This is a genomic window from Photobacterium carnosum (assembly GCF_002849605.1).
GTDB lineage: Bacteria > Pseudomonadota > Gammaproteobacteria > Enterobacterales > Vibrionaceae > Photobacterium > Photobacterium carnosum.
The window spans coordinates 1-57671 of record NZ_NPIB01000027.1; the positions used below are offsets into that span (position 1 = coordinate 1).

General features: G+C 41.0%; 58 protein-coding genes and 2 pseudogenes (1 of these 60 running past the window's edge). 30 read left to right on the top strand and 30 right to left on the bottom strand.

Annotation, left to right across the window (positions count from 1 at the left end):
• The first annotated feature begins 454 nt into the window (after nucleotides 1-454).
• From CIK00_RS17295 to CIK00_RS17325, 7 genes are all read left to right on the top strand, one after another.
• Complete coding sequence (locus CIK00_RS17295) at nucleotides 455-1231, top strand: ParA family protein (protein WP_101769889.1); 777 nt, start codon at nucleotides 455-457, stop codon at nucleotides 1229-1231.
• Nucleotides 1232-1242: 11 nt separating this feature from the next.
• Entirely contained in the window at nucleotides 1243-1539 is a 297-nt protein-coding gene (locus CIK00_RS17300) for a hypothetical protein (RefSeq protein ID WP_101769890.1), read from the top strand.
• A gap of 73 nt (nucleotides 1540-1612) precedes the next feature.
• Nucleotides 1613-1963 carry a hypothetical protein gene (locus tag CIK00_RS17305; RefSeq protein WP_167388577.1) on the top strand — a complete coding sequence of 117 codons (351 nt, stop codon included), beginning with the start codon at nucleotides 1613-1615 and terminating at the stop codon, nucleotides 1961-1963.
• Nucleotides 1932-2117, top strand: coding sequence for a hypothetical protein (locus tag CIK00_RS17310; protein WP_101769892.1), 186 nt, complete (start codon nucleotides 1932-1934; stop codon nucleotides 2115-2117). Before CIK00_RS17305 ends, CIK00_RS17310 begins: the two co-directional genes overlap by 32 nt.
• Nucleotides 2110-2340: a hypothetical protein gene (locus CIK00_RS17315; RefSeq protein WP_101769893.1), complete on the top strand. Its 231-nt coding sequence runs from the start codon at nucleotides 2110-2112 to the stop codon at nucleotides 2338-2340. Before CIK00_RS17310 ends, CIK00_RS17315 begins: the two co-directional genes overlap by 8 nt.
• Before the next feature lie 105 nt (nucleotides 2341-2445).
• Nucleotides 2446-2715, top strand: a complete 270-nt coding sequence (locus CIK00_RS17320) for a hypothetical protein (RefSeq protein WP_101769894.1) — start codon at nucleotides 2446-2448, stop codon at nucleotides 2713-2715.
• A gap of 493 nt (nucleotides 2716-3208) precedes the next feature.
• The gene (locus CIK00_RS17325; protein ID WP_101769895.1) at nucleotides 3209-4189 is read left to right on the top strand and encodes an ArdC family protein; all 981 of its coding nucleotides are present in this window, start codon (nucleotides 3209-3211) and stop codon (nucleotides 4187-4189) included.
• A 38-nt stretch (nucleotides 4190-4227) separates the two neighbouring features.
• Here CIK00_RS17325 and CIK00_RS17330 read toward each other — a convergent pair whose 3' ends face one another.
• Nucleotides 4228-4623, bottom strand: coding sequence for an H-NS family histone-like protein (locus CIK00_RS17330; protein WP_101769896.1), 396 nt, complete (start codon nucleotides 4621-4623; stop codon nucleotides 4228-4230).
• A 556-nt stretch (nucleotides 4624-5179) separates the two neighbouring features.
• Between CIK00_RS17330 and CIK00_RS17335 the strand changes: the two genes are divergently transcribed.
• The 7 genes from CIK00_RS17335 to CIK00_RS17370 all read left to right on the top strand — a co-directional run bounded on the left by CIK00_RS17335 (nucleotide 5180) and on the right by CIK00_RS17370 (nucleotide 8835).
• Nucleotides 5180-5716 (top strand): hypothetical protein, encoded by a 537-nt coding sequence (locus CIK00_RS17335; protein WP_101769897.1) that lies wholly within the window; start codon nucleotides 5180-5182, stop codon nucleotides 5714-5716.
• Between the two features lie 14 nt (nucleotides 5717-5730).
• The gene (locus CIK00_RS17340) at nucleotides 5731-5961 is read left to right on the top strand and encodes a hypothetical protein (protein WP_101769898.1); all 231 of its coding nucleotides are present in this window, start codon (nucleotides 5731-5733) and stop codon (nucleotides 5959-5961) included.
• A 16-nt stretch (nucleotides 5962-5977) separates the two neighbouring features.
• Complete coding sequence (locus CIK00_RS17345; protein ID WP_101769899.1) at nucleotides 5978-6214, top strand: hypothetical protein; 237 nt, start codon at nucleotides 5978-5980, stop codon at nucleotides 6212-6214.
• Nucleotides 6215-6288: 74 nt separating this feature from the next.
• Nucleotides 6289-6600 (top strand): type I restriction endonuclease subunit M, encoded by a 312-nt coding sequence (locus tag CIK00_RS17350; protein WP_101769900.1) that lies wholly within the window; start codon nucleotides 6289-6291, stop codon nucleotides 6598-6600.
• A 38-nt stretch (nucleotides 6601-6638) separates the two neighbouring features.
• Nucleotides 6639-6848, top strand: a complete 210-nt coding sequence (locus tag CIK00_RS17355; protein ID WP_101769901.1) for a hypothetical protein — start codon at nucleotides 6639-6641, stop codon at nucleotides 6846-6848.
• A complete protein-coding gene (locus tag CIK00_RS17360; protein ID WP_101769902.1) occupies nucleotides 6841-7497 on the top strand; it encodes a DUF1281 family ferredoxin-like fold protein in 657 nt (218 codons plus the stop codon). The genes CIK00_RS17355 and CIK00_RS17360 overlap by 8 nt, the downstream gene beginning before the upstream one ends.
• A 975-nt stretch (nucleotides 7498-8472) precedes the next feature.
• Complete coding sequence (locus tag CIK00_RS17370) at nucleotides 8473-8835, top strand: hypothetical protein (protein ID WP_101769904.1); 363 nt, start codon at nucleotides 8473-8475, stop codon at nucleotides 8833-8835.
• Nucleotides 8836-8872: 37 nt separating this feature from the next.
• Here the strand turns inward: CIK00_RS17370 and traI are convergent, their stop codons facing one another.
• The 3 genes from traI to traD all read right to left on the bottom strand — a co-directional run bounded on the left by traI (nucleotide 8873) and on the right by traD (nucleotide 17409).
• Nucleotides 8873-14839 (bottom strand): conjugative transfer relaxase/helicase TraI, encoded by a 5967-nt coding sequence (gene traI, locus CIK00_RS17375; RefSeq protein WP_101769905.1) that lies wholly within the window; start codon nucleotides 14837-14839, stop codon nucleotides 8873-8875.
• A gap of 79 nt (nucleotides 14840-14918) precedes the next feature.
• Entirely contained in the window at nucleotides 14919-15236 is a 318-nt protein-coding gene (locus CIK00_RS17380) for a hypothetical protein (protein ID WP_101769906.1), read from the bottom strand.
• 97 nt (nucleotides 15237-15333) lie between these two features.
• The gene (gene traD / locus CIK00_RS17385) at nucleotides 15334-17409 is read right to left on the bottom strand and encodes a type IV conjugative transfer system coupling protein TraD (protein ID WP_232602036.1); all 2076 of its coding nucleotides are present in this window, start codon (nucleotides 17407-17409) and stop codon (nucleotides 15334-15336) included.
• A 135-nt stretch (nucleotides 17410-17544) separates the two neighbouring features.
• Here traD and CIK00_RS17390 point away from each other — a divergent pair, with 135 nt between their 5' ends.
• Entirely contained in the window at nucleotides 17545-17949 is a 405-nt protein-coding gene (locus CIK00_RS17390; RefSeq protein WP_101769907.1) for a peroxisomal membrane protein PEX14, read from the top strand.
• Between the two features lie 22 nt (nucleotides 17950-17971).
• Here the strand turns inward: CIK00_RS17390 and traG are convergent, their stop codons facing one another.
• The 22 genes from traG to CIK00_RS21635 all read right to left on the bottom strand — a co-directional run bounded on the left by traG (nucleotide 17972) and on the right by CIK00_RS21635 (nucleotide 37755).
• The gene (gene traG, locus CIK00_RS17395) at nucleotides 17972-20668 is read right to left on the bottom strand and encodes a conjugal transfer mating-pair stabilization protein TraG (protein ID WP_101769908.1); all 2697 of its coding nucleotides are present in this window, start codon (nucleotides 20666-20668) and stop codon (nucleotides 17972-17974) included.
• 5 nt (nucleotides 20669-20673) lie between these two features.
• Complete coding sequence (locus tag CIK00_RS17400) at nucleotides 20674-22029, bottom strand: conjugal transfer protein TraH (protein ID WP_101769909.1); 1356 nt, start codon at nucleotides 22027-22029, stop codon at nucleotides 20674-20676.
• The gene (trbB, locus tag CIK00_RS17405; RefSeq protein WP_101769910.1) at nucleotides 22026-22511 is read right to left on the bottom strand and encodes a type-F conjugative transfer system pilin assembly thiol-disulfide isomerase TrbB; all 486 of its coding nucleotides are present in this window, start codon (nucleotides 22509-22511) and stop codon (nucleotides 22026-22028) included. The genes CIK00_RS17400 and trbB overlap by 4 nt, the downstream gene beginning before the upstream one ends.
• A gap of 167 nt (nucleotides 22512-22678) precedes the next feature.
• Nucleotides 22679-23017 carry a hypothetical protein gene (locus tag CIK00_RS17410; RefSeq protein ID WP_101769911.1) on the bottom strand — a complete coding sequence of 113 codons (339 nt, stop codon included), beginning with the start codon at nucleotides 23015-23017 and terminating at the stop codon, nucleotides 22679-22681.
• Nucleotides 23018-23028: 11 nt separating this feature from the next.
• Nucleotides 23029-23799, bottom strand: a complete 771-nt coding sequence (traF, locus tag CIK00_RS17415) for a type-F conjugative transfer system pilin assembly protein TraF (RefSeq protein WP_101769912.1) — start codon at nucleotides 23797-23799, stop codon at nucleotides 23029-23031.
• A 37-nt stretch (nucleotides 23800-23836) separates the two neighbouring features.
• Nucleotides 23837-25648: a type-F conjugative transfer system mating-pair stabilization protein TraN gene (gene traN / locus CIK00_RS17420; protein ID WP_101769913.1), complete on the bottom strand. Its 1812-nt coding sequence runs from the start codon at nucleotides 25646-25648 to the stop codon at nucleotides 23837-23839.
• Complete coding sequence (gene trbC, locus CIK00_RS17425; RefSeq protein ID WP_101769914.1) at nucleotides 25645-26289, bottom strand: type-F conjugative transfer system pilin assembly protein TrbC; 645 nt, start codon at nucleotides 26287-26289, stop codon at nucleotides 25645-25647. The genes traN and trbC overlap by 4 nt, the downstream gene beginning before the upstream one ends.
• Nucleotides 26280-26744 (bottom strand): hypothetical protein, encoded by a 465-nt coding sequence (locus tag CIK00_RS17430; protein ID WP_101769915.1) that lies wholly within the window; start codon nucleotides 26742-26744, stop codon nucleotides 26280-26282. Before CIK00_RS17430 ends, trbC begins: the two co-directional genes overlap by 10 nt.
• 314 nt (nucleotides 26745-27058) lie before the next feature.
• A complete protein-coding gene (locus CIK00_RS17435) occupies nucleotides 27059-27793 on the bottom strand; it encodes an endonuclease (protein WP_101769916.1) in 735 nt (244 codons plus the stop codon).
• A 19-nt stretch (nucleotides 27794-27812) separates the two neighbouring features.
• Entirely contained in the window at nucleotides 27813-28823 is a 1011-nt protein-coding gene (gene traU, locus CIK00_RS17440; protein WP_101769917.1) for a conjugal transfer pilus assembly protein TraU, read from the bottom strand.
• Nucleotides 28824-28949: 126 nt separating this feature from the next.
• The gene (locus CIK00_RS17445) at nucleotides 28950-29270 is read right to left on the bottom strand and encodes a hypothetical protein (protein ID WP_101769918.1); all 321 of its coding nucleotides are present in this window, start codon (nucleotides 29268-29270) and stop codon (nucleotides 28950-28952) included.
• A 203-nt stretch (nucleotides 29271-29473) separates the two neighbouring features.
• Nucleotides 29474-30163, bottom strand: coding sequence for a type-F conjugative transfer system protein TraW (traW, locus tag CIK00_RS17455; protein WP_101769920.1), 690 nt, complete (start codon nucleotides 30161-30163; stop codon nucleotides 29474-29476).
• Between the two features lie 4 nt (nucleotides 30164-30167).
• Nucleotides 30168-30467 (bottom strand): hypothetical protein, encoded by a 300-nt coding sequence (locus tag CIK00_RS17460; protein ID WP_101769921.1) that lies wholly within the window; start codon nucleotides 30465-30467, stop codon nucleotides 30168-30170.
• Nucleotides 30468-30477: 10 nt separating this feature from the next.
• On the bottom strand, nucleotides 30478-30828 hold the full coding sequence (locus tag CIK00_RS17465; RefSeq protein ID WP_167388578.1) for a TrbI F-type domain-containing protein: 351 nt from the start codon (nucleotides 30826-30828) through the stop codon (nucleotides 30478-30480).
• The gene (gene traC, locus CIK00_RS17470; protein ID WP_101769923.1) at nucleotides 30818-33415 is read right to left on the bottom strand and encodes a type IV secretion system protein TraC; all 2598 of its coding nucleotides are present in this window, start codon (nucleotides 33413-33415) and stop codon (nucleotides 30818-30820) included. Before traC ends, CIK00_RS17465 begins: the two co-directional genes overlap by 11 nt.
• 9 nt (nucleotides 33416-33424) lie before the next feature.
• On the bottom strand, nucleotides 33425-33901 hold the full coding sequence (gene traV, locus CIK00_RS17475) for a type IV conjugative transfer system lipoprotein TraV (RefSeq protein ID WP_167388579.1): 477 nt from the start codon (nucleotides 33899-33901) through the stop codon (nucleotides 33425-33427).
• Between the two features lie 13 nt (nucleotides 33902-33914).
• Entirely contained in the window at nucleotides 33915-35387 is a 1473-nt protein-coding gene (locus CIK00_RS17480) for a TraB/TrbI/VirB10 family type IV secretion system protein (protein ID WP_232602035.1), read from the bottom strand.
• Nucleotides 35384-36145, bottom strand: coding sequence for a type-F conjugative transfer system secretin TraK (gene traK / locus CIK00_RS17485; RefSeq protein ID WP_101769926.1), 762 nt, complete (start codon nucleotides 36143-36145; stop codon nucleotides 35384-35386). The genes CIK00_RS17480 and traK overlap by 4 nt, the downstream gene beginning before the upstream one ends.
• A gap of 40 nt (nucleotides 36146-36185) precedes the next feature.
• The gene (gene traE, locus CIK00_RS17490; protein ID WP_101769927.1) at nucleotides 36186-36749 is read right to left on the bottom strand and encodes a type IV conjugative transfer system protein TraE; all 564 of its coding nucleotides are present in this window, start codon (nucleotides 36747-36749) and stop codon (nucleotides 36186-36188) included.
• Between the two features lie 11 nt (nucleotides 36750-36760).
• A complete protein-coding gene (traL, locus tag CIK00_RS17495) occupies nucleotides 36761-37063 on the bottom strand; it encodes a type IV conjugative transfer system protein TraL (RefSeq protein ID WP_101769928.1) in 303 nt (100 codons plus the stop codon).
• Nucleotides 37064-37066: 3 nt separating this feature from the next.
• Complete coding sequence (locus CIK00_RS17500; RefSeq protein WP_101769929.1) at nucleotides 37067-37414, bottom strand: hypothetical protein; 348 nt, start codon at nucleotides 37412-37414, stop codon at nucleotides 37067-37069.
• A 218-nt stretch (nucleotides 37415-37632) separates the two neighbouring features.
• The gene (locus CIK00_RS21635) at nucleotides 37633-37755 is read right to left on the bottom strand and encodes a hypothetical protein (RefSeq protein WP_267893091.1); all 123 of its coding nucleotides are present in this window, start codon (nucleotides 37753-37755) and stop codon (nucleotides 37633-37635) included.
• A gap of 1102 nt (nucleotides 37756-38857) precedes the next feature.
• Between CIK00_RS21635 and CIK00_RS17510 the strand changes: the two genes are divergently transcribed.
• From CIK00_RS17510 to CIK00_RS17525, 4 genes are all read left to right on the top strand, one after another.
• A complete protein-coding gene (locus CIK00_RS17510) occupies nucleotides 38858-39694 on the top strand; it encodes a hypothetical protein (protein ID WP_101769931.1) in 837 nt (278 codons plus the stop codon).
• Between the two features lie 729 nt (nucleotides 39695-40423).
• Nucleotides 40424-40696: a hypothetical protein gene (locus CIK00_RS17515; protein ID WP_101769932.1), complete on the top strand. Its 273-nt coding sequence runs from the start codon at nucleotides 40424-40426 to the stop codon at nucleotides 40694-40696.
• 482 nt (nucleotides 40697-41178) lie between these two features.
• Nucleotides 41179-42192 carry a hypothetical protein gene (locus tag CIK00_RS17520; protein ID WP_101769933.1) on the top strand — a complete coding sequence of 338 codons (1014 nt, stop codon included), beginning with the start codon at nucleotides 41179-41181 and terminating at the stop codon, nucleotides 42190-42192.
• A gap of 140 nt (nucleotides 42193-42332) precedes the next feature.
• Nucleotides 42333-43019, top strand: a complete 687-nt coding sequence (locus CIK00_RS17525) for an IS6 family transposase (RefSeq protein ID WP_144043182.1) — start codon at nucleotides 42333-42335, stop codon at nucleotides 43017-43019.
• 146 nt (nucleotides 43020-43165) lie between these two features.
• Here CIK00_RS17525 and CIK00_RS17530 read toward each other — a convergent pair.
• A pseudogene (locus CIK00_RS17530) lies at nucleotides 43166-43288 on the bottom strand (IS1595 family transposase); the annotation flags it as partial.
• Between the two features lie 212 nt (nucleotides 43289-43500).
• Between CIK00_RS17530 and CIK00_RS17535 the strand changes: the two are divergent.
• From CIK00_RS17535 to CIK00_RS17550, 4 genes are all read left to right on the top strand, one after another.
• Entirely contained in the window at nucleotides 43501-43986 is a 486-nt protein-coding gene (locus CIK00_RS17535) for a hypothetical protein (RefSeq protein WP_101769934.1), read from the top strand.
• Between the two features lie 278 nt (nucleotides 43987-44264).
• On the top strand, nucleotides 44265-44534 hold the full coding sequence (locus CIK00_RS17540) for a PTS sugar transporter subunit IIB (protein ID WP_101769935.1): 270 nt from the start codon (nucleotides 44265-44267) through the stop codon (nucleotides 44532-44534).
• A 12-nt stretch (nucleotides 44535-44546) separates the two neighbouring features.
• Nucleotides 44547-45803 carry a PTS ascorbate transporter subunit IIC gene (locus CIK00_RS17545; protein WP_101769936.1) on the top strand — a complete coding sequence of 419 codons (1257 nt, stop codon included), beginning with the start codon at nucleotides 44547-44549 and terminating at the stop codon, nucleotides 45801-45803.
• Nucleotides 45800-46249: a PTS sugar transporter subunit IIA gene (locus CIK00_RS17550; protein WP_167388580.1), complete on the top strand. Its 450-nt coding sequence runs from the start codon at nucleotides 45800-45802 to the stop codon at nucleotides 46247-46249. The genes CIK00_RS17545 and CIK00_RS17550 overlap by 4 nt, the downstream gene beginning before the upstream one ends.
• A gap of 380 nt (nucleotides 46250-46629) precedes the next feature.
• Here the strand turns inward: CIK00_RS17550 and CIK00_RS17555 are convergent.
• Both CIK00_RS17555 and CIK00_RS21725 read right to left on the bottom strand, forming a co-directional pair.
• Nucleotides 46630-46897, bottom strand: a pseudogene (locus tag CIK00_RS17555) (IS66 family transposase); the annotation flags it as partial.
• Nucleotides 46896-47126 (bottom strand): IS66 family insertion sequence element accessory protein TnpB, encoded by a 231-nt coding sequence (locus CIK00_RS21725; RefSeq protein ID WP_411722720.1) that lies wholly within the window; start codon nucleotides 47124-47126, stop codon nucleotides 46896-46898. The pseudogene CIK00_RS17555 and the gene CIK00_RS21725, both read right to left, overlap by 2 nt.
• Before the next feature lie 663 nt (nucleotides 47127-47789).
• On the opposite strand from CIK00_RS21725, the gene CIK00_RS17565 reads away from it, so the two are divergent.
• Nucleotides 47790-48281: a GIY-YIG nuclease family protein gene (locus CIK00_RS17565; protein ID WP_101769938.1), complete on the top strand. Its 492-nt coding sequence runs from the start codon at nucleotides 47790-47792 to the stop codon at nucleotides 48279-48281.
• 164 nt (nucleotides 48282-48445) lie between these two features.
• Here CIK00_RS17565 and CIK00_RS17570 read toward each other — a convergent pair whose 3' ends face one another.
• A complete protein-coding gene (locus tag CIK00_RS17570) occupies nucleotides 48446-48931 on the bottom strand; it encodes a hypothetical protein (protein WP_101769939.1) in 486 nt (161 codons plus the stop codon).
• 271 nt (nucleotides 48932-49202) lie between these two features.
• On the opposite strand from CIK00_RS17570, the gene CIK00_RS17575 reads away from it, so the two are divergent.
• The 6 genes from CIK00_RS17575 to CIK00_RS17600 all read left to right on the top strand — a co-directional run.
• Nucleotides 49203-49472, top strand: coding sequence for a hypothetical protein (locus tag CIK00_RS17575; RefSeq protein WP_101769940.1), 270 nt, complete (start codon nucleotides 49203-49205; stop codon nucleotides 49470-49472).
• 17 nt (nucleotides 49473-49489) lie between these two features.
• Entirely contained in the window at nucleotides 49490-51211 is a 1722-nt protein-coding gene (locus CIK00_RS17580) for an N-6 DNA methylase (protein WP_101769941.1), read from the top strand.
• Between the two features lie 89 nt (nucleotides 51212-51300).
• Nucleotides 51301-53004: a type I restriction-modification system subunit M gene (locus tag CIK00_RS17585; protein WP_101769942.1), complete on the top strand. Its 1704-nt coding sequence runs from the start codon at nucleotides 51301-51303 to the stop codon at nucleotides 53002-53004.
• Nucleotides 52994-54328: a restriction endonuclease subunit S gene (locus CIK00_RS17590; RefSeq protein WP_101769943.1), complete on the top strand. Its 1335-nt coding sequence runs from the start codon at nucleotides 52994-52996 to the stop codon at nucleotides 54326-54328. Before CIK00_RS17585 ends, CIK00_RS17590 begins: the two co-directional genes overlap by 11 nt.
• Complete coding sequence (locus CIK00_RS17595; protein WP_101769944.1) at nucleotides 54328-55263, top strand: COG2958 family protein; 936 nt, start codon at nucleotides 54328-54330, stop codon at nucleotides 55261-55263. The genes CIK00_RS17590 and CIK00_RS17595 overlap by 1 nt, the downstream gene beginning before the upstream one ends.
• Before the next feature lie 17 nt (nucleotides 55264-55280).
• A protein-coding gene (locus tag CIK00_RS17600; protein ID WP_101769945.1) for a type I restriction endonuclease subunit R crosses the window boundary here: on the top strand, nucleotides 55281-57671 show its 5' portion. The gene runs 864 nt beyond the window's last position; only the first 2391 of its 3255 coding nucleotides appear in the window; its start codon is at nucleotides 55281-55283; its stop codon lies beyond the right edge, outside the window.

Consider the following 57671-nt stretch of genomic DNA (forward strand, 5'->3'; position numbering starts at 1 on the left):
GAGCACCCGCGCTGATTATACATTAACTCGCCTATCCCCTATCATTTTTTTGTCATTTCGTTCTAAACCCATAAATTAAGTAAATTTTTGCTTTTTGGCCTCTATTAAACATAATAGGTATATCGCGTACCAGTGAACACTGTTCAATTGAAATTACCTTCCCTAACAGCCAAAACCACACCTTTACCTACCTAAAACGGTCCATATTTTTGTGACTAAGTTGTTAATAAAAACTAACGATCTACTTTTAGCCTAAAATATGCCTCTAAGCCCTAAAAGATCATGGTTTGTATGTATTACCTATGTATTACCTATTGTTTATTGCTATATCTCTTATATACATTTAATATGTACTACATAGGTAATACATAAATTTGTTTTTCTTTTTGCTACATGTATTACAGTGGTTAATTAAATTTTAATGTGTATTACATATGTAATACAGTGAGGTGTTATGAGAGTTATATCATTAGCAAATCAAAAAGGCGGAGTCGGTAAAACGACAACGATCGTTAATTTGGCCTCTGAATTAGCAAAGAAAAATAAAGTCTTGGTGATAGATCTTGATCCACAAGGAAATTGTTCAAAAACACTTTCAAATGGTCAAACTAGTTTTGATTTTAATGAAACCATTGCTTGTTTGTTTGATAAACCCAAGATGGTTAATATTGTTGATTTGATCATCCCAGCACAAGCTGCTGATAGTTCGATTGATAATTTATTTTTAATTCCTGCTGATTATCAGTTGTCGCGTGTAATCGAAACATCATTAACAAAAATTAATCGTGAGAGAATTTTAGAAAAACATTTAAGTAAAATATCAAAAGATTATGATTTTGTTCTGCTTGATACTCCCCCTAATCTATCTTTAACTACTTTAAATGCAATACAAGCGTCTGAATTGATTATTATACCAATTGATTCTGGTGCTTATTCTCTTGATGGAATATCTCCTCTATTGGATGCTGTTGATGAAATCAAAGATGACGAAGCAAACTATTGCATACTAAGAAATGAGATAGATAGCCGAAATACATTAATTAATAACTATATAGAAAATGAGTTAGAGGTTGTACGAGATAATGTTTTGAAAACAGTAATCCGACGTTCAGAACATTTATCCCAGGCTAATGCTTTGTCTATGCCGATAAGGTTCTATAAGAAAGGGTCTATTATAAATAATGATTATAGTTCCTTGGCTAAAGAAATTAATGCAATATGTAATACATAGGTAATACAGATATGGATAGTAATAAATTATCAAATAAAGGTGCTAAATCGTCATTATCGTCTCGTGCAGATAGACAAAATAAAACAACTATAACTACAGTACGAAAGAAGCCTTTAACAACATATAAAGTACCTCCTTTGACATTACGTTTATCGTTAACCGATAAGCAAAAAGTGCAAGATTGGGTTGAGGATCTTCAAGAGAATACAAACAGAAAAGTGTCTGCCGCAAAGTTATTTAGAGCATTGACCTCAATGAAAGATGATATAGATAACAATAAGTTATTAGAGTTGATGAATGACATGTAGTAAGTATGTATTACACATGTAATACATAATAAAAACCCCCAAGTAACTTTCTGACGGGAACTTAGGGCTTAGTGTGAATAACTATAGGAATAATTCACTAATAGACAATACTATTATTAAGCTGATTTGCCTAGTGCTATCAGTCGCTATTGCTTGCCTATCGGCTACATTAGCAACAAAATTCATGTTCTCTATCGGGCAAGATATGGGGTCGCCTATATTAATGGCGGCTTTAGGTCTCTTACTTGATTTGGCTAAACGCCAACAAGCCGCTAAACAAATCATTAAGTCTCAACATACCTTGTCCCAAATCCCTATCCTATTAACTAATATTGACGAGCTATCTAACCAACAAGCGACTTTCTCGGGTGGTGAATCTGTTGTATCAAAATATGGCGCCGTGTCATGCTCAAATTTATCTTGATATCAAAAACGCAGTATTGGCGAAAACAGTTAAGCCAAGTCAGCGTGGGATCAATGAATCATTTCGAGGCGTTGGACGTGATCTGATGAACCAAGTGCTTGAAGAGTTAAAAGGCGTGGGTTTCTTAAAGCCTTATAGAAAGGGGTATGCGTAATATCGAGCGCGGCTACATGAATTATTACTTAATCAATCAAATTGAAGATATTGCGGATTGGGCGAGTGAAAATAGTGGTACGTCTTATGAGGATTACATTAAGTTATTTACGTTTGAAGTAGATAAAACATTTAAAAATCATGGTAAGCGTAACGCTGCTATTTTTATCGCCGTTAAGTATGGTTATGTGCCAAATAAAGAACGTAAATGTGAGTTTGCTTGATATATAGATAAAAGACGCAGTGTCTATAATGTATATGTGTATCTAAAATAGGCACTGTATTGATTGTATATATGTGTTTTTCTTAATGGGTTTATTGGTATCACTATGTTAGATAATGTTTTTCTTAAATATATTGATGCGTATTTATTGATTTTTGGTGAAATTAATACGCAGGTGATGATGCGAAAGTTTGATATTTGTCGAGCTAAATCAAGCCGTATTTTTACTATTTATAGAGAGGGGAGGCCAACGAATATGCATTATGATAGTTCAAGAAAATGCTACGTAAAAGGTTTCGTCTTTGAGCCTCTTCATTTGAAAGATGAAAGTGCTACTCAATTTTTAGCGGCTATTGATATTGTTTTTACAAAGTAATGGCCTTGTAGCACCCCTACGGGGCAACCACGCTACGCTTGCCCTATTTCACACGCGCCCCATCACATGTTCCATGCTCGTATTGCTAGTGAAACTCAGCCAGCAAGCTGTCTTCACCAAAGGTCAGGTCAGGGCTAAACAGCAACAGCATTCAATATAAGCCTGGATAAAATGTGTTATCCCCTCGCAAGCGAGGACAAATTTTATTCAGGTTATCTCTCACTAAGCATTCCTTCTCCTGCCGTCGAACTTACGCAGCTTTCGCCATTTCCTGCGGTTCTTGTAAGTGCTGATATCTGCCTCATAAGTCATTGTTTCCCTGTTTGCTCCTTTTCATCCTCGTCACCGCTCTGTCTGTTAACCATCATCTCTCAGAACCCCATTGAAAAGGGAAGCTGCGCCGCGTTGCGCCCTTGTCAATGAGAACCATGAGTAATGAGTGGACAGTCAGGCGATAACGGAAATGAAAATACACTTAAACAGGAAAACAGCCATGACTTACTCATCAACTATCAACACAACAATCACAGCTCAGCAAACAACGACGAAGGGCGTTGCCCTTAGAACCCAAGGCTCCTCCAAAAATGAATCTTCTAAGCGCAAAAGCAAAAAGCGGGTGGCTAAAGTGGCGAAAGATATGTACCAGATTGTCACTGATCGCATTATTGCAGCCCTTGAGAATGGCGTTAAACCGTGGGCGTGTCCGTGGGATAGAACACAGCAATGTGACATGTTACCCATGAATTTTAAGAGTAAGGCGCAATATTCAGGCGTAAATATTTTGTTACTTTGGTCTGAAATCGTAGAGAAAGGCTATTCAAGCCCGTATTGGTTAACTTACAAACAAGCGGCAGAATTAGGCGGCAATGTAATCAAAGGGCAAAAAGGGACCGAGATTATTTTCTATAAAATGTGGGAGAAGAAGAACGAGCAAGGCGACGAAGAAAGAATACCTATGTTGAGATCTTTTGTCGTTTTCAACTTAGACCAAGTTGAAAATATTGAAAAACCAGTAATGGTCATTAAAGAAGAGCGCACCAAACATAACGAGTTTGAAGTGATGGCCTATATTGATAATGCCATTTTAGCGACCGGTGCGGTGATAAATCATTTAGGTGTTCGAGCGTTTTATTCTCCTAGTCAAGATACTATCACGATGCCAACACAAGACCGTTTTACCTCTTCAAGCGATTATTACGCGACGTTATGGCATGAATTAACCCATTGGACAGCCAACAAGCGTCGTTTAGACCGTAAATTAACAGGTGGCTTTGGCTCTAAAGATTATGCCTTTGAGGAGTTGGTAGCAGAGTTGGGCGCGGCGTTCTGTTGTGCTGATTTGGGTGTCTTTGGTGAGATACAACATGATAGTTATATCGCATCATGGCTTAAAGCACTTAACAATGACAAAAAATATATTTTTAAGGCCGCCAGTCTTGCCAGTAAAGCACACCAATATTTATTACCACGATAGCAAAGATAAAGCGGGGTAGCCCCCGCTTTAAGCGTGGATTAAATCAGATGTTCTTCTAGGTTTTTATCCACTAAAAATTTAGGAGTTCGGCCTTGGCCTGTCCATGTCTTTGATTGGCCGCTTTCGTCTGTATAAGTATATTTTGCAGGGCGCGGGCTGCGAGGTGTTGTCGCTTTCTGCGTAGTTGATGTGTTGGCTACATGGGCCGCTAACTCATTAATATCAATACCATCTGCCGCTAACATTTCTTTATAAATAGCTAACTTATCGTTTTTTTCTTTTTGTTCCGCAAGCAATGTCAATTCTTGGATTTTTTTCTCTTCCAGTATCTTTGATAAGTTAGTGGTGATTAATTCCAATTCTTCGACTGTTTGATTTTTTAGTAGGGCTTTTGCTTGACGGTAGCGGGTCAATGTGTCGATAAATTCTTGCATGTTGGTGTGTCACCTTATTGTAAGTAATGTGTTTTTTTGTAATTGCGCGGTATGTTTGCGGAGCTGATTATACTTTAAATAGCTTGTTTTTTGCTGATTGATTTTTTGATTTGTATGACCACTCGATCTTATTTCCTATCTGGTTTGACCTTGGGCGTTCTTTTTGCTTCGGCAAAAAGTCAGCTTTTCGCTGCGCTCCTGTCGCTAACTTGCCCCTCTAAAGGCAACAAGTTGCCAAGAGGGACTAAGTTCCAGACAGGCAATCCTAACGCAAAAGCTGCACACCCTGCTTAGCGAATCTTCCCCTCATTATCACCTCACTCTGATATATCCCCCGTGTCGCGGCCATGCTGCAAGTCACCATCAGAATACCTTCACTGCCAGATTTCCCCTTTGCCTATTAACCGTCACCTAATCCGATTTGTCTTGCAAGGGAAATACATGCTGTATCCCTAAAGGCAACAAGTTGCCAAGGGCTACTAGCCCCTTGACAAGAAAAATCAGCTCAGGTGCTCGGATAGGCATTCAGAAAAATCAGGCAGCAAAGGAGCCTCTCATGAATACACGCAGTAAGACCGCAACACAGTTATACACACCAAAGCACGCTGAAAGTGCAGTGCAGATTAGCTTAGCAGGGCGCGAGGTGGGCTCTGAGTCAGTGGGGAATATGGGTTACGCGAATAAAGGCTTGTCATCCCTTGACGGTCAGCAAGAGCAGGCTACCGCGCTACGCGCTCCATGTGCTACGCACATATCGAGGGCGAACAAACGTAAGGCATTTATCTTTCGTAAAGCGTGGGCGCTGGCAGCCATGAAAGCGTTACGTTTTGGTGGCCTAAAATGCACTTACTTTGCTGCTTGCTTGAAAGTCGCTTACCGACAATGTGCCGCAGATTGTGAACAACACTTATCACGTTATAAAGCATTGATGGAGGAAAACAGAAAATACCTAACCCAATTAAAAAATCAATTGAACCATTACAAAAACAACAGCCATTTATTAAACCAGAACGAGGTGATCACCGATTTATTACCTCGCATTAAACAGGCTGAAATTCGCCAGTCTTATTACTTTGATTTGTTGTTAGGTTAAGGGCGGTAACGAGTATGAGTATTGTGAGTAGACCCCTTAATCATAATGAGCCTGACTTGCTGATAGGTAATGAACATCAATGTTTAATCATTAAAGATCTTGATAGCAACGTAGTAGCAAAAATACACGCCCCACACAGCGGATATACACATGACTTATTAGAGTCAATTGATTATTACGCGCACAGTCCCGACGGTTGGGAAGCGTATTTGGGGAGCGTTTGGATAGGATCATTAGAAGTGTAATTAAGGAGAGACAAACATGGCCTACAGTGCGATACGTTTTGAACAACCTCAGATCGTGCATACCGCAAGCAGTAGCGAGATAAACAAACTCGTCATTCAATATCATGTTAAAGATTTGAAATCGTACATAAGGGGAGAGGAAACCAAAGAGGGCGCAAAATGTTCATTTCAACAACTGCAAGCCATAGGGTTAACCCCGTGTGAGATTGCCAAAAAAACGAAGTGCAGGTTAAAAGAGTTAATCTTTGCATAAAGAAAAAGGCTTAAAGCATTACCTACTAAATAACTGCTTTAAGCCCCTCATGTAACGTTAAGGAATATAAATCCATGACAGAAATAAGTCAAGGCGAAGTAATCAATGATATTACGCCGATTGCCTTTAATTTAGGCTCAGTTGTATTAACTCGCGGTATGGATGAATTATGCGGCGGCAATCATGCGTTATTGTTACCGTTATTAAATCGGCATGATAATTGTGATTGGGGGAATTGTTGCCAAGAAGACGCAATTCAAAATAATTGGGCAACACATAACGAGCTAAGAATAATGTCAGTGTATGCGTTCTTAGGGGAAGCCGTTTGGATCATTACCGAATCGGATCGCAGCGCAACCACCATTCTATTACCCACTGAATATTAATAAATAAGGATACCCCCGAAAGGGGGTATATAAAAAATATGACTAATCAATATTATGTATCAGGGTTATTAAATGAGTTCGGTTATTATGTGCTGAATCCTAATAACGTCTTAATTCTTGAAGATGATTTGATCATTAATAATGTAACCATTGTAAATGATATCTTTGAAGGCGTTACCGAGTCTGATTTGCATTTATTTCGTTGTCGTTTAATTGATGTTGAAAAAAAGGAACAAGAATATGCCTAATCACATTATTAACGTTGTAAAGATTGAGAGTGATGATAATTCCAAGCAAGCGCGTATTATGTTATGGCTGTTAAATTATCAAGGTGTGTTTGATTTTAATCGCATTATACCAATGCCGAAAATAGTAAGAAATACACGCACACCGAATAATAACAATGCCGAGCAATGTATAAAGTTAACGGGCTGTTCTGATTGGTATTCATGGTCTAATACGTATTGGGGGACAAAATGGAACGCGTATGATCAAGATGTTTATCATAATGAGGTTATCTTTAAACCGTGGCATTTATCCTGTAAACCTAAAAACGTTTTATCAGGTGCAGTATTAAGAGGATATGTTAAACGTATCAATAAGAAATATTTTAAAGCACAAGTTAAAAGTATGGGTGTTCCTGAATGTATTCAATTTTCAACCGCGTGGTCAATGCCAGAGCCGATTTATAAAGCAATATCAATACGCTTTCCTGATGTTGTTTTTCATATCCAATATGCTGATGAAGACAGAGGCAGTAATTGCGGTGAAATACGGTTAAGAAATGGCATTGTTATAAAATCAAATATTGCCCCATGGAATACTCACTTAACCGAAGAATATAAACAATGGGAACATTTCGCTAACCAAGTATGGGAAGGTGAAAGCAACGAATAATTAAGTTCTCTAAATTAAGCCTATATCTTTTGATATGGGCTTTTTTGTGTTTAGTATACTGCGTTATTTCCCTCGAAAAATTCCAACGATTTATTTCACTATCATTCAACGTTGATTATCGTCGTGATAATAGCGATCTGATAGTCAAATAAATCGCCGCCCACGCTGTAAGGTTTATAGTTAATATAAATAGATAGTCACACGGTGTATTTTTTATCCGCGCACGTTGATGTTTTCTTTTGTCATTCGACAATGTGGATTTTTATTTATGTTAACCATTGGCAAAGAGCGAGCTTAGCAGGACGGTGATGATAGGCATTATTTACCTTCTTTTGTTTTGTGGCTTTATTTTATTGTGCTAGCTCGGACGCAAAAGTTTATCGCAATAATAAATCATAGTGATGGCGTCCTTAGTATGGCTACGCCATAAATGATCGTGTTTATTCTTGTATTCTTTTCTCATGGTTTTTTATTACGTGGTAAATCTTGGCGTAGTATTCCCCGTTTATTGTTAACTTTCCCGACTGGCTATTATGCCCCTATAAGGAAAATCCCCTTAAATAACTGAATCCGTGGCGTAAGGTCTTATTTTACAATGGCGGGTTTTGAGGGTTCAGAAGATGATGACACCCCTCGCACAACTTTTGTTGCGCCTAAGTGGTTGTCTGTAAAAGAAAATCACTATATTCAGGCATTTCCAAAAATATCATTCGCGTCATGTCGTGGTGAGAGTATGTTTCGATTCCTTTTATACTCCATTGAGAGTATGCCTTTATTATCAATAAGATAGCTAAAAAATGCCGTTTGAGAGTATGTTTATACTCTCAATATAAAATCAATACTAACAATAACTTATGAATTGTGAGAGTATGGTTATACTCTCTGTGCTCATTTGAGAGTATGTTTATACTCCCGCGTAAAAGAGGGGTGATAGTATGTTTATACTCTCTGTTTTTATATTTTTAGGAAATGAAAATGAAGAAAAATAATAAAGTGCAAGTGTTATGCAGTAGTCAGCTCTATGATCGACTTGATGCTGAAAGAGAAAGAACGCAAGCATCATCACTCGCGGATGTTGGACGTGATTTGTGGGAGTTTGCATTAGCGATTAAAGAACGGCTTGGTGAGAACAAAACAAAATCTAACCGTGAGATACTGGAAGAAGTCTTATTGTCTCAATACCAATTAGAATCATTAATAAAACAAATGTACGTAGCAGGGTATAATCCAACATTACAAGTAGAAAGTGTGATATTAGAAAAGGCAAAAACAAATTTTAAAAATATTGAGAAGAACGCCCAAGAAAAAACAACGCAATTTATCGAAAATAAAGAATAAAAAAATGCGACCACATTTCTGTGGTCGCCTTGTGTTGTTATATTGAAAAATCATCTAATTCTTTTTCTATTATACGCCCATGGTCTTTTTCTGTTTGATGATTCGATTGCTCATAGTCATCAATAGCATGGTCAACCTCTTTATTCGTTAATATCTCGCCATAGGTGATATCCTTTTTATCGGTATCTGAATGGGACAATTCAATGTCTTTATTATCAGGTAATGACGAGGCGATAATATCTTTAGCCAATTGGTCGATAGCATTTGTTTGCGTGTGATGTTCACCTTTTAATTGTGTAATGTCATCATTAACCTTATCACTGATAATAATCCCGATGTCTTGTGGCAATAATCCATTGAGAGCTTCCGTGACAAGAGAAATACTGTGACCTTGCTCGGTAAGTTTATGGGTAATATCATGGATTAATGCCTGGTTAGATAATTGACTGTTACTTGCCATAATTATTATGTGCTCACGTAAGGTCTGAGTATTCACTGTTCGTAAGTCATGAGGATTATTCACGGCGATAATATCAACGTCATGTTGATTCGCCCCCATTAATGCAATGCCATTTTCAATACCAATCGCTATTACGCTAATATTCGGCAGTGTCCCTTCATTTAATACCATCGCATGACCTGACTTATTTCCCATTAATCGTTTTTGCGTATTAAGGTTAGCAATGTCACCTTGTGGCGTTAAGTAGGTAATTTCCACGGCTTCTATATCCCCTTTATTATTGGTTAAACTCGTTAATAAAGCAGGGTGGGTGGATTTTGTTTCAGAAGAATAAACATTGTCGTGATAACGTAAAGCAGTATGACTTTCTACGTCATGATAGGTTTGATTATTAATATATGTACTCGCTGGCGTGTCTTTAATGTCTACCCCTTGTTCAAAGTAATTGATGGCTCTTTCTTTTAATTCACTGACTTGTACGGGTAAGGTGGTTAATAACGTGGCGTGTTTTTCATTTTTAATTAAATCGTGTTGCTCTGGGTGGGTTAACATAGTTTCCGCTAACGTAATGGCTTCTCTAAAGCTAATTGATTTTGACGCCATGATTAAATTAATCATGTTACCTTTATCGCCTGTTGTCCAATCACGGAAATACCCTCGACATTCTCCCGTGAGTGATATTTTCGTTTGTGATTTTCCTCGTCCAAACGCTAAATAATCTTTATCGGATTTACTGTTATTAGGTTGGCCTAATAATGATATAGCCAGTGATTCAGTATATGGGGTTAATTGGTTGCCGAGGTCTTTTGCATAGAGTGATAATTTAAAGTGGCCATCTTGTTGGTATTTCGGGTTTTCATTAGGAAGGTCAGTTGTATTAAAATGCCGTTCGTTGGGGTTATGGGTTTTATTGATGGTTTCAATGGCCGAGGTATTATTATCATGATGATTCAGCCAACTGTTCATCAATGATTTTTCATTATCCGTAAATATCATTGCATGTTGACTGGCGCGACTGATATCAATATAAGCACGGCGAATATTGGTTAATTTCGCATTGGCACTGATAACCGATATAACATTATTTACCGTTGCCCCTTGCGCCATATCTGCTGTCTTGGTGTAGCGGTAATCCCAATGGCTACTTTTCATGTCTGATAGAGGGAGCATGACGGCTTGGCCGTCTTTCCCTGTCACCGTCATGGTCTGAGTGTTGACCTTTGATACCGTAAGTTCAGTGTTACCCTGTAACGCTAATTCACGGTCAGTTTTACGCCAAGTAATTTTATCCCCTTCGGTTAATGGCTGTTGGCTACTGCTCCATAAGGTTGTCATTTTATGGTCATGTTTGGCTGGGATAAAGGTCGTGACTTTACCACTACCTAAGTCGGTGACATTTAACAGTGCATGTTGTCGGTCAACCTTATCAATCTGTAAGTAAGTCTCTCGGCCAGTATTGATAATTAACCCTTTTTGATAAGGCATCATGGTTTTTAACTCTTCTTTTGTGGCACCAACTCCTCGTAATCGCGTAACAGAGGTATCGCTGCCTGAGGGTAAGTCCCCCATTGCTTTTAAGCCACGGCGAATTAATTTAGCAAGTAAATCACGCTCACGGTTGGAATACGCAATCATTAAGGTGTTATCTCGACTCTCAGGGGTGCGAGATAAATACTCTTTGGCTGCAAGGTCATAGAGTTTGTCTTTCGCTTGTTGATGGTCTTCTGAGGGTTGGCCTGTGTTGATGTATGTCGATATCACGGTATCAGTGTGCATTGATGGCTGATGATAATGCTGATTATCAAGCGGTGACTGGGCTTTAACCGCTGCCAAGGTGGATTCAGGGTGTCGATTAATGACTTGTTTAACGGCACTTAACAGTTCAGGGGTTTGTTGACGCTTAATGTCCTTCATCACCACGGTTTCAATGTTTTTAGTGCGATAGGCCAATTCAAACGGTTTACCTGCTTCTTTGGATTGAAGCTGGTATATATCCCCTAAAAAGGTGGCTCTTGCGCCTGAATTGTTTACCAGTGTGGTAAACGCATCGAATTGGGCGTTAGAGGCCATTGAGCTTTCATCGAGTAAGAACAGGGTGTTCGCGTATTTTTCAGGCAAGGTGTCACCTGTCATGACATCTTTGAGTAAGGATTGCGTGGTTTGAGCGGGAATGCCTTTCTCTTTTAACTCATTGACTGCGGCGTGAGTTGGGGCAAGACCAAGTACCGTAATAGGGGTGTTTTTTTGTATGGCCTGTGCTTGCTCAATAAGTAACGTCCCTTGCTCTAGCATGGTGGATTTACCTACACCCGCAAACCCTTGAACAATGGTGTATTGGTCATTGGTGGTCGCAATGAGGCGCACACCGTCCTTTTGGCCATCGGTCATCCATGCTTGTTGTGCCAGATAAGTATCTGCTTGTTGTGGTGTTGCAAAGGCATTGACTGCATCTTTCCCCGCCTCTAAGTGGTTAAGTATGCGTTGCTCGGTTTCAAGGGCTTCTCGGGTAGTCCAACGTGTGCCATCTTGGTAATCCGCAGACAACACACTGTCTTGGGCTTTCAGTTGATGTAAGTGTGCCTTGATTTCAGGCTCCAATACCGTTGTTCCTTTTTCATCCATGGCAAAACGGATAGCCTCCATCACTAAATCTTCATGCTTAAAGCCCGCTTTTTGTTCACTGACATGGTTAAGTGCAAACATCACCGCTTGTTCAATGAGGGGTTTATCCGCTTGTTGGTGTAATAATGATTGCACGGCCACGCCGACATCATGATAAAGGGATTGTTGGGTTTGGCTATTGATGAACTTACTGATATCACCGGTACTGGCAAGCACCCGTGCCATGGTTGAGGGTTGAATACTCGATTTACCCATTTGGGCTTCTAGCTTTTGTTGGTCATTGGTGAAAATATGCAGAGTTTTACTTTCTTGCTGCATCAAGTCATACAGCACTTCTTTTGAGGCGGTATAGCTTTGCATATCAACAAGGGTGGTCTCTTTGCCCGAGGCCGCTTGATTGAGGGGGGTGGCGTAGCCATAAGATAATGCGGTGTCCTTAAATTGCGAAAGGGACACAATGTGTCCCTTTCCGTTGTCATCCTTGAGGCTTAATCCGAGCCAGCCTATTTTCTCAATGGTGACGTTATCGTGTTGCTTGAGGTTGGTTTGGTAAATATCACTGTTGATCCGCAATCTATCTCCCGCAGCGACTTCTAATGTTGATGGCTGACTGACAAAGAAGGTTGTATTTTTTGCATCAGCGACATTGAAATAACGTCGATTTTTGTCAGCATCAATTAACTGTAGCGTCTTGGCTTTTGTGTTCACTTTTTCGACTTTATAGCGTGTCATCTTCCCGTCGTTTATCTCATTAAAAATCATGCCTTTTTGATAGTTCTTGATAGAGGCTTGTTGCTCAGGTGATAAATACACGGGATTGAGGACGGGAATTTCAACCCGTTTTTCACTCAGTTGACCAGTTTTATCAAGCTGATGGCGAAGGGCTGCATTAAGTTTGTCATTATCCGCTTTATTGGTTGCTAACACTTGGGTATTGGCTCGCTCCTGGGGGGATAATTGCTGATAGTGCTCTGCAATAACTTGATGGCGGTCTTGCTTATCAACCTCGGTGGTATGTAGCGCGGTTTGACTTTGGTGAGTCCCTTGCCAGCGGCTAACCTGTGTATTGCCTTTTTGCAGGATATCCATGGCATTACCCGCTCGTAGTCCTTGGCTACGTTGGGTGTGGTTAAGAAACACAATTTTATTGCCTTGTGATTGAGCTTGTTCAATTAAGGCTTGTGTGTCTTTGATGCCTAATTTATGGGCGTGTTCAATCACCAATATACTGTCTTTGGTTTGTTGGCGAAGGGCGGGTTTATTGTTGTATTGGTGGGTGGTGTAAACCACATCCGAGCGGAAGGCATTTTTAACCCACTGCGTCACAGAAAAGGCTTGTCGCTTAACTTGTTGTTCAGTTTGTTGCTGCACTAATTTATTCGGAGTGATGAAGTGGATCGCCTTGCCTGAGTTTTCAGTGACATGCAGGAGTGCTTCACTGATTTGTTGACTTGAGCCGATAAGATTAATCACATTCACTTGTTTTTTACTGCTTAATACGTCCCTGATAAGCTGTTGGCTCTCGCTTTTAAGGCGAGTTTGCTCAAGGCTTTTTTCATCTGCATGAACCACTAATCCGTGTGATCGCTTATTGGTGGTTTCAATCAGTTTTTTTTCTGCGTCCAGCAGTGTTGGCGTTGTAAACAATGTTTTATTTTTATCTAGCGCAATGAGCTTGTCTTCTTTGATCGTATTATCTAATGCCTGTTTAAATTGGCTAAACTGAACGATGTGCTCAGGGGCAAATTTATCTAATGCCGTCGTGATGATTTTTTCATAGGAAATCGCTGTATTACGATCACTTAAATAATTGACGCTGTTTTCAATCGCTTGAGTGATAGCGGGTAAAATAGGTGCTTTCGGTGAGTGTTCAGGGTGGTGCGTTTTCGTATGGGATTGTGCAACAAAAGTTAAACCATCAAAGCCTAATTTTTCATTCTTCTCTAACCATTCTTTTTGCAATGAATGCTCAGGGGTATAAGTTTTGGCTTTACGGGTTTGGTGAGCAATATGATCCCGTGACTTTCCTGTGTTAATGCCGAGTCCTTCAGCTTGCTCTAGGATTTGTTGGCGACGAGTTGAATTAGATTCAAGTACATCTTCTGGAATACCTGCAATATCAATTTGTCCTTTACCGAGTGATTGAATGTTATAGCCCATTTGCTCAAGACTACGGCCAAGCTCACTATGGTATATACGGGTGTAATATTTCTGATTTTCTAAAATACGCTCATACGTTCCTTGAGTCTCAAACCCGTTTTGAATGGCACTTGATGCCAGATTTTTAAGACTGCCGTCTTTATCATGAGTCATGTTAGCAAGCAGAGCGTGAGTATGCAGTTGAGGATCATTTTCACGGCTGGTTTTATGCTGAACTAAACCAAATAAGAGGTTTTGGCTATTGGTATAACTGGCTTCTCGCGTATTAGGATCAACTTGTCGGTATTGAGCTGTATCCTTTTCTATCATGCTGATGGCTTTTTTAGTGGCGTTTTCATGAGCGTCTATAATACGGTTATCACCATAGACTAATGCGAGTAGGCTTGCTCCTTTAGGGGCTGAAAAAACTAAATCATAGCCCGTTCGACGATTATCTGATCCTGCACCCTTAACTGCACTGTTATCTAATGTGCCATTGAGCACCGTTTCTAATTTTTCATGGGTGATGGCTTGCCCTAAGATGCCTTCTTTTTCAGCGATTTTGCCGTACCATTGGGTTGTTTGTTCACCACTTTTTTCAGCAAGGTAGTAATTAGCCGTTGGGTTTTCTGTGGGTTGTAGGCTGGATTCTTTGTCAGAGCGTTCGAGGTTATCTGGCGTAATCGTAAATTCAAGTTGGTTAATATGAAATTGTTTTTCTTCTTCAAGGTAATAGTTGCTGGCGCCACTGGCACTCGCGCGTAATGGGCTGAGTGAAAGCATGATGATTCCTATTTAATCAATGGGGTGGATAAAAAGATAAAGAAAGGCGATAAGGGGCAGTAGTAATAAGACCATGACATCAAAGGGCATCATATCCTCCATTGTCATCCTCATTTTCTTGTTCAAAACAGGCTAAATTATGATGAATAACATCAGCGTCAATAACATTTGAACTGCCTATTTTTTGATCGCCAAGAAATGCATCAATAGCTATATCGACTGATGAATAGTGTTGCGTGGTGTTGGTCATACAGAGTTGATGGTGATCCCATCCATGAGTCGGGGCATCAATACGATTAATCAGTTGGCCGTCTTCGCTGATTATTAATAAGGGCGTGTTTTTATAGGTTTCAATGAAGGCAGTAACCGTGGGGTGGTTAATAATAAAAGAAATCATAGGCTATTATCTTTTAATGATTGTATATGATTGATTTTTAAAGTAATGAGCGCAAATAACGCTCATTGTTATACGATGTTGTTAACCTTCTTGGTTACTACATATCCATGCCGTCATAAGGATTTACCGTGGTATTGTCCATATCATGTAAGGCTTGTTCCGTATGATCGGGTGTGGCGAGTTGGGCTCGCATTTCAATGTCTTCTCGCTGTTTTTGTTTTTCTATGTCTTGATCATCGTTCTGCTCTTTATCACTGATGGTTTTCTGCATCCGTGTTTCTTCTTCCTGTTGGCTGTCTTCATCCCCCTCAAATTGATTCTTATGAATATCTAATAACGCCTGACGATCCTTTTCAGGTAACGCAGTCAATGCCCCCAGTTGATAGTGTGTGAGTAAGCTATCGAGCTCTTTCATTTGGTCACTGCTTTGATAGTGGCGTTTCTCAAAACTTCGGGCGATGGCTGGCATTTCATCAAACTTGAATTTCAGCTTAGTGATCGGGTAATTACCAAATACCCGTAACCAACATTGCAGATCATCTAACTGCATGATCTCCGACGGTAATACCGCAGGGCGGGTAATGGTTTGATGGCCTAATGAAATACCGTCACGGACACTGTTGGCACCGTAGCTGTATTGCTCTTTAGATATCTCAAGTTCTTGTTCTCCTAAGTCATCACTGGATTTTTTCGCCATGGCGTGTGAGGGGTTACGGGTATAAAAACGGGTGTTGAGTAAATCCACCATTTCATCAGCGGCATGTTGGCCGTAAATTTTGACGAACTGCGCATAGGACTGAAAACCAATCAGGTAACAGCCACCATGCTTACGCACTTCGGCTAAGGTGCTGGCAAGATCGGGTAATTGATGCAAACTGGGTAATTCGTCAGTGATGATCCAAATACGGCGATCCGGGTTTTCATCCAAGGATAAAATGGCGGTAGACGCCGTGGATAACCACATCGAAATTAACGGGCGTAATGACGTATGTTGTTGTGCGTTAGAGGTTAAATACAAAAAGCCTTTTTCATCATCATTCTGTACCCAATTATTGATAGAAAAAGCCGGTCGCACTTGGCCGTTCTCGTCAGGTTTATCAAGTCCTTCCATATAACGCAGGGATTTGATGTAGGCCGCCAACACGGATTTGATAGAAATCGCCGTTTTTTGCGACTTTTCAGAGACTAAACTGGTTGATTCTGTGCCATCAAGGTAAGCGGCAAGGGTGGATAATGGCGCTTTAAGTATCAGCTCTAATAAGCGTTCCATGGTGCAAGGCTCATTATCTTGCGCCATTTTATAGGCGGTGTTGGTGAATATAGTGCGTGAGGCTTCAATCCAGAAGGGATCACCATTGCCTGTATGTGGCACTAAGGCGGCGGCTAAGTTTTCATAATCACTGACATCATTCGCGTCATTCCAGATAGACCAATTGACTGACCGTTCATCAAAAGGGTTCAGAATGTAGTCGGTGGCAGGGTTATAAAAACGGGAAACAAAGGTGCAGCCTTTATCATAAATCACTGCTTTATCACCACGATCACGTATCCAACGTAAGAGTTTGCGGATCATGACGGTTTTACCTGTACCCGTAGAGCCGCCCATGTAGATATGACGTACTTCAAAATTGTTGGGTAATAAGTGGAGGCCATCAAGAGAGAATGTTGAAATATTTTTGTCTTTTTTAAGTTGGGCGGCCAAGGCGTCAGGGGTGGCAATACGTGTGCCTCGAACAAGGCAATCCGCGGTTTGTTCTTCTCCTTTTTTTCTGAAATACCGCATGATCAAGGTCATCACGCCCGTTACGATGATGAATGCGAACACAAAGCTGAATTGTAAAATAATCCATGCCCTATCAACGATGGCATTGAGTGTCGGGCTTTCACGAAGTTGTTGAACGGTGTAGGGGAAATCAGCGCCGTTAGCATGGACGATGATCGTGTTATTGGTATTGAGGCTCCATTTTGCTTGAAAGTAATATTTGAGTGAGGCAATGGTCTCTGCATCAATGGATAGATAAGCGATGCCGAGTGTTAACACAATGACGGCCAAGGCGTACCAATGAAAGATATTGCCAATGATTTGAAAATACATGCGCCAGTTATGGAAAAATATTTGGCCGCCCCGAGTAAAATTACTGGTGCGGGCTTTTGGGCGAGCGAGTTTGTTCATAAGTATTCCTGATGAAAGGGATAAAATAAGGGCTATAAGCATAAATATGCTTAGTTAAGATGAATAAATATTGTCCGAAGATCGGTGTTCTCGTAGAATGGGTGTACAAAAACACAGTTAACCGAGGCGATGAATATGAGTACACCACCAACGATGTCACTAACAGCAAAAATAGATCTGCTGCGAAAGAAGGGATTGTCAGACGATGAAATTGATCAGTTGTTGGCATCACCCGCATCGAGTGAGCCCGTAAAAGCATCGCCATTTAATATGGCCGAGATGGTGAATAACGGCAGTTCGATTGAAGAGTGGAATAAGCAAGTTGATGAAACTGAAAAGCTCTATATCAATACAGAGGCGTTTTCAGTGTTGTTTGTTGGGATTATAATAATTAGTGTAATCCTTATGGTTAGAGGATTTATTGAATTTCATATAGCTATATCAATTGGTATAATATGTTTTGTTTCGATTGCTTTAGTTCAGGTATTTAGTGCACCAAAATACCGTGAAAAGATTAAATTTTTTGTTAAAAAGCGGTAGGTCATACCGCTTTAAAATCGAGTTATCGGTGTTTTTCTATTTCGGTTAAGTCCTTGTCTATTTTGGTATACTGCTCATGTGATGTTTGTTCTCGTTGTTGTTGTTCTGTTGCGTCATATAACTTTTCTTGTTCCTGCTGTATATTTTCCTCGGCAACATGTTGATTAAGTTCTCGTTGGTTACCGTGCGTCGTTTTTAATGCCACACTGTCTGCTTGATAATGCTGTTGTAAGTTTTCACCATTAACACTTTGTGGGTCGCGGTTCATACTGCTGTCATCCAATGCCGCTTTAAGCTTAGGGTTATAGTTAGCGTATTTTTCCGCCATGAATGCCTGAAATAATCCCTCTCGCTCTTCAACGATAGAAGGATTACTGCCATTTAATAGCGCTTCAACATGCTCTGGGCGACGTTCAGTAACATAGGCTTGGAACTCAGGGATCAAGTTGGTGTTGAGGCTTAACGATCCTGATTGCGAGTCTTGTAATGCAGCACTGTACGATTTTTCGCGTAAGTAACTGGTATCAAGGCTTTCAGCTAAATCTTCTGTTTTTCTAAAGCTGTTATTAAACGTAGAAGCGGCTTGTTGGTTAATACCCCGTAAGTCACTGGTATTGGTGTTGTTGCTAAAGGATTCTAATTGACTCATTAGGTCATTGAACTGATTTTGTTTACTGCCACTGATGCGTTCAGTGCGGCCTTTATTAGTTTCATTGGATTCTACTTCTGAGTTTGTACGTCGTTGCCCTGCTGTAGCAGTTCCGCCCACTTTGAAATTACCAAATTTCCCAAAACCCCCTCCAAGAGACGCTCCTCCTGATGCGTTATAGTCAAAATAATTATCAACCATGCTCTTAGTTGCCTCAGATTTTGATGTCCCTTGCGTATGTGCCACATCCGATATCACCGAATCCATTTTAGATAAGGTGTCGTTGTAGCTGGCGCTCTTGGTGTCTTGAGTGCCACTGCCATAACTTTTGTTATGATTGGCACTGTTAGTTAGGCTCAATAAGGCGTCAGATGTTGAGCCGAGTGAGGTATTGTAAGAGGTGCGTTGTTGCGCAGTGGTGCGTTCCGCTTGACTTAAATTCTGTTGTAAACTGCGGCTTTGCACTTCATTACTGCTGATATCAAACCCTAAACTCGATATACCTCCGCGACTGTTGTAAACCGCATTACCGTTAGGTAAGGCCGTCACACTCGACCCGTCAGCCCGTTGAGTGGTGGCGCCATAGGCTTGATTTAAAAAGGCCATATCATGCTTATTGCCTGACATCGAGTTAGATTGCCATGTGTCCATTTGCACGATGCCATAACCAATATCACCCGTTGCCGCGGCTGCTGATGGTCTCGCTGCACTGCTGTTGGAGAGGCCAACAAATTGTGTGGCTAAACTGCCCGCAATAGCCGTACCCCCTTGAAGAGCAAACTTGGCAATAATCGGTACACACATCATCAGCCATCCTGCGATGGCCGCGAATCGATAGTGCATCGCTTGTAAGGGGGTACTGGCATCAAAACTCATGCCTTTATATATATCATTGGCATCGGCCCCCGCACTTTGCAATGAATAGGTCATTATCATGTTGATGAAGGTAAAAAAGAGCGGCCATGTTGCAAGGTAGAAGAATCCCCCGAGGTAGCCTTTTAATACTTTTACCGTCATACCAGGAATAAAGCAGGTTAAGAACACCAAAATGGATGAGCACATAATGAGTAGCATTAAGGCTGAATGCACCATCGGCAGCCAGTTTTTCGCGTTATTCCCCATCGTGACCATAGTAGATTGGGTTTGCATTTGGCTCTGGGTTTCTGCGTAGTTAATGGCAGCCGCCGTGGCATTTTTTGAAGCGGCACTGTCATAAAGCCCCGAACGCACCGCATTGATAGCCATGTTTTGTTTCATGATATTAGTGGCTGACTGATTAATATGATGGAACGTGCGGTAGCTGTTTTGAATTGAATTTTTTAGCAATGCTTCTTCTTTGGCTATCTTGCTACCAAAGGATTGTGTGCCGATATAAGCAAAACTCTTGTCGGCTTCTGCAATGAACATCTTCTCCAGTTTTGGTAACACGTCTTTACAGGTTGGGAAGTCATTGTCCATGGCAATACGGCGTACTGGAGAAGGACGGTGATTGTGTAAAAATGCAAAGATATCACCCGCATTCGCAAATTGGTTCCATGTGTATTTATTATTGATGGTGATATCTTTTCTTATACAGTTCGCTACATATTGCCCCCATAACCCTTTTAGTTTGGCATCTTGGATACCAATAGAATTAGAGAGGTTAAACAGCTTTGACCCAAATAACATGCCGGATTTGGAGTAGGCTTGGTCATTAGGGGTAATAAAGATGAAATCTACAATATTTGATAACCCTTGCATGAAGGTGGTGCCATAATGCGCAGGGATAGCTACCCCAAAGGGGACGTTATCCACCGTATAGGCTTTACCTTGTTGGCTGGCATCAATGATATGGACTGTGGTGGTTGGGGTAAGTAAAAATGTAGGGATAATCAAGTTGAGCGCAAACCATGCCGCAATGCCATTATGGTCACGGGTTAAGAAAAACCGAACAGCGGTCATCAATAACGCTATCATGGCGATGATAGACAATAAGTGTGTCCAACCTTGACCATGAAAAAAAGTTGCTAGAGCATTAAAGACTCTATCGGCGGTATAACCGCCGGAAAAGACATAAACATCCATAGCCATGATAATTATTCCTTAAATTGTAAATTGGCCCGAGTTTTTGCAGAAAAGTTACCTTCCACCTGTTTTTCAAGCTGCATCATGCTTTCAATGATGGCGTGCTCAGCCTCAAGGGTTTGGAGGGCTTGAATACGGGTTAGGCGTAATTGTTGGTTGACGGACTCAATAACGGCATAGAGTTTGTCGATATCATCAGGGTTACTGCCATGACTGCTGATAGATCCTTGAATTACAGTGAGGGCGTTTTGTAAGTAACTGGCAATTAAGTCCGTTGATATCACGTCACTGTAGGCCGCAACATTGGGTTGCGTCCCTGACTCTAAGGAAACGGTCATCATTTTAAGAATGGGTAAGGTGATGGATTCTAAAAAGGCTTGTTGGGCTTTCGTTAAAGGGGTGTCTGTTTTGTAATTCGTCACAATATCATTGAGTAACTTAGAGATTTTGATTTTGAGGGTTTTGTCTTTCTTAAATTCATAATCGACTTGGGTCGGTTGTAAACATTCGTTTTGGCCTTGCTTATCGCAGCGATAGAGTTTGACCGTGCCCCCTTCAAGGATGTGTTTGACCAAGTTATTATTGGTGGTAAAGAGTGACGGATAACGCTGCATGTTGGTTTTTGCATCATAGATAATGGTGCCTGACAATGACATAAAGAACTCGGCTAACTGTTTGTCCCCCACTAGAAAGCCATTCTTCATTAATGAATACCAAATGATATTACGGTTGGCCGTGATAGCGTCTTTGAGGTTAGGATCTTTGGTGGCGTTGGCCGTTTGTTTATTGACTTCCCCTTCACTGTTACAGCCATTCTTGGCGGCCGCCCAATCAGAAAAGCTGTTGTTTTGTGTTCCCATGGTGGCGCAGATGTACTGTTTATTACCTACCCCTGCAAACCCTGACAGGGCAGCAACACTACTTTGCGCCGCTTCACAGGAGTTAACTGAGAGTGAGTTAATGCGTTGAGCAATAGACTCTAAACGGTCTTTGACGTTTTTAAGTTGGGGCGCCCACGTTTGGAGGGCTAAATCCACTGCAAAGGGAATGGCGCTTGAGACAATGGATTTTCCCATCGCAACCAATTGATCACTGTTAATGTAAGAAAAACCACCGGCGAATAAATCAATGCCTCCGCAACCAGCACTGATTGATGGTAAAGAGACACTAGCAATTTGAGCTTGTCGTACTGGGGTGCGAATAAAAGCGGAGCCCCCGGTGTAATAACTGGCCGCTTGGCCTTTATAGGCTTGTGGGGTGGTGGTGTTGTAATTTAAGCCATCAAAGAATTGACCTAAATCACCGTCAATACTGGCAGCCGCGGGTGTTGAAAGGGTTAATGCAATCAGAAAGGGTAATAGCTTCATTGTAAACGACTCTTAATGTGAGGATAGGTCAGACTGGCTTGATAGGTGGTGTTGAGTGCCGACAATGGCACATTACCGATAGCCAGCGGGACATGTTTACGGTTGTTTAGATTGACTAAAAATAAAGCAGGATAGGTGGCATTACTGCTTGTTTGATAAAAGGTCATTAAAATATCTTTGGTGGCCGTTAATGGTTGTGGGTATTGCGGTAATCCCCGACCATCCATTGAAAACGCGTAAACGGGTAAGCCGGTTTGTTTGGCAAATGCCTGTAAGGTAGGGGCGAATTGGTGGCAATAAGGGCACGTTGAGCTAAAGATGAAAGCCAGTCCGTATTCTTGGGTATTAGCTTGCGGTGTGGCCGCTTCGATTAATGGCGTTGGGTTTTGCTGTGCCTTCACTAAGGCGTCAGTGACACTATTAGCATGTACAGGCATGAGCATAGTTAATAATATGCATATCAAGGGGGTATGTTTTTTCATTAGATATTCTCGAAAAGTATGGGGTGGGTCAAATAATGGTAATTATTGATTTGTTAATAAGGCGTATTGAAGGTAAAAAGAATGGATGACATGTTATTTAGTCGTCTCATGTCATTTTTTTCGGTGATAATTAGAAGGGCCACGTTAAGGATAACGTGGCCTTTTCTTCATCCAGCCGTTACAAACTCCTCAAGTGTCACCACACTGCATTGCCAATCCTTCGCTAATAATGTTGCATCATCATCTTCAAAATACGTTGTATTCATTTGATACCTCAGCCCTATTAAGGGTATTAAGCCGCGTCTTGGTGTGGCCTCTTTTCTCGCTTGTCGTACCTTATTGATGCTCGCATTCCAAAATAACACTTCACCGTCTCGTTCTTGGGTGGCACATCGTGCCCCTTGCGGCCAATGGGTAAGGTGTTGCTGCATGAGTTGGGATAATGAATATTCAGTGATGGGTGGCGTAGGGTCTTGATCAAGATTGATGGTTATTCTTAAATTCATGATGTGCTCACTTAAAAATCAGGGGCGTAATCTGTTGCCACGTTAAGGAAACGACCGAGTAATTCCTCTTGTGAAATAAAGCCATAGGCTAATGGTTTGATGCTGTTGGTTTTAGGGTTAACCAGTAGTAATGCGGGCGAGGTTTGAATATTCAGTTTACCGTCATTGCGTTTGTTATCCCTTATGGTCGCTAGCGTTTTACCGTCTAAGGTAATGCCGAGTAATTCAATGCCGTATTGGTCAGCAAAGGCTTGAATACTCGGGGCGAGTTGTTGGTCTAACGGGGTATTGCCGTTATAGGCAAAGAATAAGCCGTAACCTTCGTTTGCCAGTGATTCAACTGCCGCGACCTTACGGGCTTTGATTTGAGCGTTTTGAGTTTGTCGTGCCAAGGATTCTGTTGGGTGTTTCATTCGATAGGACAGGCTTGGATCTTCGAGTAAGGCTTCTTTCCATGTCATGCCAAAGTCAGTGGTCTTACCATCAATGAAATGACTTAACCGCATGAACGCCAGTGTGTTTTCAACCGTAGGGTTAATGATGGCTTTGTTTTGCACCTCGGCCATGTACCCCTGAAACCATTGCATTTGCTCGGTGGCCGTTAAGGTTTTCTTTGGCGGTGGCGTTTGCGTCACACTCGCTTGGGGTGGCATTGGTGGCGGCTTGGGTTTAAGTTGTTGGGTCGGTGATGATGGCGTGTTATACCAGCGCCACCCTTGCGGGGTGGCATGGGCGGCACCTGCCAATAACAGCAGACTCAATAGAATGAAACGTAAGCACATTGTTCATTTCCTTATACACATTAACTGTAATGGGTCGTTATTGAGAAAGGTCGCTGTATTTATCATTAATACGGTCTTGGATTTCCTGCATATTGGGTAATTCCATGTTGGCGTTTAAATCCTCATAGAAGTCACTCATGTCTATTTTGGAAAAATCCACTTGCTGTAATTGTTCTGGCGTAAAGCCTGAACAATCAGGGTGTTTTTTACTGCCAAACCCGAGGCCGAGTTGTTGCTTGCCTTGTTCTTGAATGATGCGGGTCATCTTGCTATCAAACTGGCAATAGCTTTTCTTCTTACGAATACAGACCCCAAGGACTTTTTCAGCGCAGTATTCACCGAGTTCAATGGTGAGTTTTTTCTCTTTGGCGTCAGATAAGCTCTTCTCTTCTTCTGAGCATTGAGTCAATCCAATGTTATTACCCCAACCTGAATCGGCGCAGCAATCAGAAAGTCCAATGGGCTTTTTACTGCATGAGGCAGCATTGCCCGTAAAGACCCGTAGATTTTCGGCACTAAAGGATTTAGCCGCTTCCCCAAGGGCTGCTAGGCCAGAGGCCGCTTCTGAAAAGTTATCATTCTGCTTTTGCTCTTCGTCATAACAATCCCCGTCAATACAAAAGAAGGTCTCACCACATTGGAGGTTACTTGCTTTGCAAGTACGCTCTTCACAATCGAGGGTGACGTCATATTCCAAACACACGCCTAAAATCTGGGTTTTGCAGGTTTGGCTTTTTTCAACACAGGTCAAAGGGGCGCCTGTCACTGCGCGGGTAGGGGTTAGGTAGGTATCACACGTATTCGGTGATTCACATTGCCATGTTTCTTGTTTTTCAGTGCAATTCCCGTTACTGCATGTGGTGTCTGTTTTAATACAATTAGGTGGAATGGCATTACCACAGCTATTACGCCATGTCATGACGGGGGTTGCGTGAGAGTACTTTATCGTGACACTAGCGCCTGTTACATAGCCATAATCATCCGGGGTGTAATGTAAGCGGTATTGGCGCTCGGTGGTGTTCATGACCACTTCCTCAGCGGGGATGGATGATGTATTGCGATAAATTTTGTAATTTCCTTGGTTGGAGTGACCGGTATCATAGAGGCTGCATCGCCAGCGACTGCCCTCTTTCTTGGGTAACGACCGATGATTGATTTGTCGTGATATGGATGGTTGTTTACGGAGGCAATAGTTACGGGTGTGTGCACTGATTGAGAGTGTGGGTAACGTTATAGAAAGTAATGTTGTTGCCTCGGTTGGTAACGTGAACGTCCATGTGTCATTTCCATTTTTAATCAGGGGGACGGTGGCGGTTTTTTGTTGTTCTTGATAATGGTCAATGATATAGCTCAATGTACAACGGATAGGGTTGCCTGTGGGTTTCGAGCATTGACGGGTAGCATCAATATACTCACAGAGTTGGCCGCCTTCACAATCAATGTACTTATTCGATATACCATGACTGATGTTATAGCTGTTATCCATGAACCCTTGTGCTTGCCGATAGGCAGGATCATTGGGGTCAATGGGGCGTTTGGGTTGGTTGTTAAACCCTGATGTAATGTTGGTCGCATTAGGGTTCGTGACCAATTGTTTTTGCCCTTCGGCCACTAAGGCTTTGTCATTACCAAAATACTGCTGTTGTTTAGGGTTGCGCATTTCCTTAATACAGGCTTGGTCTTTGCAATAACTGTCAGCAGTAAATCCTTGTACGGTGGGGTTATTTAAACTGCGTTCAATGGCGGCTTTGGCATCAGGGACTTCTTGGTGAAAGCGGTTGCCAATCGCGTTGGCGTGGGCGTTAAGACTGAGCAATAACCCTATTAGGCAATAACGATAATATGTCATGGTAAGGCTTTCCTTGCGATGGCGTGATAAGCGCCCTCACGGGCAACGGTATCGAGGGCATCAAACAGCGATACATTGCCATAGACCACATCGTAATTTTTAGGGTCACACGGGGGTTTATCGGTGCAGGTATTGGGTTTCATGACCACAAACGCAGGCACTTGCTTGATACCAAATTGTTTAAACCAAATCGGGTTAATGGAGACCCCACCCAAGGGCGATTGCCCTTGTTGGGGCTGAACCAGTTTTTTAACCTTGGCGATGGTGGTATTAAAATCGTTGCCAAATATCCCTCTAATCACGATAGGTATATGCAGTTTTTCTGCCTGTAACAGCAATTGTTTCAGTGAGGTTTCAGGCATTCCCAAGGAGACAAAGACAATGATCGACGGCGGCGCTGCATCGGGATTGTCTTTGGGGGTGACTTTCTTGATGGCCTGTTGTCCCTCAACCTTCGCTTGTTCTTTGTATTGCTCGGCATGTAAGAAGGCGTTGAGGTGTTGTTGCTGAATATCAGGCGTAAAAAAAGAAGCGGCTTGGGCTTCTTTTTGTTGTTGCAGTGCGTGTACTTCTTGTTCTGTCCAGCTCGTCGCGTAGAGGGCGGGGCTAAAGAGTAGCCATAAAAAAGGGCTTATTCGCATACGGCCTCCTTGTCATTGTTGGAAAACCGCAGTAGTGCGGGTATCCAAGCGAGTAGATATGCGGTGATAACAATGAGTTTAAGTGCGGTCATGAATATTGGTAATGACAGACTTAATGTTGATGCACCTTGTAAATATTGCCATATAGCCGTTGCGATAAAGTAAAACACCACACTGACGGGAATGATCATGCGTAGCGCGTCAGTGACAACGTGATAGACAATCGATTTAGCGAGGGTCAGTGACATCGTTGGCGATGACACAATGGCAACTAATCGGCTTTGACTGGTGCCAGATACCGTGTCATGGGTCACGATGGCATACAGGGCAAGGTTAAGTAAAAGCAGCAACCCCGCAAAGGTAAGTGTGGGTTGGTTCAATAACATGGGAAACATGAACGCGAACATAAAGCCTTGGTAGCGTAAAAAAGGGGCGTAAGCAGGTGAAGACGGCATAGTGATAACAGTCCTTTTATTATACGTTTTGAGGATTGAATGAGTCAGCGAGGTGTGGTTATATATAAATAGCCACATCTCAATATGTTGTTTAATCTTCTGCATGATTAAATAATCAGCCGTATCAGTGTTAACTGGTACGGTTTTTTTTGTGATAGGAGGTATCATTTTTACATATGTGTGTTATGTGAAAAATTATTCTTGTGGTACATATACCTTGTTGTGTATGTACTCATTATAAAAAAAGTAACCGCAATGGATACTCCAATTACCGTATCAGTTTTTTTCTGATACGGTATTTTTTTGCCTACTATTTATCGACATCTCGTCGCCATGATAGGGTTAATATTACCTTGTAGTTTTTCTATGCGTTTAGCTCGGGTACATTCCCATTCTGAGACAGGATAGAGCTTATCCCATGCCTGCATTAATTGTGCTTGTTGGCGACTGAGTTTATAACGTGGATAAACGGCATCCATGTATAAGTAAGTGCGAGCGATACGGCCACGGGCTTGAGCCGGTGGCTCAGCCTTTCGATGATCAATTTTCATGGTGCATGAGCCAAAATCACTATTAGTATTAGGCAGTAAAGTGAAGGTGTAGTTTGAACGCAAGGCGTTCACGCTCCCTATAGCGGGGAACAGGTTATACATATCACTTTGCATATAACGGTAATCGTTATTGGTTTTCTCTGCGCATTTTCTTCCTTTAAAGGCGTGGCCTTTACTGTTAATGCACGCGGGGTGGCCTTCGCGCCATTCGGTAAAGGTACGGCCAAAGTTTTCCGCGGGAACGACATGTTCCCATTCAATCCGTTTAGCCCGTTTAACATGCGTTGTTGATGTGAATCCTGGTGGAGGAATGACAGTTTTGTTGGCGGTGAATGCAGCCCCGCAATAAAGGGTTTCTCGATGATCAACATACACAGAGCGTTCTAATGTACGTTTGGCCTTGTTAAAAGAGTCTTGGGTGGTATTTCCTGCCGCATGTGCGGCTGGGAGGGTGAATAATAATAAACTACTGAAACCAATATAATAAAAGGGTGTCATCGTAACCTTCCTTGTCATGTTAAAGGAAAACGCAGTTGCGTTTTCGCCATTGAACAAAGCCAAAATTATCCCCTGTTACCGGGTTATCATGGCCCGATTCCCAAATTGCCGTTGTGGTGCCATACGGATAGCAATTAGTGGCATTCGGTATCACGTTGGATAATTGATACCGATAACGGGATTTTGGCAATATTGGCATCGGATGCTGATAACAAACGGCACCATCAGTACCTAAACTTTCCCAAACTATCCCTTGGCGATGCAGTTTGTAGTTTAATCGCTCAGCCATCAATACCGCGGATTGCATTGGGGTGTCGCGGTAGGTGGTATTCCCCGTGAGCGGATAAGCTGAGCCTTGTGAGCCCATACACCAAAAGAGTGCATCAATCGGTAGCGACGATCCTGCTGATGTTTTTACGGACTCGGCCACACACGCCAGTTGTGCTATTGGGTTGCCGAATAAAATAACCTCGGGGTTAAGGATGAATGATAGTTCATCATCATCCCAAAAGGGGTCAAGTTCCGTTAAATAACCGATATCAAAGTTATCGAGCGACATACAGGCCGCTGATTGCAATATCTGTAACCAATAAATCAGTGGGTACTTATACCAGTGCGCTTGATAAAACGCCCCATCACTGCCATCGGCTTTGTCTTTATGGGTGCTCGCGCCCCCAATTTGTTGTGACATCCCCCCGCCTAATGAAAACCCGAGATTGACCATACAAAAAGGAACACGGGTAACGTCCGTGATGGCGTAAGGCTCCCAGTAGCCAATATTCAAGCCAACCTGCATAAATATTGGCGGGGGTTTAGGACAAAATGAAATCGGCATGGTGGGGTTTTTAGTATCAGGTCGCTTTGATGGAATAAGAGGAACGCTACCAAGAGTGATAGGGAAAATACACTCCCAACAAATATCAGTAATGGGGTTCATGAATCGAGCCCGACATGCGGGCCCTGATGCGCTGGCCGTGTTGGTGGTGGCGAGCAAGCATAACCCCACTACCCACGACAGGAGTTTGAGCATATTAAAATCCTTAATGGCTGGTAAACAAGAAGGTATATCGAAACGAAAGCGATTATCTTGTTGATTTTATTGGCGCGGGTTGTTCGTTGTGTGTGTGAGTGGCAATATTGTTGTATCCATGGTCGGTTATTTGTCACGTTGGTAGCTTTGAATCAATAAGTCAATTTCATCCTCAAGTTTGCTAATACTGATTGCGGAAATTAGCTCTAAGAGATAAACCACCCCAAACACAAGCAGGAAAACATACCGTCCAAGTCCTTGTAGATCCGTGGGTGATAATGCGGTCACTATGGGTATTGGGGTAAATAATAGGCCGATTAACGCTAGCGTGAGCAGCATTAAAAAACCTTTGTAAATAGTGGGGTAAATAGTGTTGATACCGACAATGATAATTGTGCTTAGAACGAGTCCTAGCGCTTTCATACCGTAACGTAAATATTGAAACATGATATGTCCTTATATAAAGAAAGCGTACAGTTAAGGGGGGCTATTCGCTTTGAATGGATCCTGTATGGCGAGATAAATCAGTGTGAGGGTGATGATGTGGATAGCGTGGTGGTGGGTGATGCGTTTTATCCACGAAGAGACTCGCTAAGGCTCGCTACTTCATGGTTAAACCACCTCTTAGGTGAACAGAATAAAGAACAACACTATTGAGACAGTGGTGTGTCTTTTTCATGACTGACATCAAATTCTTGCAGTTGCCAATGGGTATTCACTTGCTTTGCAACAGTAGGAACATGCTTTACTGTCAGTTTGCGTGTGATATCCCCGCGTTGGTCAAAGTAAATCCGCTGATGTAAAACCTTAAAGACCGTTTCAGGCTCCCCATTAATTAAAATCCACTTGATTGTTTGAGTGGGGATCGCCTTGGCTACCTTGGCTTGGTAGGTTTTCGCCCACTGTAATTGTTGTGGATCATCCCCATCTAAAAACACTAACTGCTTGGATAGGGTAAAGTGTGGCAGTTGTTGACCGTTCGGCCATGTCGAGGCATCAAACGGATTGATTTTCAGTCCTTTTTTAAATAATACCCGCCCTTTATCATCTTTGATGTCACTGGCTAAGGTGAGTGTGGGATCAACGGTGAAGGTTGTCGGGCGGGTGGTAGTGGTGATACCCGCCACAGGCGGGGGCCGTTGTACGGATTTTTTTACTTGTTCTTGAAACTGCGTCTTCATGTTGTCCATTTCCCCTGTTTGCTCATAGGTCATTAACCGTTGTTGTATCCAATCGAGCATGTCGATTTCAGCAATGGGGAAGGTAGGGGCTATCACGCCAAGGTCTTTGGCGTGAAGAGACGATGAAAGCAGCGCGACAAGTAAGACCAGTCGCTTCATGGGGTTACTCCTCGATGGGGTACGTTAACTGTGCACGTAAGGTTGCAATATCTGCCCGTAATACCGCACTTTTGCATTGTGCTTGCTCAACTTCAAACACGACACGCCCTAGTGGTATTTCTTGCATAATATTGGGACAGTTAGCGTGCAATAGCGCCATGGCAAGGGCGTTATTGGTTTCATTGTCATGGTTGTCTTTTTTGATATAACACAGTATCAGGTTGCTTTGGCGGGCATGGCGAGCAAATTCAAGTAAGACGTTATTCTGTTTGATCGCATGTTGATAATGTTCGTGAAGCTGCATACACGTATTCCTATGATGGGAGGTGGGAAAGTGCCAGTGAGACTTCTTTTTGTAACGGCTGCGTGACATTAGGCGCACCTTTAATGACGGCGGGCTCCACTAATAATATAACCTTGTTTTGATGGCTATAACGGGTCAGTACCGTGTCTAGCATCATACTGAATTGACGGGTTTTTAGTGTCAATGTGCTGTCATCTAACCCTTGTTCCGCTAAGTCCTTGCTGTAGGTTTGAACCGTGCCTTTTAAATCAAACACGGCGAAGCGAGGCGGTGGATTAACCAAATGGTTGATGATTAAGGTGGTCGGTACACTGAGCGCGACGGATAACACTAACGTAGGTAAGGAAACATTAATCGTCATGGGCATGTTTATCCTGTAAGTACTGGGCTTTGATGGTCTCAAATTGCGCCATGTCATCGGGGTAAAAATGCCATGCGGTCTTATCAACAGCATCCAGTAATGGTATGCCGCTATCGATAAGTTTTTCACAATATTGATACTCGTTAGGCTCAGTTGAGAGCAAGGCTCTTGACCACGGGTCAGCAAATAACCGGTGGAAGGTGACTTGCGTTCCTGCGATTATCATCGCACTTGAAAACCCTGTTTTTGGGGCTTCAAGAAAGCTTTTTACTAAAGCGACATGAGCAATGTCAAAGGTGGTTGGTCGTTCTTCTACAAATTTCGTAAAGCTCGACCCTTGCCGTAAGATTATCTTGATATCCGAGTTGTTATAGGCCGCTTCGGATTCTTCGGATTTGAAAAAGTCGGTAATACTTTGGGTGACACTGGCAAAGCTGCCGCCGAATTTACGGGCAGTGCGGTAGCCTTTATCAATAAATGCCCGAGATTGGCGGTTATTGCCACTCATGAGTGACCATGCTTCCTCGATGATGCACATTTTTGGTGTGCCGCGACTGCCTGCAAGGTACATAGCTTGGTTTATCGACACGATAAGTGCAAAGATAACGGGGCGGAGCACGTTATCGCCAAAACCATCAAGTTCAATGGTGGTTAAATGCACATTCGGATCAAGTTGAGAGGGTTTATTGAAAATATCGCCATAAATCCCCTTGGACACAAACTTATTCAGTTGGTGGCCTAAGTCCTCAATGCGGCGGTCATTATTGCGTTTTTTCGCAATTGCAAAGAGGGCCTCTTGCACATCATCAATCAAGGTGGCTTGTTGTTTGGCTTCCCACGCCATCAAAATCGCATCCTCTAGAGCGCTTTCAAGGGTGTCATCCAAGTCGGTATTGGGCGCGGCCATGGCCGCAATTAATCCCGTGACACCCCCTAAAATTTCAGCCATTGGGTGAACGTCATTCCCCTCGGCGGGACTGTCCTTACCACTGTCTAATGCTTGGCCTTCTTTAGTTTCGATGGCTTTGATGTGGGTAAATGGGTTTAAGAAGATATCTTTTGAGGTCATGTAGACCCCATCCATGGTTTGGGTGAGCTTTTTGTATGAATCCCCTTTGTCCAATATCCAGACTTTTCCCCCTTCACTGAATACTGAGGTACAAATTGCTTGGGTGATGAACGACTTACCACTGCCTGACGCCCCCGTTATCGCCATGTTGTAGTTATCGGTGCCACACCGAAAGGGATGAAAGTAGTTGATTTGGTGGCGCATGGTCGGGAGCAGTAAACCGCCTGTTAGGCGTTTGAACTCCGCGACCACAGGGAAAAAGTTCACCAAGTTTGAGGTTTTTACTTGGCGTACTCGCCCAGCGACTTTGCAATCATTGAAGAATTTGAGCATGTTAAACGGCAATGATGCTAATAATGTCTGCCCTTGTATCATGTTGGCTTCAATGATCGTCAATCCCGCTTCTCTAAAGGCGCCGCGGGCGGATTCCATATCAATCTTCATGTCTTCTTGGTTGGAAAACAAGGTTAAGGTGAACACCATCGACGCGATTTTAAATTCATCCCGTAAAAAACCTTCTTGTAAGGCTTCACGCTCGGCCAGCTCTTTTTTGACCGTTGGCATGAACGCCGCCATGGGAGATTTAGCCCATTTACTTAATGCCCGTATTTTGGTGTCATTCACCACCTGTTGCTTGCCGTTAGGCTCAATACGAAAGTTACAACTGATACGAAACGGACACCGTAGGGCATTGGCGGACTTTTTTAATGAGGCTAAGCAATTAGAGAACGCATACAACCGAAACTCCGTCGGGAGTTTTCGGAGCGTAAAGTTGATGATGCGAGTATGGGCGGGGGCTTTTTGGTGTTCAAAGGTGCATTTACTTTCCACATATTGACGGTGAATGAGAAATTCACTGTCGAGCTCCAGCATTTGTTTGTGGAGTAATTCATCCTCGTTATAAGGCACTTTTCTTGGGGTGTTACGGCTCCCGTTAAAATTCAACACCTGGCTTACATGGTCAATCATGTCACTGGGTGTCATCGACTGATGATCAAGCCCTGTTTGACTGAGGCCATATTCCAACGTGGTTTTGATGTCACTGACCACGGACTCTTTTTCTTTGGAGGTACAGAAGAAGTAGCTTTGGTAATTTTTTAAATCAAATCGGCTAGAGGCGCCCATGCGGGTATTGAAACCATGCCGTGCGGCATGGTGCGCATAAATGGCCTGATTTTCAGCGATGGTTGCCACAATGCCACCCCGTTTGGAGGCGTTTTGGGTGTTAGCATCAATAAAATGCCCGACTTGGTTATCACCCGTTAAGACAAATTGATAATCCCACTTATCCCCTTCGGGTAAACGGCACACCAAATCATTCAAGGCCATCACTAAATCATCATTCGCGCCGCCCAAGACGTTCAGCTTTTTACCAAAGCCTAGCGAGCTTTGATTTTCAAACAGTCCCGTTTCATCATTAAAATAACGGTAAGGCAGGGTGTTATGCAGGTGCTCGGCTTCTGGGTGGCTGTGTTTCTCTAGGGTGGATAATCCCCCTCTGGCAATGGGTTTGCTCATGGTGGCACCTTATTGTTGGGGTTGAATAGCTATTGGGAACGGCTGCCATTGGCTGTGCTGGAGCACGGTATAAATCACTGAGGTTGCATGGTAATTACCCTCGGTGTCAATGTAGGGAAAGACCGTGATTTCACGGACTTCTTCTCGTTGGCGAGTCGGTTGACCTGAAGGGGCGGCTTGGGTGGTAAACGCGACCGTTGGTGCATCAATGACAGTCGCTTGTGGTGGAATAAGGGTAATAGGTGGAGATAATGGCAGTGTGGTTGATATCACTGTTGCGGCCGCACGGTTAGCTTCAACGATAATATTTCCTTTATGGTCAGTGCGGTATTGGCCGTTATCAACGGCGGTGTTGATATCAGTCATCGACACACAACGGGTTTCGCCATCAATAGCATTACAACTAAAATCATCATTCATGCCTGCGGTACAGCCACTTAATAGCAGTAATGCGGCAATGGAAAAATACATTCGGGATAGGTTCATGATCATGCCTTCTCTAATACGGTTTTTGAACGGTGGGCGTGGTTTGACGTAAGGCGTCAAAGGCTTGTGCTTTGGCGTTGAGCTGAGGTAATAATTGGTTGGCTAACGGGTTTATTGGGACGGTTTGCCCTCCCATCATACTCATGAGTGGGTTGGTAAAATTTGCCACGGTCTGACTGATGTCAGCGCCACTCACTCGTTGTTCGTATTCCGCAATCTTATCGGCATCCAGTGGAAAGCCTTCAAGGAACACCAAGTTCGCGATACTGCCAGGATTTAATTCAATAATTGGGTGATATTGCTCGGCCAGTTTGATGTAGTAATCCGCCAGTTTCGAGCCTATATTTTCAAGGGCAGAGCCGCCCATGTTCATGAGTGCATCACTGGGGTTGATGGTTGACACCACGCCCGCAGGGCCCGTGATGGTTGAAGATGATGCGTTTTTAGCGGTGTCTCCCAGTCCCGTAAAGAGCCCTGATATCCCCGCCATTTGAATGATTTTGCCATTTCGCATCACGGGTGTGCCGCGAATGCCGTTACGGCCAAAGTTAAAGGCGGTGCCTTTCACAGGAATATCCAGTATTTCTTCGGTGCCATTTTTATCAAAAATACAACTCATGCGCTGTAAGCGAGCAATGCCTCGGTTTGAGGAGATTTCGCCGTACACGGACGCGGTGACAAAACAATCTTTGATGTGCGAGCGTTTGCCGTTAGGCAAAATGCCATCATGGATCGTGCGGAACAAAATAGGCGCCGTGTCTCCTTGTGCATTGACCCCCGCGTTTGCATCCGCCGCGCCGATTAAGATCGCAGTAACAAAACTCCCTGTAGGGACGTAGTTTTTACTGCTACGACGGTAAGGGATTTTAGGTGTATCAGGGTAGCGATAAGCAAAGGTTTGTATGCCCGGAGGTGATTGTCGCGGTGGGGATACGTCACCATAGCGGCCATCATCGGTGTTACCAAAGGGGTTAAGCGGCTCTGTTGTATTGCTTTGGTTATCGTTGCCTGTTGTTGAACCCGTGTTATAGCCCCGCTTATCAAACTCGGTATTGATGATATCCATGTTGTTATCAAGTTGCGTTTGGACTTGCTCAAGGGTGTCATCGAGCTTTTTATTGAGTTGGGATAAATTACGCTCAAGGGTATCGGACAAGCTGTCCCGCTGACGTGTTAATGAATAGACCTCTTTGGTGAGTTTCGTGATGTCTTGTTGTTGCGCTTGCAGGGCGGATTGGGTGTCTTTATCACTGAAATCTGGGGTAATGACGGCGCCAAATTCAGGCGGGGTGTCGGTGTAAATTACAGGGGGTGCAGTAATGAGCTTAAAGGCGCCATAGCTGGCGCCTAATGTGGTCAGTAACACCCCAAATACCACCCAATTACGTTGACGAGTGGCAGTATTATCCACATCAAGCGGCGCGTCACTGTCGAGGCTATCCGCCGATTTTCGGGTGAATAACTGGGAAAAGGAAAAAGCCATCATTGTCCCCCTTGGGTGATTTGGTAAAGGTACACATTCCCCTGTGGGGGAATGCTGGTTGCTGACAGCGACACGGCGCGAACGGCACGGGTATAAAAGTCCGTTGTTTTCATCGTGACACGGTTAGCGGTGTTGTTTTTTACCCGATAAATGACCCCTGTCAGCGTATCTCCTTGCATTTGAGTCAGGGGGACCAAGGTTAAGGAGGGATGTTGAGGCAGTGGTTGCACTTTAACGAGTGTTAACATTGTTGCCACAAAGCCATCAGGAACGGATTGGGTGGTCGAATACAGCATCATGCTTTTCATGAGGGTGACGAGCATCGTTTCATAAGGGCTGTTTTTCTCAAACGCGGTGGCGGCACTGCGTTGTGCTACATCCCGCTGGGTTGAGATAAATTGGGTGGTGACGGCGGGAATGGCTAAAGGTTTAACGAATGCCCCAAAACTGTGTCCTTTTTGGGTGGTGACGTACAAGGTAAAGGGCTCTTGCACGTTAAGGGTAACGAGCATGGCCCCTTGTGGATCAATGGGCGGTGCAGCTTGTTCATCATCACCACCAACGGGTAAGGTACAAAATCCCGTTGGACAAGTGACAGAGGTGATGTTGTCGTCTTTGACGACTAAACGGTTGATATCTAAAAAGGATAAGTTGACATCGACGGTATCGTTATTCGCAAAGGGGACAATAACAGGTGGGGCGGCATGGACAGCGTGACTGGCAAGACTGAGGCACAACGCCATCAATAACGGTGTTTTCATGGGACTCTCGATATAAAAAAAAGGCGCACATGGCGCCTGTTTAAGTGGTGGGTGACACTTTGGCGATACTGCTGAGTTCAATGCTCCCCGCGGGGTAGCTAAACTGCACAATGTAGGTCGCGGTCTCTGGCGCGAGAGCCCGAGATCCAACGTATTTTTGTAATGTGCCCGTGACTTTGACGGTTAAATCATTTGCAGCAATTTCCACTTCTTTAGGAAAAAAGGTCGAGGAGATTTTCTGCGCTTTGATTTCCTTGGCCTCAGCTAATAAGGTGGGTTGCATCAAGTGGTAATCTTTACTGCTGACGTAATTCAAGATTTGTTGGTAGTTGCGGCCAACGTTATCAGGGGTGACATTGAATTTAAGGTATAAGACGTACTCGGCCATGAGGTTGAGGTAGCTGTCACTGACCGATTGGTTCGATACGGTAAATTCAGTAGAGATAGTCGGTGGAACAAGGGTGCGGGGTTGATTAAAGGCCACGTAAGCTAAGGCGCTGCCTAAAACCATGACCACCATCAGGCAAGAAAAAAAGCCAATGAGTAGGGCTTTATTGAGTAAATGAGCAATCGACAGGGCATCCCTGCGGTTTTCAGCACGCATGATGGGCTTCTTTAGTTCAGCCAATAGCGTTGATTGGCGGGAGGTGTGTGATAGAAAATGGCTCGGCTGATGGTAGGCGGGGCATACCAATACAAAATTAAGGGGATAAAATTATCCCCTTTACTTTGTTTGAGTGTTCGCAAGGCGTAAAAGACAAGGGCGGCCAAGGCCACCCCGGTCATCATGTATTGCGCCATGGCGAACAGGCCGAACACAATTCCTGCGGGCAACACTACGTCAAGGGGCATTCCCATGACGATACGACCTTGGTCGATATAGTGTGGCAGCTTAAAGAAATTCTGTTCATTTTCCATGGTTTACAGCCCAATTACCGAGCCAGCAGCACTTAAGAAAATCATACCAACCACGAACCCCCCGATTGCACCTGCCCAATTTTTGGTGACAAAGCCGGTAATAGCACCGACAGCGAGGCCGATAACCGTGATGGCAAACCAGAGACCTGACGTTCGTCCCGCAGAGGCTTTGATTTCATCTTTGGTGCCTGCAAATAAATCTGCACCTGCCGCGTATGCGGTATCTGGCATCAATAACATCATGGCAAATAATAGAGTGACAGTAATGAGCATGAGGGGACGTAAACGGCGCATTGGAAAAAGGGATGTTAATGACAAAGTGTGAGTGGGTGGGTGTGTCAATACTGACATGGTAAAGCTCCTTATTAATGGAATTGTGCGCAACATGCGCACACCAGAGCAACGGCTCTGGTGTGGACACGACGAGGAAGTGCAAGAAGGCCGACATACCCAACCGTCATCGTTAGGATTAAGTACAAACTTCACCAAAAAACGGACTATTGGCCTTCTCGCAAATAAAAAAGCCCTTCATGATGAAGGGCGCATAAATAATGCTGTTTAAAAACTGGCTAGGTTAAAACTGTCAACGGGGTGCAATGAAGGCCGTGGCCTTCATTGATGAATAAACGGTGGCAGTTAACGACAGCCACGGTGTCGTGTAGCGACAATAAAGAGTATAGGAATTGATTCATTAACGGCTCCCACACCGAACTTATCCCTGCCGATGGCTGACTGCGGGATGCGTTGCGTCACAGTTTCAAACTTTTTTTAAAAGTATGAGGTTTTAAATAGACCTTTTGCCCGACGGCCGCCGTAGTCATAGCGCGATAATTCTCATTATCGAAAGAATTTCTTTTCGTTATTATGGCGACGACACGAAATTCATCGTCACAACACCGCCTTACGACAAAGGGGGTGAAGGTTGTGTATATAGGCAATAGCGTTGAGTGAAAAATAATCAACCAACATAATGAAAATACCTATCATTTAAAGGGTGACACGGCCCTTGCTCTTATTTGTAACAGCGATAATTTTTTGTCTGGTCACGTTGTTAAAGAGCAGGAATAGCCTCTAAATATGCGAACATTTAACATAATAAAGAAATCGCGCACTAATGGTAATAGTTTGAATATAAAAGATAAAATGGGAAATTGTGGCTTTTTTTGCCACTTTCAGTGGGGAATAACGGAGCAGTTTGATTAAAAAGAGGACGATAAAGCGTGACAAGTGATATTGCTTAAACGTATAATCTGTGATTATCACTACAGATTATAAAAAGTCAATGTAAATCAATGGCTTAGTGCGCGCAATCTTTATTATGTTAAACTTAAAAAAGAAAATGCAGATAATTTGCCGTGTAGCCTTGATATTATCTCGCCTTTTTTACTATAATGAAGGCAGTTCTTGAGGTGAGAGTGCAACATATAGCGCTCTGCTCACCATGTAGGCGTAAAGCTTTATATGGTGTATTTTTACATTGAGAATTAGAATGTGTCAGACTCTCAATCTGACCAGATAGCATTCGTAACGAAGCCGCTCCCCCACTAGGTAGCGGCTTTTTTACATCCAAAATGTGGGAAAAAGCGTCACTTGATCTTTGTGATCTTTTGGCTTACAGTAATGATTCAATGTTTGGCGTGAGACCCAAACATCACAAATCCTAGTGGAATTTAAATATGACTCTTTTTATCGTGGGATACCCTCCCCTCTTGCAACTCAGATGCGTTTTTTCTTTGCTTTTATCGTTAGTGTGTCTTTCAAAGACAGACAGGATGAGCACAGGGATAGCATCATATGTCCTCTTCTAAGCGTCAACACCCTAAAAATAAAGCAAAAAGTACCGCTTCTGCACGTCAATATGCTGTGACGAGTCGTATTACCCAATTAGGCGCCCAGAAACAGATGGTGTCGGGCAAGGCGAAGTTCCCGTATTGCACCAAGCGGTTATTGTTAGCGTTTGCTCACTTTATTGATAACCCACATTGTTACAGCGGTCAGCTTCATGACTTGCACTATTGCCAATCCACTGTTTATGGGTTGCAACAGCGTCAGCGTGAAACGTGCGTTAAGGTGATGGTCGCGATGTGTTGCGATTTGGAAGTCGAAACCCATCAGATCGGTAAACCGCAGTTAGACTACATGGATACCATTACGCACCACACTATCATGAGAAATTATGAGGCGTGTTGGGGTGAGGCTATCAGTGAGAAACGGTATTACCATGCCGTTAAGCTGTTTAAACTGGCTGATTTCTTGGTGATCGACGCGGTATACCTGCAAGATCGTGATCTTTTAGTCAACTTAGACCTAAAAGATGAAGATTTGCCTCGGGTGTATTCCAAACCTGCGTATAAAACGGTGACACAGAAATTCATTAACGTCTTTAATCTCGAAAGTGATGAAGGGGTGGTGAAATCAAAACTACGCTCTATTGCGAATCGTGTTAAAAAGGGGTTGAAAACTTTGTGGGTACGTTATGAAGCGTTCAGTGATGCGTATATCTGGAAAAAACGTCAGCGGGCGATAGTGATACGTACCGATGCCGTTACGCAGCAACCCCGAGCGCGTTACCCTCAAGGACGCGTGATCAAGCCGTCTATTCTGGGTGGTAACTACACCACCGAACACTAATCATGAAGAATTTTTGAATGCCGCTTAAGTGCGGATTTTGTCGTACCTGAAAAATAAGACCGTTCAAAAAACAAGCATAACACCCTGAATGTGTGACGATAGTGATCGACGATGGGGCTTTAAGTTGTGAGGTACTGTGGATAAAACGGGGCTGTTAATACGTGTTGTGGGTAAGTCTGTTTATTACTTTAAAAAACGAAAGTATGAAAAAACATTATGAAAAGAAAGCGGTTCTTTAGTCTCTAATCTATAGAGATAGATTAGAGATATATAAATATATCTCTATTTAGAAAAGGACTTCGTCCAAAAAATACCTCCCCTTCAATGACCCACCATTATTAATCTCAACACATCACAAAACATTGAACGGGCCCCATCGAGGCACCTAAAAATATAACGACCTCAATACCATTACTTCAACAATCAATAATAGAACACGTGGTATCTTCCTTTTGTCATTCGACAGGAAAAGCCGGTATTTATGGCTACCTACAGCAAAGAGCATGCCTAGCAAGAAGGTGGTGTTTGAAAATATCTTTAAATATGGGGTTAAAACGAACGTATAGCCGTTATCTTAGGTTTTATGGTAGTAGGCTTAGTATATTTCGCTACGCTCAATATAAGAGCGTAGCAGCGTTTTAACTTTCTCTTTTTTGGACAGATCTGTTTTATTTTAAAATATGTTTTATGGTAAAAGAGGCAGTAAACATTAGATTAAGAGTATTTAGTATGAAAGGTTCAATGAATGCCAATACAGAGAATAAAAAAATAATGAAGGCTCTGAGTATTATGCAATCCCATGCGATTAGGCAATCTAGAGTGGCGAGTCATCATGATGATTCAATAACCTCGCATTATTTTAGAGGTGCGGCCAATGAACTGTTTTTATTAGCCGATGCTATTAGAAATAAAACGTTAGATGAATTAATCGAAGAAAAAGAAAAGAGTTATCAATATTTAATTGAAAATAATGTATTAAACCATCCAATCAAAAAATTCTAATGGGCTGTTAGAATTAAGACCCTAAAAAGTGACGTTGTCATTTTCTCGCTAAGGCGACCAATGACAACGTGATAGCCTTAATTAAAAGATCATCATTATATCTACTTATTATTAATGAGATAATTTAGCCCATTCGCTTGCACTGAGCCCTGTTGTTTTCATGATAATGTCTTTATCAATACATTGACCACCATCGCCAAATATCCCTCAGTTATCTCTTCACTTTGTCGCGCCACATTTAACACTATTTTTCATTTTATTTTCTGCATGGCTCTCTGTGGGTATTTCCCTCTTTGGCTTGCTTTAGTATAAGTTTTTTATTTCAAGGCTGTCACGGCTTCTTTAGGCTGGTTAAAATTGATTTTTGAGGTGTATTTTATTGTGTAATTCTCTGTGGCTGTCAATTATTACACTTTATGGTTTACAGTTTACACAATACACTTTACAATAACGTAAAGTGTAAAACCAATTAGGGATTAATGATGAAAACACCTTCAGATATAAAAACGCAAGTCGTACAGGTATGCGAAACGTTATACCAATGCGGTGATATGGCGTTAAAAAAAATCACAGGTCGCCTTGTGGCTAAAGAGACAGATTTCTCGCACACGGCTGTCATGCCTTATGTCAATGAATGGCGAGAAGAACAATATCGAATGGAATCTGAGGCGTTAAAACAAACCTCAATGAGTGAGGTTTTGGTTAAAGCATTGCATCAAGAAATCACTACTCGAATGCTGGCGCTGAATACACTTTGTGATGATGAAATGGCTGTTAACCGAATAGAGCTTGAAGATACCCAGCAGATCGCGGAAGAGCTTTTTCAATGTAATGACGTACTGGAGCAGAAATTAAACGATATAACCGCTAAATATAGTCAGTTAGAACAAGCGCTTTCGATAAAGACACAAGAGGTGATTGATCTTAACGTTACCCTGTCGCAGGTTATCTCTGAAAAAGAAGAAGAGGTGAAAGCGGCTGAACGCATTTATGCTGAATTTGAGATGAAGTTGATAGAACAAGCCACCCACCATCAACAAGTCGTTACTGAGTTAAGAGCTGAGCAGACTCAACGCATGACTGAATTAAATCAGGATCATCATGATAATATTGAAGAATTAAAACAGTCACATTCTGACCTTCAAGAACAATTACGGGCTGATATTGACAAATTATCCAATAATTTAAGTACGATGACGGCGCAATCTTCCTCTCAATCTGAAACGATTGGTCAGCTACGTGCTGAACTTGAAAATAAAGCGTCTCTGAAATCAACATTAGATGTTATTACTATTGAAAATAGAGAGCTTGAACTTAAACTTCATGCGGCTCAACAAAGTGTACAGTCAGCGGCGTTGTCGGTATCAAAACTTGAAGTAGAACTCCTTGATCATAAAGAGCAAAGAAATAAAGCTCAGACAGATCTTGTTCAGGTTAACGAGAGTTATCATTTATTAAATGAAAAGTATGTAGATTTACTGTCTAAAAAACACTAGATGTTATGAGTAACATCATTTCAAGGCTGTAATGCACGGTTACAGCCTATGCGCGTTATTTTGGTTCTGTCGCATGGGAGGGAACTAAATAGCCTATGTGGTGCTCAAAGTTCTGTTTTTCACATTAACTCGAGCATTAAATGGACTTCTCTGGCTACCAATACCCATCAGATATTATCCTTCAAGTGGTACGTTACTACGTCTCATACAAACTAAGTACACGTAATATCGAAGAGATTTTTACTGAGCGTGGTAGTGCTATTGACCATTCAACAATAAACCGCTGGGTTATTACTTTTGCACCGAAACTAGAGCAGAACGCTCGTCAATTGAAACGTAAAGTATCCCCATCATGGCGCATGGATGAAACCTATATCAAAATTAAAGGCGAATGGTGGTATTACTACCGAGCTGTTGATAAATATGGTGACATCGTAGATTTTTATCTAAGTAAAGAACGCGATGAAAAAGCAGCGCAAGCCTTTCTACGTAAGGCAATCAATACTAATGGATTGCCAGATAAAGTAGTCATAGATAAGAGTGGAGCCAATGCGTTGGCTCTACATAATCTGAACGTCAAATTATGGCTAAGCGTTGTTTTTATACTGAACTTAATTGAGATAGTCGATGTAAAATATCTCAACAACATCGTTGAGCAAAGCCATAGGCCAATAAAACAAAAGATGGTTCAGGCGTTGGGTTGGAAATCTGTTGAGGGAGCGACTGCCACGATGTCAGGGCAAGAAGTTTGGACTCAGATAAAACGGGGGCAAGTTGGTGATTTAAGTTTGTCAATTTGGGAGCGCTTTTACGCGCTCGCAGCATAATTGTGTCTGGAATTCAGCACGTTTGTACTTCACCAAAACTGTGTGACAGAACCCATAAACGTAATAAAGAGGCGGTTTATCAGTTCATTAGGCGCTGCTTGATGGATAGGAATCTCAATCGCTTTTCAGGCGAGTCTTTCTGAACTAATGTAACCATTTTTCCAGCGCAGATGAAATAAACGTTCTCTACATTGTATTTCTGTCTCGTACATTTGCATAAATTCGGGTATAGAGAAGCCTTTCTGAAATCGAATTGAATTATTAGGCATGATGTTACTCTTACACTTCAATATCTTGAAGTCTCGGCGATAATTTAACAGTGGCTGTTAAATAGTGGTAATCAAGTATATTAATAGCAGATAAAGATAAGTAAGAGTGGTAAACATGTAATTTATCTTACTGTTTTATATGTATATACTATAAAAAGAAAAGCGAAAGTTAATTATGATGACCATGCTTGGTTGTGTGGATAGGAAGAAGTATGTTAGCTAAAAAAATGGTTGCGCCGCAAGATATGCAAAATGGCGCTACATTCAAAACTAAAAAATATGGTGTTGTTCGTATTCTCGAATATTACAATACACATACAGTTATTGTTTTTTTTGAAAATACAGGAAATATTCGAGCTATTAGTGCAGCAAAGTTAAGAAATGGGCTTTTAGCCGATCGTTCTGTTCCTCCTGAATCTATTATGGTAGGAGAAAAAATTGAATCATTGAAACATGGATTATTAACTATTGTACAAGTTGAATCAGAAAATATTATATTATTGAAAAACGATAGTGGCGAAGAAGTTCGATTATTATTACCCACAGTAAAAAAAATGAAATTAAAAGCGAGTGAAGATAAAATTATAAAAGAAGAACCTAAACTGCCAATGTCGTTAAGTGCTCTGACTAAACGAAATAAAAAAACTAAAGATATAAATACGTTATTGAAAAAGATGTTGACAGATTATGGTAAATAATAGATGGATTATTATCTATTAGCAGTATTTAATTATATGAGTTTTTATCAATCGATTAATGAAATAGTACAACATCCATCACAGTTTTAATTCTCTTATAAAATAGTAATAAATCTTCTTGCTTAATAAGACCGTATTAAGCAGATCTACGTCACAATCTCATTTTGTGTTTGTGATTCAAGTCTGGTTTATTTGGAAGTTTACCCTTTAATATTTCCGCATAATAAAAAGACAATGAAATAGTTCATGTCTAAATATCCTACTAAAGAGAATATAAAATGAAAAAAATTCTAGTTGTATGTGGAAATGGATTGGGTACTTCATTAATGATGGAGATGGCGGTTAAAGATGTAATCAAAAAAATCAGTTTAGATGCCGAAGTTGATCATGAAGATTTATCTTCAGCCGTATCAAGTCATGCTGATATATGGGTAGCAGCAACTGATGTTGCAACACAATTAGAAGCAGCAGGAAAAATAAATATTATTAGTCTTAAAAATATTTTTGATAAAGTATCTATCGAAGAACAATTAATAGCTTTGATTTAAGGACTTATTATTATGGTTGATTTTTTTAAATTTATGCTGAGCTTATTAAAAGAGCCAGCAATTATGGTTGGCTTAATTGCTTTTATTGGGTTAGTTGTACAAAAATCTGATATATCAACCATTTTAAAAGGCACTATTAAAACGGTAATGGGATATTTAATTCTCGGTTTTGGTGCGGGTGCATTAATTGGTGCATTAAATAATTTTTCAACAATATTTACAGAAGCATTTGGTGTTAGTGGTGTTATTCCTAATAACGAAGCAATTGTGGCTATAGCACAAGAAGCATTTGGTTATGAAATGGCCTTAATTATGTTTTTTTCCTTCATCGTTAATATTATTTTAGCTCGAATCACACCTTTAAAATATATATTTTTAACTGGTCATCATACTATGTTTATGTCGATGTTGGTTGCTGTTATTTTATCAACAGCTGGCATTAAAGGCACTATATTAGTCGCGCTAGGTTCAATAATTGTTGGTTCTTTAATGGTAATTATGCCTGCGATTGCTCAGAAATATACAGTAAAAGTAATGGGTACAGATCAGCTTGCAATGGGGCACTTCTCAACGCTTTCTTATGTTGTTTCTGGTTATGTTGGCAGTAAATTTGGTGACACATCAAAGTCAACAGAAGATATTAATGTACCAAAGAGTTTAATGTTTTTACGTGATACACCAGTAGCTATAGCGACAACAATGATATTATTTTTCTTATTGGCATCAGTATTTGCTGGTAGTGAATTTGTTGAAAGTATTTCTGGTGGTCAAAATTGGCTAGTCTTTACGTTTATGCAATCCTTAATTTTTGCAGGTGGTGTTTACATCGTATTACAAGGTGTAAAAATGTTTATTGCGGAAATTGTACCAGCATTTAAGGGGATTTCGGATAAATTAGTACCAGGTGCAAAACCTGCTTTAGATTGTCCAATGGTATTTCCAATGGCTCCTAATGCTGTATTGATTGGTTTTTTATCATCATTCGCTGCGGGTTTATTAGTAATGAGCATACAAGGAATGATGGGATGGACAGTTATTGTTGCTGGTGTTGTTCCTCACTTTTTTGTAGGCGGTGCGTCTGGAGTATATGGAAATGCTATGGGAGGCTTACGCGGGGCAATACTTGGTTCATTTACACAAGGTATCTGTATTTCTATCTTACCGATGTTATTACTTCCAGTATTAGGTGGTTTGGGCTTAGAGGCTACAACTTTTTCTGATTTTGACTTTGGTGTTGTTGGATTATTCTTAGGATGGATTGTTTCATGAGTTTATTCGATTTAGTTGGTAATGATGGTATTGTTATCACATCAGAAAAGCATTTAACCGTTGATTCTGCATTAGATTTAATGTGTTCAATTTTAATAAAGAATAAAAAAGTAGATTCTTGTTATTTAGAAGCAATTAAACAAAAACATCGAGAAATTGGTGCTTACTATGTACTTGCTCCTAAAATCGCAATGCCACATGCTAGACCTGAAGATGGTGTAAATGAAGCGGCGCTTCAACTTACAATATTTAAGTATGGTGTGGATTTAGAATCAGAAGATAATGGTGATGTATATTTATCAATAACATTAGCAGCGGTAGATTCAGATAACCATATTAATACAATAATGGCATTATCTGAATTGTTTCAAAATGATGAAGACATCGACGCAATTATTCAATCAGATAATATAATAAATATTATAGATATATTGAAAAAATATTAAAGTATGTAACATATAAATAGAATAATTATTAAAGGCTACTAATGGGTTAATGCCAATCAGTTAAGATCTAAATATTTAGGTTGAACGATCCTCGTAGTATGTAAGAATCTGAGGATATTTATATTCTCGGATTTTTTTATGGATGTCTCACAAGCCTTAAATATTATTAATGATTGGAAACCAAATAAAATTGAAACACTGTCTAATTTATTATCCTTAGAGTTACCTGATACCACTATTTAACAGCTACTGTTAAATTATCTCCTATACTTCAAGATATTGAAGTATAGGAGTAACGTTATGCCTAATAATTCAATCCAATTTCAAAAAGGCTTCTCTATACCCGAATTTATGCAAATGTACGGTAAGCGTGTGGGGAATTACACGTTGATTTTTACATTCCAGGGTAAAACAGATTCAACATCACCAGGATTTGTACACCAATATTCTAAACAGTGGGCGATGTAATCATAAGGAACCAAGCCGTTAGCCTTCGCGGTTTCTATAAAGTATCGCACTTGATTGTGCTCCTTGTGTTGATGCTGAAAATAGCCAATTCTTTCGATCTATCACAAACGGTTTTACTGCGCGCTCTGCACGGTTGTTATTGATAGATAACAATCCATCGTCGATATAACGTATCAACTCATGACTGATAGCCTTTTAATAGTAAAATAGGTTCAGTATCAGCGGGCAATGTTAATTGTGATTTCCCAATAGAAAGCTGAATAGTTGATAATGGCGCATCAGTGACAGGACGAGAGGCATCTACTTTTAAGAAAGTAGACGCATTTGTGTTTTTATTCCATGACGCTTTATGTGCGCTAAATGTTTTTGGGTGAATATCATTACGCCGACAAAATTCAACAGCACTCAGACCGCTAGATTGATGCTCCTTAAAAAAAGCCTGCCATTGCTATGGTGTTCTTTTTTTACTTCTTGGCATGATTACGTTCTCGTTAAATGAAAGAACGCAATATTACGAATAATTATTTATGGTTGTTAGGTGTGGTTCCCCACACGCTTACTTGTCGTCACCTATTGGTTCAATTTAAGTTAGTTTCTTTGACTGGTTTATTATAGGTGGTTTCTTAAGTGCTAAAATGCGGTTTGAGAGGTAATGTGAACTGGTTTCATTGGGGTATACTTAAAAGAATGGCGGAAATAACAGAACAACAAGGCATAAATAGGTGTCCCTAACTCATTTATGCTCCAAAACGAGTTAGGTCAAATACTCATTTATATTGTGTTAACGTGATTCTGGATTAGTTTTATTTACTGTGTACATTAAGCCACAACAGTATTTGAACAGTTATAACGAAGCATGGTGATTTTATCTGTTTGGTTTCGTATTTAATAAGACTGATTAAATACATTTCTTACTTTCTACATCCTCTCAAAAGCATTAAATGTAAAAAATGTCACCAAGCCCATAATATATAGAGATTATATCGATTATGATGAAAATATTTTATGAGTATATTTTTACGTAAAAGTAAGAATGCTTACTAATAAGCTGTTATAAAGCGATGGAGTTACGATGGAGATTTGTCGAAAATTAAATGAAGCTTGTAATAGCGCTTTTGAGGAAGTCTTATCGCAAAGTGGTGAGCGTGTTGAGATCCTAGATTTATCAAAAGTTCTATTTAAGGAAAATGGTAAGCTAATAACTGGAGGCTTATCACTGGGAATTAAACTCAATACAACTGGGATTTATATCTTGGAGTCACCGACCGGAGAGCTTGTTTATGTTGGTCAAGGTGGAAAACAAAAGTCAACCCCTCTCAATGATCGCATACTTCAAGAACTTAGGCTTTATACCAAATCTCCTAAAGGTAGCAATGGTGGGACTATTAGCAAAAACATACAACAGATAGACAATATCAAGTTCGAAAGTAAAGAACAATGGAGGCTGTTTATTTCAAGTTACAAGTTGAAAATATTGCATTCAGAAAGTTGGGAAGTTTCAATTAATTTGATAGAAGCTTTTATCATGGAAGCTATCAAGCCTAAATATAATATCAACAAATAGTTTTATAACAAGATAATCAACATGATGCTATTACACTCACCATTCGCGGTTTAGAATATATGAAGTGGTCAAGTAAAACTGGCCACTTCAAAAGGCTGAAATTTACTAATGTAGTTACTGATGTTATATAAAAGCGTTTCATCTTAATCAGTTGGTAACCTATCTTAACCACGAAAAATGACTCTCTCAACATAATTACCGTTTATATCTCGCCTCTCACATCTAGCATCTGTTTGTTTAGTATCTAATATCGGTTTTCGCTTGGGAGCAATCCATTTGCCTCTTAGTAGTAAAATAGCGAGGGAAAAGTCCAAGCGATATATTCTTGACTCAAAGAGCTTCCAGCGGTGAATAATGCTGGCAGCTTCATTATAAGTAAGTATTTGCGGTTGCCCTGTAACGCACTTGATGGCGTTCCTAAAAGTTGTTGCCTCCCAATTTTTGGGATTTTTATACATATTTCGGATAATCATTTCTGCTTTTTCATGTTCCTCTTTCACCGTTAGAGTACGGGTTTTATCTCTTAAGGCCGCTGTTTTCGATGATCCAGTATCAAAACGTTTAATCTGAACAAGATTGGAATTTGATTTTTTTGGGATTGCAATAAATCCCAAAGCTTCAAGTTGACGTTGAAATTCTGTTTTAGCCATATATAAATACCATAAATATAATATCTGATGAGTACATCATGTTGCTTTGGCTTCATCAATAATATGCAGTCACAATTCAATAAAGTTACAAGTCATATGCGATAACATTATAAGAGACTGTTTTTTAATTAAGTTATAAGTGTTTTATTAATTATTGAGGTAGATTTTTCTATAGATATAAAATTAATCAGTAAAAAATTATAAAAATCAGCTTTACACTTATTTGTTGTTTGAGTATATTAATCCCATCATCACAGAGGGAGACAAGGGAATGGCTAAGACAAGACACATCAATCAGCGTATGAATCAACGTGGTATCAATGAACAAATGCTCGAAATTGTAAAAATGTTTGGTGTTGATAACGGAGATAAGATTTTCCTCAATCGGAAGGGGATTAATGCTGTAGAAAAAGAACTAAAAAGTATCTTAAAACAGATTGATAGAATGAAGTCTCGTGGTGGAATTGTCTTAGTTGAGTCTTGTGGTTCAGAGATTACGACTTATGGATTAGATAGTTACAATCGTACTCTAGTACATTAATTTAGAAGGGAAATATCGTGAAAAAAGAATTGCTATCACTTGTCGAGTCACAACGAGGCTCATTGTCTCCATTATTATTTTCTCAAGTATTTGCTGCAAGCTGTGTGTGGGTGAAATTGGAAAATGAAAGCACTTTTAGTAATCCAGATTTATTATTCGAAGAGTTTATTTGTAATGAAATATTGTCTAGCTATTTACTTTTAGATTATGAATTCCCGGTTCAAGTATCTTGGATTGAAAAACTCAAGTTTTCACTGAACGCACTGTTATCTACTGGGGTTATTAATTATCAAGATTTATCAGATGCCATAATTGAACTAGTTGATCAATCTGGTAAATATAGTAGTGAGATTGATATCCCAACTGAAGTGGTAGAACTAGGAGTAAAATTGCTTAATAAAAAAATTTCTACCGTTTACTGTCCGTTTACTTCTGGCTATTTATTTGCTCATAAAATTGGTTCATATGACTATGCAGCTTGTGAGACAGCAAATATGACAGATGCTTTTTTTGGTCGAATTCAAACACTATTACTTGATCAAAACGTAAATATTGTTGTTTCAGATCCGATTAAAACACCAACGTTAATTGGCGAAGGTGGGCTACAACAATTTGATTCTGCTATTGCATTACCTCCATTTGGCGTTAAATATGGAAAAGATGAAATCCATGATATTTGGGGACGATTTCCTGAAAAATCATTAATGGGGGATGTTTATCATTTACGTCATCTTCTTGCTCATTCTGATTACGTTGTTTGTTTTGTGACAAATGGATTTTTATTTCGTACAGCAGCAGGAGAGAAACAGTTTAAGCAGGATATGATTGAACATAATTGGCTAAAAGCGGTAATTTCTTTACCGAGTAATTTACTTAGTAATACAAGTATTCCTATCAGTCTTGTTATTTTAGATAAAAATAAATCTGATGATTGTGTGACATTTATTGATGCAACTAGTGATCATTTCATTGATAAGGTTAGTCGTGTTAAATACAAACTTATTAATATAGATTCGATTCTAACTATGGTTGCATCGAATAAAGACTCACAATATTGCAAACATTCTTGTGCTTTAGACATTCAACATAATGATTATAATTTATCTCCATCTCGTTACACAAAAACACCAGAAGAGATCGAAGCTGAGTGTTTTTTAAGCCAATTTAAAACATCAAAACTCTCTGATTTAACCGATATTATTAGACCACAAGCAATAAATCATGATGAAAATGGAACGAATAAGTTTATTGAACACAATTTAACCAGTCTAAATAATTTCGGTCAATTAGTCGGTGAAGGGAAACCAATTTTTGTATCAGCAGAAAATATAAAGAAAGCATTAAAACAAACAATAAAACCCAAAGACGTATTGATTTCATGCCGAGGAGCTGTTGGTCGAATAGCTTTGGTTGATAGTGAGATTAAAGAAAATATATTAGCTAGTCAGGCGTTTGCTATTGTTCGAATAAAACCAGATGTAGAAGGAATTACTAGTGAATCCCTTTATCAATATTTAATATCAAAACATGGGCAAGTAATGCTATCTGTTTATGTGACAGGCACTACTGCACAAATGCTTAATGCTAAAGATTTAGGGGATATTGATATTCCTTTATTTAAGCAAGATAAATTAGATGAGTTGTACTCTATTCGTATACAAACGATCAATTATCAGAAAAAAATAAGTCAGATAAAAGATGAGATTATTAATCTTAATTCCAATTGGGTTAATAGTTAATATTATTTTTTATCTGAATAACAGACTTAAATAGCTTTATGTGGTGCATAGTGGTGCATAATGTCATATAAAAATCAAAAGAGATCCTTATGAAACAAACAGAGCAACAATTCTTAAAAGAGCTAGAAAACAAGCTCTGGACAGCCGCAGACAAGCTACGTTCATCGCTTGATGCCTCACAATACAAACACGCTGTACTTGGCTTAATCTTCGTTAAATATGTTTCTGATGCATTTAAACTACGCCAAGAAGAAATCAAAGCAGACCTAGCTAATCCTCAACATGAATATTACCTAGATCCTGCTGATTTTTCAGAAGAAGAGTTAGCGGCTGAAATCGCTATTGAGCTTGAGCAACGTGATTATTACACTGAGAAGAATGTGTTCTGGTTACCGATTGAGTCACGTTGGCAGTTCTTGCAAGACAATGGCCCTGTTGTTATTGGTGGTGCCGATCTCGATATTGGTGGAAAAACTAAGAAGATCACCTCTGTAGGTCACTTAATCGATAACGCGCTTGAGGCTATTGAACGTGATAATACAAAGATTAAAGGTGCACTTAACAAGTCATACTCTGGCTTACAAATTGACCAAGCTAAGTTAAATGAGCTGATTAACTTAATTGCGACTATTCCGTTTATTCATGCTGATCTAAACAGTAAAGATATTCTTGGTCACGTATACGAATACATGTTGGGTCAATTTGCGCTTGCTGAGGGTAAAAAAGGTGGTCAGTTTTATACTCCTGCCTCTATCGTAACCCTAATTGTTGAAATGATTGAACCGTTTGAAGGTCGTGTGTATGACCCTGCGATGGGTTCTGGCGGTTTCTTTGTGCAATCAGATAAGTTTATCGAGCGTTATGCGGGTAAAAATGAGATTGATCCAATCACTCAAAAGCGAAAGATTTCGATTTACGGTCAGGAATACAACCACACCACATGGCAGCTTGCTGCAATGAACATGGCTATTCGTGGTTTAGATTATGATTTTGGTAAAGAGCCTGCAAGTACCTACACTAACGTTCAGCACCCTGATTTACGTGCTGATTTCATCATGGCGAACCCACCATTCAACATGAAAGAGTGGAATACGGGTGTTGATGATAACGATCCACGTTTCAAATACGGTCAGCCGCCAGCCAATAACGCTAACTTTGCGTGGATGCAGCACATGCTTCATCACTTGTCTGCTGATGGCTCTCAAGCACTGTTATTAGCTAACGGTTCTATGAGTTCAACCACCAACAACGAAGGTACTATTCGTCAGGCACTAATCGAGAATGATTTGATTGAATGTATGGTGGCACTACCGGGTCAATTGTTTACCAACACCCAGATCCCTGCATGTATTTGGTTCTTAACCAAGAATAAAACAGCTCGCACCGATAAAGCGGGACGTAAACTACGTGCTCGTAAAGGTGAAGTGCTGTTTATTGATGCGCGTAACCTTGGCTACATGAAAGATCGTGTTCTGCGTGACTTTAGCTTTGATGATATTCAGAAAGTAGCCGACTTATATCATGCATGGAAAACAGGCGTAGAAGTCAATGGCATCGCTTACGAAGACCAAGCAGGTTTTTGTAAATCAGCAACGCTAGAAGAAATCACTAAGCATGATTTTGTGCTGACTCCGGGGCGTTATGTTGGCGCAACTGAAGAGCTAGACGACGGCATTCCATTTGGTGATAAGATGGCAACGCTAACCGCTAAGTTGAGTGAGCAGTTTGCGGAGTCAGCAACGCTAGAAGCTGAGATTAAGAAGAACCTAGTGGGGTTAGGTTATGAGCTTTGAAGTTAAATCAATAGGGGAAGTATGTTCTGTCGGCGACGGCGCTCACAGTAAAGTGACAAGAGTTGACGAAGGCATCCCCTATCTTACGTCTAAGAATATTGGTCAAGGTTTTTTAAAGTTAGATAAATTAGATTACATATCCGAAGAGTCTTTTGAAAAGTTGTTTTCGAAAGATAGCAAAGCAACAAGGCGACCTCAGGCGGGTGATGTATTATTTGGCATCATCGGTTCTTTTGGTAATACATATTTATATAAAAAATCTGATTTCTTTGGTTTTTCTAGTTCTATAGGGATATTAAGACCTGATCCGGAACTGCTTGATTCAGAGTTTTTATATTATGTGGTGAGTAGCAAAAAGTTTAGGGACAACCACGCCAACCACAACTCAGGTTCAGTACAGGGGTATACAAATATACCTACAGTCAAAGGACTTGCTATTCCAGTTCCGTCACTCATAGTTCAAAAACGAATTGCGAACATACTGAAATCGTTAGATCGAAAAATTACTGTCAATCAACAAACTAACCAAACCCTAGAACAAATGGCGCAAGCCATCTTCAAGTCGTGGTTTGTCGATTTCGATCCTGTTAAAGCCAAAATGAATGGCGAGCAACCAGAGGGTATGGATGCGGCTACTGCCTCGCTATTCCCAGAAAAGCTAGTTGAGTCTGAGTTAGGTTTGATTCCTGATGGGTGGTTGGTAGATCAAATTGGTGCTCATGTTGATGTAACTAAGGGAAAGTCATATAAGAGTGTAGAGCTTCAAGAATCTACTACAGCCCTGGTTACATTGAAGTCATTCAAGCGTGGTGGAGGCTACAGAATGGATGGCCTCAAAGAATACACTGGTACTTATAAGCCACAACAAGTGATTAAAGCCGGTGAGTTAGTTATGTCTTTGACTGATGTTACACAAGCAGCTGAAATTATAGGAAAACCAGCATTAGTTATTGATGCTCCACAATATGACACTTTAGTTGCATCACTTGACGTTGCGATTCTTCGCCCGAAAGAAAGCACTGCAAAGCAGTATTATTATGGACTAATGAGTACGTATCGTTTTCATCGCTACGCTGAAAGTTTTGCTACAGGGACAACAGTATTACACTTATCGTCCAAGGGAATTACAACATTTAAGTATGCTTGCCCAAGTGCAGAATTAGTTAAAAAATACAACGAATTTGCGACACCAATTTTCGATAAGATTCAGGCTAATATTTTGGAATCTCAAGAACTCGCGAAACTTCGTGATTTGCTACTTCCTAAATTGCTTTCCGGCGAAATCGAGTTAGGGACAAGCGAAGAATTGGTTGAGGCAATCTAATGGCTACCCGAGTAGAAATGATTATAGAAACGCTTAAGGCGCATCCTGAGCAAAAATTTACTGCTCGGGATTTAGCTAAAGTGTTTATTGAACGCTATCCAAATGAAATGGCAGAAAAGCAATCCAACCCAAGATATGACACTACTGAAAAGCTAATCGCACAACTTGCGGCTGAAATCGGTGGTGAACGCACAGTCGCGGCAAAAAAAGCTTGTCCGAATGTGGTAACACGAGATAAACCAAGACCTCGCATTTATTTTTGGGATGAGAATCCCGCGCACGAAACTGTTGATTTGCAGACGGATAGTGAGGATTTAGGTGTTCCTTATGTGAATATGCCTTTCGTTGTTCAAAATTTTAAGGAGCATGATTTATATCCATTGCTGATAGAGTTTTTGAATAAAGATCTTGGGTTGTATTGTCAGCGTATTGATGAGCGAAAATCGAAAAATTTACATGGAAATGGTGGGAATCACTGGTTACATCCTGATGTGGTAGCGCTTGAGCCTCTTGATCAAGGCTGGAATGAAATTGTGCGCAGTTGTGTGCGTAGTGGCAATCATAGCTCGGTTCGTTTGTGGTCATTTGAAGTCAAAAAGCATCTGACAAAAGGAAACGTGCGCAAATACTTCTTCCAAGCCGTTTCAAACTCTAGTTGGGCTAATTTTAGTTACTTGGTTGCAACAGGATTAAATAGTGATGTTGAAGCAGAACTTCAAATGCTATCGAGCTTACATGGTATTGGTGTGCTTATTCTCGATACTGAGTCTCTATTTGATAGCCAAATACTCATACCAGCCCAAGAGCGCAATAATGTAGATTGGCAGTCGGTTAATAGGATCGTCGCGGAGAACAGCGATTTTCATCACTACATCGAACAGGTCGGGATCTATAACCAGACGGGTCGTTTGATTCAAAGTGCTTGGAATAAATAATAAGGAAAATAGTGGTCATGATCACTGAAGACCAACTAGAACAACTTTGCCTTGATTGGTTTGCAGACCAAGGCTATCTATACAAAAATGGTTACGATATTGCCCCTGATGGTGATACACCAGAGCGTGATGATTACCATCAAGTCATATTAAAGCAACGCTTACTTGAACGCTTAGAAATCCTCAATCCAGATTTACCGTCTGATTGCCTAAGTGTGGTTGTAAATACTGTCAGTACGCCTGATACGCCTGTACTGATTAAAAGCAACCAAGCTTTCCATAAGTACCTGATTGAAGGTGTGCCTGTTGAATACAGCGTGTTTGAGGATGGTGAAACCAAGACTAAGCATACTCATGCTCGATTAATGGATTTTAACGAACCTGATAACAACGAGTTTTTGGTGGTGAATCAATTCACCATTACAGGTAAAAAAGGCAATCGACGCCCAGATGTAGTGGTATTTATTAATGGTTTGCCTATATCTGTGATTGAACTGAAAAATCCTGCCGATGAACATGCTGATATTTGGAATGCGTATAACCAACTTCAAACCTACAAAGAAGAAATCTCCGATCTGTTTGTGTTTAATGAAGCTTTGGTTGTCAGTGATGGTTGGACAGCGCGTGTCGGTTCTCTAACGGCGAATAAAGAACGTTTCTTACCATGGAAAACCGTAACCGGTGAAGATGACAAGCCATTGCTAGAGTTTCAGTTAGAAACCATGGTTCGCGGCTTTTTCAAACCTGATTTACTGCTTGATTACATCCGCTATTTTATTTTGTTTGAAACTGACCACGACAGTATTATTAAGAAGATTGCGGGTTATCACCAATTCCATGCCGTTCGTGCGGCAGTAGAAGCCACAGTGAAAGCTAAACAGGCTGATGCTGATCTGCCTATGGTGGCTGAAAGAATGGGAAAGTATCAAGTTCAGGCGACTAAGGGACTAGATAAGATCAAAGCCGGTAGCGGTAAAGCTGGCGTAGTTTGGCATACTCAAGGCAGTGGTAAGAGTATTTCAATGGTGTGTTACGCCAGTAAACTGCTGCAACAGCCTGCGATGAATAACCCAACCATTGTTGTTGTAACCGATCGAAATGATTTAGATAGCCAACTGTTTAATACTTTTGGTATGGCGAGTGGCACATTAAAGCAGATCCCTCAGCAAGCAGATGATCGAGATGAATTACGTGAACTGCTATTAGGTCGTCAATCTGGCGGGATTATTTTTACCACGATTCAGAAATTTGCGTTATTAGCAGAAGAAACAGAGCATCCTATTTTATCTGAACGTGCCAATATTGTTGTGGTATCAGATGAAGCGCACCGTAGTCAATATGGTAATAAATCTAAGTTAGTTCCAGTAAAAGATGCTGACGGTAATATCACGGGTTCTAAGTATGTGTTTGGGTATTCCAAATACATGCGTGATGCGTTGCCTAATGCGTCTTTTATTGGTTTTACAGGCACACCTATTGCTATGGATGATAAAGACACCCGTGGCGTATTTGGTGAGTATGTTTCTGTTTACGATATTCAAGATGCTGTCGATGATGGTGCAACAGTACCCATCTATTATGAATCTCGCTTAGCAAAATTAAACATCAACCAAGATGAAATTGAAGAACTTAATGATCTGGTTGACGACGAAATCAGCGAGGAAGATGAAACTGATACTCGTGAGAAAATCAAATCGCAATGGGCAACACTAGAAAAGTTGGTTGGTTCTGAACCTCGTATAGCTCAAGTGGCACAAGATTTGGTTACGCATTTCACCACTCGTACTGAAACATTTTCCGGCAAAGCTATGATTGTGGCGATGAGCCGAGAGATTTGTGTTGATCTGTATAACGCAATTGTTGCAATTAAACCTGAATGGCATCATGACGATCCTGATAAGGGCGCAATTAAAATCGTGATGACAGGATCAGCGTCTGATAAGGCGAAGATGCAGCCCCACATTCATGATAAAAAGACTAAAAAGCTATTTGAGAAACGTTATAAAGACACTAACGATGAACTAAAGTTGGTGATTGTACGTGATATGTGGCTAACAGGTTTTGATGCACCATGTTGCCATACCATGTATATCGACAAACCAATGAAAGGTCATAACTTAATGCAGGCAATTGCCCGGGTTAACCGTGTTTTCAAAGATAAACCCGGTGGTTTAGTTGTTGATTATATTGGTATTGCGAGTGAGCTTAAAAAAGCCCTTAAAACCTATACCACCAGTCAAGGTAAAGGACAGCCAACCGTCGATACCGCCGAAGCCTTTGCTGTATTAATGGAAAAAATTGATATAGTTCGTGGAATGTTTGCAACGCCAGTCGATGGGAATGTATTTAACTATCGACCTGATTTTGAAACCAATGCTTTGCGTTTGCTACCGGGAGCAGTAAATCAT

Bases quoted from the DNA above. Each gene is read 5' to 3' on its own strand.
- CIK00_RS17300 (WP_101769890.1), top strand. From the start codon at position 1,243: ATGGATAGTAATAAATTATCAAATAAAGGTGCTAAATCGTCATTATCG.
- traF (WP_101769912.1), bottom strand. From the start codon at position 23,799: ATGTGCTTACGTTTCATTCTATTGAGTCTGCTGTTATTGGCAGGTGCC.
- CIK00_RS17345 (WP_101769899.1), top strand. From the start codon at position 5,978: ATGGCCTACAGTGCGATACGTTTTGAACAACCTCAGATCGTGCATACC.
- CIK00_RS17360 (WP_101769902.1), top strand. From the start codon at position 6,841: ATGCCTAATCACATTATTAACGTTGTAAAGATTGAGAGTGATGATAAT.
- CIK00_RS17550 (WP_167388580.1), top strand. From the start codon at position 45,800: ATGAGTTTATTCGATTTAGTTGGTAATGATGGTATTGTTATCACATCA.
- CIK00_RS17520 (WP_101769933.1), top strand. From the start codon at position 41,179: ATGAAAACACCTTCAGATATAAAAACGCAAGTCGTACAGGTATGCGAA.
- CIK00_RS17380 (WP_101769906.1), bottom strand. From the start codon at position 15,236: ATGATTTCTTTTATTATTAACCACCCCACGGTTACTGCCTTCATTGAA.
- CIK00_RS17565 (WP_101769938.1), top strand. From the start codon at position 47,790: ATGGAGATTTGTCGAAAATTAAATGAAGCTTGTAATAGCGCTTTTGAG.
- traW (WP_101769920.1), bottom strand. From the start codon at position 30,163: ATGAAGCGACTGGTCTTACTTGTCGCGCTGCTTTCATCGTCTCTTCAC.
- trbC (WP_101769914.1), bottom strand. From the start codon at position 26,289: ATGCGAATAAGCCCTTTTTTATGGCTACTCTTTAGCCCCGCCCTCTAC.
- CIK00_RS17325 (WP_101769895.1), top strand. From the start codon at position 3,209: ATGACTTACTCATCAACTATCAACACAACAATCACAGCTCAGCAAACA.
- CIK00_RS17370 (WP_101769904.1), top strand. From the start codon at position 8,473: ATGAAGAAAAATAATAAAGTGCAAGTGTTATGCAGTAGTCAGCTCTAT.
- traK (WP_101769926.1), bottom strand. From the start codon at position 36,145: ATGAAAACACCGTTATTGATGGCGTTGTGCCTCAGTCTTGCCAGTCAC.
- CIK00_RS17310 (WP_101769892.1), top strand. From the start codon at position 1,932: ATGGCGCCGTGTCATGCTCAAATTTATCTTGATATCAAAAACGCAGTA.
- traG (WP_101769908.1), bottom strand. From the start codon at position 20,668: ATGGCTATGGATGTTTATGTCTTTTCCGGCGGTTATACCGCCGATAGA.
- CIK00_RS17510 (WP_101769931.1), top strand. From the start codon at position 38,858: ATGTCCTCTTCTAAGCGTCAACACCCTAAAAATAAAGCAAAAAGTACC.
- CIK00_RS17585 (WP_101769942.1), top strand. From the start codon at position 51,301: ATGAAACAAACAGAGCAACAATTCTTAAAAGAGCTAGAAAACAAGCTC.
- CIK00_RS17350 (WP_101769900.1), top strand. From the start codon at position 6,289: ATGACAGAAATAAGTCAAGGCGAAGTAATCAATGATATTACGCCGATT.
- CIK00_RS17515 (WP_101769932.1), top strand. From the start codon at position 40,424: ATGAAAGGTTCAATGAATGCCAATACAGAGAATAAAAAAATAATGAAG.
- trbB (WP_101769910.1), bottom strand. From the start codon at position 22,511: ATGAAAAAACATACCCCCTTGATATGCATATTATTAACTATGCTCATG.
- CIK00_RS17570 (WP_101769939.1), bottom strand. From the start codon at position 48,931: ATGGCTAAAACAGAATTTCAACGTCAACTTGAAGCTTTGGGATTTATT.
- traD (WP_232602036.1), bottom strand. From the start codon at position 17,409: ATGAACAAACTCGCTCGCCCAAAAGCCCGCACCAGTAATTTTACTCGG.
- CIK00_RS17315 (WP_101769893.1), top strand. From the start codon at position 2,110: ATGCGTAATATCGAGCGCGGCTACATGAATTATTACTTAATCAATCAA.
- CIK00_RS17540 (WP_101769935.1), top strand. From the start codon at position 44,265: ATGAAAAAAATTCTAGTTGTATGTGGAAATGGATTGGGTACTTCATTA.
- CIK00_RS17545 (WP_101769936.1), top strand. From the start codon at position 44,547: ATGGTTGATTTTTTTAAATTTATGCTGAGCTTATTAAAAGAGCCAGCA.
- CIK00_RS17330 (WP_101769896.1), bottom strand. From the start codon at position 4,623: ATGCAAGAATTTATCGACACATTGACCCGCTACCGTCAAGCAAAAGCC.
- CIK00_RS17575 (WP_101769940.1), top strand. From the start codon at position 49,203: ATGGCTAAGACAAGACACATCAATCAGCGTATGAATCAACGTGGTATC.
- traI (WP_101769905.1), bottom strand. From the start codon at position 14,839: ATGCTTTCACTCAGCCCATTACGCGCGAGTGCCAGTGGCGCCAGCAAC.
- CIK00_RS17480 (WP_232602035.1), bottom strand. From the start codon at position 35,387: ATGATGGCTTTTTCCTTTTCCCAGTTATTCACCCGAAAATCGGCGGAT.
- CIK00_RS17535 (WP_101769934.1), top strand. From the start codon at position 43,501: ATGTTAGCTAAAAAAATGGTTGCGCCGCAAGATATGCAAAATGGCGCT.
- CIK00_RS17410 (WP_101769911.1), bottom strand. From the start codon at position 23,017: ATGAATTTAAGAATAACCATCAATCTTGATCAAGACCCTACGCCACCC.
- CIK00_RS17320 (WP_101769894.1), top strand. From the start codon at position 2,446: ATGTTAGATAATGTTTTTCTTAAATATATTGATGCGTATTTATTGATT.
- CIK00_RS17430 (WP_101769915.1), bottom strand. From the start codon at position 26,744: ATGCCGTCTTCACCTGCTTACGCCCCTTTTTTACGCTACCAAGGCTTT.
- CIK00_RS17340 (WP_101769898.1), top strand. From the start codon at position 5,731: ATGAGTATTGTGAGTAGACCCCTTAATCATAATGAGCCTGACTTGCTG.
- CIK00_RS17295 (WP_101769889.1), top strand. From the start codon at position 455: ATGAGAGTTATATCATTAGCAAATCAAAAAGGCGGAGTCGGTAAAACG.
- CIK00_RS17525 (WP_144043182.1), top strand. From the start codon at position 42,333: ATGGACTTCTCTGGCTACCAATACCCATCAGATATTATCCTTCAAGTG.
- traC (WP_101769923.1), bottom strand. From the start codon at position 33,415: ATGAGCAAACCCATTGCCAGAGGGGGATTATCCACCCTAGAGAAACAC.
- traL (WP_101769928.1), bottom strand. From the start codon at position 37,063: ATGGAAAATGAACAGAATTTCTTTAAGCTGCCACACTATATCGACCAA.
- traE (WP_101769927.1), bottom strand. From the start codon at position 36,749: ATGCGTGCTGAAAACCGCAGGGATGCCCTGTCGATTGCTCATTTACTC.
- CIK00_RS17335 (WP_101769897.1), top strand. From the start codon at position 5,180: ATGAATACACGCAGTAAGACCGCAACACAGTTATACACACCAAAGCAC.
- CIK00_RS17465 (WP_167388578.1), bottom strand. From the start codon at position 30,828: ATGACGATTAATGTTTCCTTACCTACGTTAGTGTTATCCGTCGCGCTC.
- CIK00_RS17445 (WP_101769918.1), bottom strand. From the start codon at position 29,270: ATGTTTCAATATTTACGTTACGGTATGAAAGCGCTAGGACTCGTTCTA.
- CIK00_RS17590 (WP_101769943.1), top strand. From the start codon at position 52,994: ATGAGCTTTGAAGTTAAATCAATAGGGGAAGTATGTTCTGTCGGCGAC.
- CIK00_RS17460 (WP_101769921.1), bottom strand. From the start codon at position 30,467: ATGCAGCTTCACGAACATTATCAACATGCGATCAAACAGAATAACGTC.
- traV (WP_167388579.1), bottom strand. From the start codon at position 33,901: ATGAACCTATCCCGAATGTATTTTTCCATTGCCGCATTACTGCTATTA.
- CIK00_RS17500 (WP_101769929.1), bottom strand. From the start codon at position 37,414: ATGTCAGTATTGACACACCCACCCACTCACACTTTGTCATTAACATCC.
- CIK00_RS17400 (WP_101769909.1), bottom strand. From the start codon at position 22,029: ATGAAGCTATTACCCTTTCTGATTGCATTAACCCTTTCAACACCCGCG.
- CIK00_RS17355 (WP_101769901.1), top strand. From the start codon at position 6,639: ATGACTAATCAATATTATGTATCAGGGTTATTAAATGAGTTCGGTTAT.
- CIK00_RS21635 (WP_267893091.1), bottom strand. From the start codon at position 37,755: ATGAATCAATTCCTATACTCTTTATTGTCGCTACACGACACCGTGGCT.
- traN (WP_101769913.1), bottom strand. From the start codon at position 25,648: ATGACATATTATCGTTATTGCCTAATAGGGTTATTGCTCAGTCTTAAC.
- CIK00_RS17595 (WP_101769944.1), top strand. From the start codon at position 54,328: ATGGCTACCCGAGTAGAAATGATTATAGAAACGCTTAAGGCGCATCCT.
- CIK00_RS17390 (WP_101769907.1), top strand. From the start codon at position 17,545: ATGAGTACACCACCAACGATGTCACTAACAGCAAAAATAGATCTGCTG.
- traU (WP_101769917.1), bottom strand. From the start codon at position 28,823: ATGCTCAAACTCCTGTCGTGGGTAGTGGGGTTATGCTTGCTCGCCACC.
- CIK00_RS17435 (WP_101769916.1), bottom strand. From the start codon at position 27,793: ATGACACCCTTTTATTATATTGGTTTCAGTAGTTTATTATTATTCACC.